Source organism: Halodesulfovibrio spirochaetisodalis, from assembly GCF_001672295.1.
GTDB classification, from domain to species: Bacteria; Desulfobacterota; Desulfovibrionia; order Desulfovibrionales; family Desulfovibrionaceae; genus Halodesulfovibrio; species Halodesulfovibrio spirochaetisodalis.
Window position 1 is genome coordinate 1 of the sequence record NZ_JXMS01000022.1, and the last position, 57,671, is coordinate 57,671.

General features: G+C 47.3%; 50 protein-coding genes, 5 tRNA genes and 1 riboswitch (1 of these 56 running past the window's edge). Of the genes, 43 read left to right on the forward strand and 12 right to left on the reverse strand.

Annotated elements, in window-relative coordinates; genetic code table 11:
* Positions 1–245 precede the first annotated feature (245 nt).
* The 11 genes from SP90_RS11835 (at position 246) to cobI (ending at position 14,834) form a co-directional block, all read left to right on the forward strand.
* Positions 246–1,271, forward strand: coding sequence for a sigma-54 interaction domain-containing protein (locus SP90_RS11835; protein WP_066856425.1), 1,026 nt, complete (start codon positions 246–248; stop codon positions 1,269–1,271).
* Between the two features lie 93 nt (positions 1,272–1,364).
* Positions 1,365–4,283 carry a tetratricopeptide repeat protein gene (locus SP90_RS11840; RefSeq protein WP_066856428.1) on the forward strand — a complete coding sequence of 973 codons (2,919 nt, stop codon included), beginning with the start codon at positions 1,365–1,367 and terminating at the stop codon, positions 4,281–4,283.
* A gap of 41 nt (positions 4,284–4,324) precedes the next feature.
* Positions 4,325–5,158: an AmmeMemoRadiSam system protein B gene (amrB, locus tag SP90_RS11845; RefSeq protein WP_066856431.1), complete on the forward strand. Its 834-nt coding sequence runs from the start codon at positions 4,325–4,327 to the stop codon at positions 5,156–5,158.
* Positions 5,159–5,200: 42 nt separating this feature from the next.
* A complete protein-coding gene (locus SP90_RS11850; RefSeq protein WP_066856435.1) occupies positions 5,201–6,808 on the forward strand; it encodes an ATP-binding protein in 1,608 nt (535 codons plus the stop codon).
* Positions 6,809–6,811: 3 nt separating this feature from the next.
* Positions 6,812–8,491: a sigma-54-dependent transcriptional regulator gene (locus tag SP90_RS11855; RefSeq protein WP_066856438.1), complete on the forward strand. Its 1,680-nt coding sequence runs from the start codon at positions 6,812–6,814 to the stop codon at positions 8,489–8,491.
* 506 nt (positions 8,492–8,997) lie between these two features.
* Complete coding sequence (locus SP90_RS11860; protein ID WP_066856441.1) at positions 8,998–10,080, forward strand: nucleoside recognition domain-containing protein; 1,083 nt, start codon at positions 8,998–9,000, stop codon at positions 10,078–10,080.
* Between the two features lie 35 nt (positions 10,081–10,115).
* A riboswitch (cobalamin riboswitch) is annotated at positions 10,116–10,291 on the forward strand.
* Positions 10,292–10,378: 87 nt separating this feature from the next.
* The gene (locus tag SP90_RS11865) at positions 10,379–11,359 is read left to right on the forward strand and encodes a sirohydrochlorin cobaltochelatase (protein WP_231895565.1); all 981 of its coding nucleotides are present in this window, start codon (positions 10,379–10,381) and stop codon (positions 11,357–11,359) included.
* Positions 11,360–11,367: 8 nt separating this feature from the next.
* Positions 11,368–12,435: a FecCD family ABC transporter permease gene (locus tag SP90_RS11870; protein WP_082936424.1), complete on the forward strand. Its 1,068-nt coding sequence runs from the start codon at positions 11,368–11,370 to the stop codon at positions 12,433–12,435.
* Positions 12,435–13,232: an ABC transporter ATP-binding protein gene (locus tag SP90_RS11875; RefSeq protein ID WP_066856447.1), complete on the forward strand. Its 798-nt coding sequence runs from the start codon at positions 12,435–12,437 to the stop codon at positions 13,230–13,232. The genes SP90_RS11870 and SP90_RS11875 overlap by 1 nt, the downstream gene beginning before the upstream one ends.
* Positions 13,183–14,121, forward strand: a complete 939-nt coding sequence (locus SP90_RS11880) for an ABC transporter substrate-binding protein (protein WP_082936425.1) — start codon at positions 13,183–13,185, stop codon at positions 14,119–14,121. Before SP90_RS11875 ends, SP90_RS11880 begins: the two co-directional genes overlap by 50 nt.
* Positions 14,121–14,834 carry a precorrin-2 C(20)-methyltransferase gene (cobI, locus tag SP90_RS11885; protein WP_066856449.1) on the forward strand — a complete coding sequence of 238 codons (714 nt, stop codon included), beginning with the start codon at positions 14,121–14,123 and terminating at the stop codon, positions 14,832–14,834. The genes SP90_RS11880 and cobI overlap by 1 nt, the downstream gene beginning before the upstream one ends.
* Positions 14,835–15,174: 340 nt before the next feature.
* Here the strand turns inward: cobI and SP90_RS11890 are convergent, their stop codons facing one another.
* Both SP90_RS11890 and SP90_RS11895 read right to left on the reverse strand, forming a co-directional pair.
* Positions 15,175–16,473 carry a Y-family DNA polymerase gene (locus SP90_RS11890; RefSeq protein ID WP_231895566.1) on the reverse strand — a complete coding sequence of 433 codons (1,299 nt, stop codon included), beginning with the start codon at positions 16,471–16,473 and terminating at the stop codon, positions 15,175–15,177.
* Entirely contained in the window at positions 16,470–16,910 is a 441-nt protein-coding gene (locus SP90_RS11895) for a LexA family protein (RefSeq protein ID WP_066856455.1), read from the reverse strand. Before SP90_RS11895 ends, SP90_RS11890 begins: the two co-directional genes overlap by 4 nt.
* 128 nt (positions 16,911–17,038) lie before the next feature.
* Between SP90_RS11895 and SP90_RS11900 the strand changes: the two genes are divergently transcribed.
* The 4 genes from SP90_RS11900 (at position 17,039) to SP90_RS11915 (ending at position 19,848) form a co-directional block, all read left to right on the forward strand.
* A complete protein-coding gene (locus tag SP90_RS11900; RefSeq protein ID WP_066856458.1) occupies positions 17,039–17,764 on the forward strand; it encodes an energy-coupling factor transporter transmembrane component T in 726 nt (241 codons plus the stop codon).
* A gap of 132 nt (positions 17,765–17,896) precedes the next feature.
* The gene (locus tag SP90_RS11905; protein ID WP_066856461.1) at positions 17,897–18,862 is read left to right on the forward strand and encodes an urease accessory protein UreH domain-containing protein; all 966 of its coding nucleotides are present in this window, start codon (positions 17,897–17,899) and stop codon (positions 18,860–18,862) included.
* Between the two features lie 9 nt (positions 18,863–18,871).
* Complete coding sequence (locus tag SP90_RS11910) at positions 18,872–19,288, forward strand: MarR family winged helix-turn-helix transcriptional regulator (protein ID WP_066856464.1); 417 nt, start codon at positions 18,872–18,874, stop codon at positions 19,286–19,288.
* Positions 19,288–19,848, forward strand: a complete 561-nt coding sequence (locus SP90_RS11915; protein WP_066856467.1) for a manganese efflux pump MntP — start codon at positions 19,288–19,290, stop codon at positions 19,846–19,848. Before SP90_RS11910 ends, SP90_RS11915 begins: the two co-directional genes overlap by 1 nt.
* A gap of 116 nt (positions 19,849–19,964) precedes the next feature.
* Here the strand turns inward: SP90_RS11915 and SP90_RS11920 are convergent, their stop codons facing one another.
* Entirely contained in the window at positions 19,965–22,277 is a 2,313-nt protein-coding gene (locus tag SP90_RS11920) for a methyl-accepting chemotaxis protein (protein ID WP_066856470.1), read from the reverse strand.
* Between the two features lie 233 nt (positions 22,278–22,510).
* Positions 22,511–23,254: a TlyA family RNA methyltransferase gene (locus SP90_RS11925; RefSeq protein ID WP_066856472.1), complete on the reverse strand. Its 744-nt coding sequence runs from the start codon at positions 23,252–23,254 to the stop codon at positions 22,511–22,513.
* Positions 23,255–23,597: 343 nt separating this feature from the next.
* On the opposite strand from SP90_RS11925, the gene rpmE reads away from it, so the two are divergent.
* The 20 genes from rpmE to rpoC all read left to right on the forward strand — a co-directional run bounded on the left by rpmE (position 23,598) and on the right by rpoC (position 42,421).
* Positions 23,598–23,807 (forward strand): 50S ribosomal protein L31, encoded by a 210-nt coding sequence (gene rpmE, locus SP90_RS11930; protein ID WP_066856474.1) that lies wholly within the window; start codon positions 23,598–23,600, stop codon positions 23,805–23,807.
* Positions 23,808–23,917: 110 nt separating this feature from the next.
* A complete protein-coding gene (locus tag SP90_RS11935) occupies positions 23,918–24,928 on the forward strand; it encodes a DUF1385 domain-containing protein (RefSeq protein WP_066856477.1) in 1,011 nt (336 codons plus the stop codon).
* Positions 24,928–25,998 (forward strand): peptide chain release factor 1, encoded by a 1,071-nt coding sequence (gene prfA / locus SP90_RS11940; protein ID WP_066856481.1) that lies wholly within the window; start codon positions 24,928–24,930, stop codon positions 25,996–25,998. Before SP90_RS11935 ends, prfA begins: the two co-directional genes overlap by 1 nt.
* A gap of 14 nt (positions 25,999–26,012) precedes the next feature.
* Positions 26,013–26,891, forward strand: a complete 879-nt coding sequence (prmC, locus tag SP90_RS11945) for a peptide chain release factor N(5)-glutamine methyltransferase (protein WP_066856484.1) — start codon at positions 26,013–26,015, stop codon at positions 26,889–26,891.
* A gap of 145 nt (positions 26,892–27,036) precedes the next feature.
* Positions 27,037–27,951: a UDP-3-O-acyl-N-acetylglucosamine deacetylase gene (gene lpxC / locus SP90_RS11950; RefSeq protein ID WP_066856488.1), complete on the forward strand. Its 915-nt coding sequence runs from the start codon at positions 27,037–27,039 to the stop codon at positions 27,949–27,951.
* Positions 27,952–28,423: 472 nt separating this feature from the next.
* A tRNA-Thr gene (locus tag SP90_RS11955) sits at positions 28,424–28,499 on the forward strand.
* Positions 28,500–28,504: 5 nt separating this feature from the next.
* Positions 28,505–28,590, forward strand: a tRNA-Tyr gene (locus SP90_RS11960).
* A gap of 55 nt (positions 28,591–28,645) precedes the next feature.
* A tRNA-Gly gene (locus SP90_RS11965) sits at positions 28,646–28,721 on the forward strand.
* A 38-nt stretch (positions 28,722–28,759) separates the two neighbouring features.
* Positions 28,760–28,835, forward strand: a tRNA-Thr gene (locus SP90_RS11970).
* A 51-nt stretch (positions 28,836–28,886) separates the two neighbouring features.
* Positions 28,887–30,080, forward strand: coding sequence for an elongation factor Tu (gene tuf, locus SP90_RS11975; protein ID WP_066856491.1), 1,194 nt, complete (start codon positions 28,887–28,889; stop codon positions 30,078–30,080).
* A gap of 3 nt (positions 30,081–30,083) precedes the next feature.
* Entirely contained in the window at positions 30,084–30,233 is a 150-nt protein-coding gene (gene rpmG / locus SP90_RS11980; protein ID WP_066856494.1) for a 50S ribosomal protein L33, read from the forward strand.
* A gap of 19 nt (positions 30,234–30,252) precedes the next feature.
* Positions 30,253–30,329, forward strand: a tRNA-Trp gene (locus SP90_RS11985).
* A 30-nt stretch (positions 30,330–30,359) separates the two neighbouring features.
* Complete coding sequence (secE, locus tag SP90_RS11990) at positions 30,360–30,596, forward strand: preprotein translocase subunit SecE (RefSeq protein WP_066856497.1); 237 nt, start codon at positions 30,360–30,362, stop codon at positions 30,594–30,596.
* A gap of 12 nt (positions 30,597–30,608) precedes the next feature.
* Entirely contained in the window at positions 30,609–31,163 is a 555-nt protein-coding gene (gene nusG, locus SP90_RS11995) for a transcription termination/antitermination protein NusG (protein ID WP_066856500.1), read from the forward strand.
* 60 nt (positions 31,164–31,223) lie between these two features.
* A complete protein-coding gene (rplK, locus tag SP90_RS12000) occupies positions 31,224–31,646 on the forward strand; it encodes a 50S ribosomal protein L11 (RefSeq protein ID WP_066856502.1) in 423 nt (140 codons plus the stop codon).
* Between the two features lie 106 nt (positions 31,647–31,752).
* Positions 31,753–32,460 (forward strand): 50S ribosomal protein L1, encoded by a 708-nt coding sequence (gene rplA / locus SP90_RS12005; protein WP_066856505.1) that lies wholly within the window; start codon positions 31,753–31,755, stop codon positions 32,458–32,460.
* Between the two features lie 167 nt (positions 32,461–32,627).
* A complete protein-coding gene (gene rplJ, locus SP90_RS12010) occupies positions 32,628–33,149 on the forward strand; it encodes a 50S ribosomal protein L10 (protein ID WP_066856508.1) in 522 nt (173 codons plus the stop codon).
* A 56-nt stretch (positions 33,150–33,205) separates the two neighbouring features.
* Positions 33,206–33,583, forward strand: a complete 378-nt coding sequence (gene rplL / locus SP90_RS12015; protein ID WP_066856510.1) for a 50S ribosomal protein L7/L12 — start codon at positions 33,206–33,208, stop codon at positions 33,581–33,583.
* Positions 33,584–34,058: 475 nt separating this feature from the next.
* Positions 34,059–38,162, forward strand: coding sequence for a DNA-directed RNA polymerase subunit beta (rpoB, locus tag SP90_RS12025; protein ID WP_066856516.1), 4,104 nt, complete (start codon positions 34,059–34,061; stop codon positions 38,160–38,162).
* Between the two features lie 101 nt (positions 38,163–38,263).
* Positions 38,264–42,421: a DNA-directed RNA polymerase subunit beta' gene (gene rpoC, locus SP90_RS12030; protein ID WP_066856519.1), complete on the forward strand. Its 4,158-nt coding sequence runs from the start codon at positions 38,264–38,266 to the stop codon at positions 42,419–42,421.
* Positions 42,422–42,528: 107 nt separating this feature from the next.
* Here rpoC and SP90_RS12035 read toward each other — a convergent pair whose 3' ends face one another.
* Complete coding sequence (locus tag SP90_RS12035) at positions 42,529–42,744, reverse strand: helix-turn-helix domain-containing protein (RefSeq protein WP_066856522.1); 216 nt, start codon at positions 42,742–42,744, stop codon at positions 42,529–42,531.
* A gap of 8 nt (positions 42,745–42,752) precedes the next feature.
* Complete coding sequence (locus tag SP90_RS12040) at positions 42,753–43,298, reverse strand: DUF2975 domain-containing protein (RefSeq protein ID WP_066856526.1); 546 nt, start codon at positions 43,296–43,298, stop codon at positions 42,753–42,755.
* Positions 43,299–43,517: 219 nt separating this feature from the next.
* Here SP90_RS12040 and SP90_RS12045 point away from each other — a divergent pair, with 219 nt between their 5' ends.
* The 8 genes from SP90_RS12045 to SP90_RS12080 are packed head-to-tail and all read left to right on the forward strand — an operon-like array spanning position 43,518 to position 51,315.
* On the forward strand, positions 43,518–44,048 hold the full coding sequence (locus tag SP90_RS12045) for a GAK system XXXCH domain-containing protein (protein ID WP_066856529.1): 531 nt from the start codon (positions 43,518–43,520) through the stop codon (positions 44,046–44,048).
* 23 nt (positions 44,049–44,071) lie between these two features.
* Positions 44,072–45,241: a hypothetical protein gene (locus SP90_RS12050; RefSeq protein ID WP_066856532.1), complete on the forward strand. Its 1,170-nt coding sequence runs from the start codon at positions 44,072–44,074 to the stop codon at positions 45,239–45,241.
* A 24-nt stretch (positions 45,242–45,265) separates the two neighbouring features.
* Positions 45,266–45,538 carry an amphi-Trp domain-containing protein gene (locus SP90_RS12055; protein ID WP_066856535.1) on the forward strand — a complete coding sequence of 91 codons (273 nt, stop codon included), beginning with the start codon at positions 45,266–45,268 and terminating at the stop codon, positions 45,536–45,538.
* Positions 45,539–45,540: 2 nt separating this feature from the next.
* On the forward strand, positions 45,541–47,184 hold the full coding sequence (locus SP90_RS12060) for a PhoU domain-containing protein (RefSeq protein WP_066856537.1): 1,644 nt from the start codon (positions 45,541–45,543) through the stop codon (positions 47,182–47,184).
* A gap of 16 nt (positions 47,185–47,200) precedes the next feature.
* A complete protein-coding gene (locus SP90_RS12065) occupies positions 47,201–48,070 on the forward strand; it encodes a GAK system ATP-grasp enzyme (RefSeq protein ID WP_066856540.1) in 870 nt (289 codons plus the stop codon).
* Complete coding sequence (locus SP90_RS12070; protein WP_066856543.1) at positions 48,067–49,164, forward strand: HprK-related kinase B; 1,098 nt, start codon at positions 48,067–48,069, stop codon at positions 49,162–49,164. The genes SP90_RS12065 and SP90_RS12070 overlap by 4 nt, the downstream gene beginning before the upstream one ends.
* Before the next feature lie 6 nt (positions 49,165–49,170).
* On the forward strand, positions 49,171–50,364 hold the full coding sequence (locus tag SP90_RS12075; RefSeq protein WP_066856546.1) for a GAK system CofD-like protein: 1,194 nt from the start codon (positions 49,171–49,173) through the stop codon (positions 50,362–50,364).
* Positions 50,365–50,388: 24 nt separating this feature from the next.
* Complete coding sequence (locus SP90_RS12080) at positions 50,389–51,315, forward strand: amphi-Trp domain-containing protein (RefSeq protein ID WP_066856548.1); 927 nt, start codon at positions 50,389–50,391, stop codon at positions 51,313–51,315.
* Between the two features lie 67 nt (positions 51,316–51,382).
* Here the strand turns inward: SP90_RS12080 and SP90_RS12085 are convergent, their stop codons facing one another.
* The 6 genes from SP90_RS12085 to SP90_RS12110 all read right to left on the reverse strand — a co-directional run.
* Positions 51,383–52,528 carry an amino acid permease gene (locus SP90_RS12085; RefSeq protein WP_066856551.1) on the reverse strand — a complete coding sequence of 382 codons (1,146 nt, stop codon included), beginning with the start codon at positions 52,526–52,528 and terminating at the stop codon, positions 51,383–51,385.
* A 560-nt stretch (positions 52,529–53,088) separates the two neighbouring features.
* Positions 53,089–54,126, reverse strand: coding sequence for an ABC transporter ATP-binding protein (locus SP90_RS12090; protein ID WP_066856554.1), 1,038 nt, complete (start codon positions 54,124–54,126; stop codon positions 53,089–53,091).
* On the reverse strand, positions 54,123–55,283 hold the full coding sequence (locus SP90_RS12095; RefSeq protein ID WP_066856556.1) for an ABC transporter ATP-binding protein: 1,161 nt from the start codon (positions 55,281–55,283) through the stop codon (positions 54,123–54,125). Before SP90_RS12095 ends, SP90_RS12090 begins: the two co-directional genes overlap by 4 nt.
* A 1-nt stretch (position 55,284) precedes the next feature.
* Positions 55,285–56,220, reverse strand: a complete 936-nt coding sequence (locus SP90_RS12100) for an ABC transporter permease (RefSeq protein WP_197498796.1) — start codon at positions 56,218–56,220, stop codon at positions 55,285–55,287.
* 11 nt (positions 56,221–56,231) lie between these two features.
* The gene (locus tag SP90_RS12105) at positions 56,232–57,263 is read right to left on the reverse strand and encodes an ABC transporter permease (protein WP_066856559.1); all 1,032 of its coding nucleotides are present in this window, start codon (positions 57,261–57,263) and stop codon (positions 56,232–56,234) included.
* Between the two features lie 58 nt (positions 57,264–57,321).
* Positions 57,322–57,671, reverse strand: the end of a protein-coding gene (locus SP90_RS12110) for an ABC transporter substrate-binding protein (RefSeq protein ID WP_066856562.1). 1,384 nt of this gene lie beyond the right edge of the window; only the last 350 of its 1,734 coding nucleotides appear in the window; its start codon lies off the right edge, out of view — the gene reads right to left on this strand; its stop codon occupies positions 57,322–57,324.

Sequence of the window (57,671 nt, forward strand, 5' to 3'; positions counted from 1 at the left end):
CTACTTTTAAAGATGTGTGAGACTTTTTTTTATATTCAATTTGATGTAACAAATGCAAAAAATACACTATTACGTAAGTTAAATTACGTTTACTACAACAAAAAACTTGCCTTACTTCATTTTTCAAATAAGGTAACGTTCTATATACGTTGGGAACTTTTCTATTGACTTAAAGTCATAAAGTTGACAGTCATTAGTTCCAAGGGGATGCGTTAGCAGGGGGGACGTAATCAATCGGAGAGGAAATGAGTCTTAACAAACTTGGAACGATTGGGCAGTCATCTGCGATGCAAGATGTGTTCAGCGTTCTTGCCAAAGTTGCCCCGACGGATAGTACAATCCTTGTTACGGGTGAGTCTGGTACAGGTAAAGAATTACTGGTGCGTTCCCTACACGCAAACAGCACTCGAAACAATGCACCTTTTGTTCCCATAAACTGCGGTGCAATCCCACGCGAACTTCTTGAATCCGAACTCTTCGGACACGAGAAAGGCGCGTTCACACACGCCATACGCTCCCGTCCCGGCCGCTTTGAACTGGCTGACGGCGGTACCATATTCCTTGATGAAATCGGCGAAATGGACCTGACTCTTCAGGTCAAAATTTTGCGAGTCTTGCAAGAAAAGGAAATTGAGCGTGTTGGTGGATCTTCCATTAAAAACGTTGATGTACGTATTGTTGCAGCAACAAACCGTGATCTTGAAGCAGAAGTAGCAGCCGGTCGGTTTAGAGAGGACCTATACTACCGCCTGAACGTTATTCCCCTACAACTGCCTCCACTTCGAGAACGCGGTGGTGATATCTTATTACTTTGTGAACATTTTTTACAAAAATTTTGTGATAAGCAACAACGTTCACGACTCACGCTGTCTCCGGACACACGTAAAATCCTTGCCGCATACGGCTGGCCTGGTAACGTGCGCGAACTGGAGAACTTCATGGAACGCATGACAATCCTGTGCGATTCCAGCTCCATCACACCGGCAGATTTGCCGCATAAAATTCTTGATCAAGTTGGCGTTGTTTCCGAGCTTCCGGAACCTGCTTCTCCGGAACCTGTACGCCAACAATCGGCTGGATTCCAATGGCCTAGAATTCAAGACTTAAATGACCAGAATCTCCCGCTCAAAGATTTTCTCGATACCGTTGAAGAAAAGCTGCTTCTTGAAGCATTGCAGCAAGCTAACGGAATCAAAAATCAGGCAGCTGAGATACTGGGTGTCAAACGCACAACACTTATTGAAAAACTTAAAAAGAAAAAAATTGACTAATCTTTTCAAGTTATTGCAACAAGACTCATGCTGTATCGGGTTTTCAGGGTGCACTGCGTCCGTTTCTTGCACATTAATTGCATTGAGATAGCTGTGAAAAATCAAATTAGTTCCAGACTTATCTGGCTCATAGTGGCGGTAGGTTCTCTGTCGGTTGCTTTACCAGCAGAAACAAAGGCTGCATCGTGGTATTGGGGTTCTCATCCAAAGTATGAACGACTTGTCATAGCGTTTGATGCCCCAGTCAAAAATTTTACGCTCACCCGTACAGGGGATAATGAGCTTAGCTTTGTCACGCCTCAGAAAAAGCAGGCAGTAACATCGCTTAAGCCCATTAAGAACGGGCGCCGTATCAACTCTGCAAAGTATATTGCTGCTCCTGAAGATAACGGAAAGGTGCTGCGTATTCGTACAAAGCTCAAGGGCTTCCGTTATAAGACAAGCAGGTCCAGCAATAATAAAATTGCAATTGATATCTATCCGGACCCTAAAGAAACCTTTACTCCGGTAGCGACCTCAAAGAAGCGTTCTGCGAAAAAAAGTGCTGCGCCTAAAAAGACGGCAGCTGTAAAGCCTGCTCCTAAAAAGTCACAAAAGGCCATTACTGAGGCACCGGCAGCAGCAACTGCGAAAACCTCACAGAAAGCTGCTCCTTCTCCTGTGAAAGCTGCTCCTAACCGCACTGCCGGTAAGCGCCCTTTTTATTCTCCCAAGAATGTATTCCGTTCCCGCGTGAATACCGGTGGACCTGATAACTGGGTTGCCCAGCCAATTGCAGATCCTGCAGCAGCTCCTGCCGCTACAGCGAAACCGGTAACAAAGCCGGCTCCTGCGAAAGCACCCGCCAAGCAGTCCCAGAAACCACAGGTGAAAAAAGCAAAAAAAGCTCCGGCCTCAACAAAGGAACCGATGCCGCCTGCAGGCAAGATTTCTGTTCCTGAAAAGAAGCTGGAGAAAGTTGTCAGCACAGAAAAAGATAACACCGAAATTATCTGGGTAGACAAGGACGGGAATGAAGTCCCTCCTCCACCAAGCCCTAAATACCTGCTCAAGCTTGCAAAAACTTCTTTGAATAACGGTGAATACAACAAGGCGCTTGATACATATAATGAATTAAAGCGCATGCCGACACTCACTAAAGAAGAGCGCGACGAAGTACTTAACGGTATTGCTGACACAGTATACGGTGCCGGAAAAAATGATCTTCCTAACAACTATGAAAGAATCATCGCTGCAACGACTGAAGCAATGAACTTCGATCTGAAAAGTCCGACAGTTCCGAGCCTGTTGCTGCGTCTCGGCTACACCAACTTAAAAATCGGCAACGTACGTGAAGCTGGCGCATACTTTAATATTCTGCGCCGTAACCATCCGCATGATGACCTTGTGCCTGTCACCTACTACTACTGGGGTGAACATTACTTTAAAGAAAAAGACTGGCAAAAGGCTGCGGATAACTTCCAATACATTGTACAAAACTACCCTGACACCAAGTTTGTTCGTGAAGCAGGCGTTGGTCTTGCAAAATCCTTGTACCAGCTTGGATACTACGAACAGGCATACCAGATTGTAGATTATGTAGAAAAACGCTGGCCACGCTTCTACCTCGACTACCCGCCGTTCCTCAGCCAGATGGGGGATGTTGCATATCGTCTTGGAAAGCCGGAAGAGGCACGCACTCACTACTGGACATACTACAACATTGATCCTGACGGTGATGATGCCGATATGGTTCTTGCCCGTCTCGGTGACATCTACCTTGAAATTGAAAAGTTTGAAGCTGCTCGAGAAATCTACGAAGAAGCTGTACGTAAATTCCCTGATCGCGACGGTGGGCTGGTATCGCTCATGCGCCTTGCAGAGGAAGGCAAATACGATACACCGACCATTTCAGACATGTTCTCTGTGTTCGACAAGCCGTACAGCTTAAAGCCGCTTGAAATCTATTCCAAGATTATTGAGGAGCATCCGGACAGCAAACTGGCACCACTTGCCCGATTGAAAAAAGCAATCTGGTACCTGTGGAACAACCAGCATCCGGAAGCACTGGCAACAGCCTCTTCTTTCATGGAAAAATATCCGAAACATGAGCTTGTTCCGAGAGTAAAAGAAGTAGCGATGCGCTCCTTCAGTATTTTGACAGCGAACAATATTAAAGAAGAAAACTATGAGAAGATCCTGCAAATCTGGGACGACTTCCCTATTGTGCATGATCAGGATCAAAAGCTGACTCCAGAGAGCCGTGTAGCGCTTGCACTTTCCATGTGGAAAAAGGACAAGCCGACAAAGGCGCTCGAAGTGCTTGATCCGTTCTTCCAGCAGCTCAAAATTCCGGAATACTCCGAAATGGGGTTAAGCCTTGCTCTGTCTGTCTATGTAGACAACGAACAGTGGGAAGCTATTCCAGAACTTGCTCGTCGAGTAGAACTGTGGGAATTAAATGATAAAACCAAGAACCAGCTCGATTACGCTGTGGCGTTGGCATACGAGAATCTCGACCAGCCCGACAAAGCTGTAACCCTCTGGTCTCGTCTTAAATCAGTCGACGATATGGCACAGGCAAAAGAAGCATATATTAACTTCTTCCTTGCCCGCGATGCTGAACGCCGCGAAGACTTTGAACCAGCTTACCAGCTGAGCATTGCATCGCTTCGAGCATTTAAGGAAATTGCCCGCAAAGATCCTGCAAGAGCTGATAACGGAAAAATCAGAGACCTCCTCAACTCTCTTGTGGATATTACAGAACGTACAGGCCGCTCTGATGAAGCGCTTGAGTGGGCTCGCGAGCTATCCATTGCTGTACCGGAAAAAGATCCGGGCTACCCGGCAATGCGCTACAGAATCGCTTCTTTGTACAAAAAGACCGGCGACATCGGAAAATGGAAAGATATTCTTACGCAGTTGGCAAAAGCCGACCCTAACTCCCTGTACGGTAGAATGGCATCATCCGACCTGACTACACATGGTCTGGCGAACGATGCGTCATCCTACTCCCCTACAGGCAATCTCTAGACGTAAGATTATCTGAACAAGTGTCATCAAAGGAATATCGTATGAAATCAGCTACCAACAGCGCTGCTCTCCGTACACCTGCAGTTGCAGGCCAGTTCTACACAGCAAACCCGCAAGCACTTCGTGAAGAAGTCGAAGCTTATCTGCAACGTGGAACCCGCCGGACTGCCCGCACTCTCCTTACGATGGCTCCGCATGCCGGATACATGTACTCCGGAAAAACAGCCGGATGCGCATTCGGTTCAAGTAACCTTGCTCATACAATATATCTCCTCGGCCCGAACCATACGGGCCGAGGAGCTCCTATATCCGTCTGGAGCGGGGGCGACTGGCAAACTCCATTGGGTGCTGTACCTGTAAATACACAAGCGCGTGACGAATTGCTTGCTTCCAGTACCTTTTTTGAAGCAGACACATTAGCGCACTTGGACGAACATTCTCTTGAAGTCCTTCTGCCTTTCATTCAGGTTGCCAATCCTGCCGCAAAAATTGTCCCTATCGCCATTGCTACCAGTAATCAGGAAACACTGGCGTTTGTAGGTGCAGTTCTTGCCAGTGCACTGCAAAAAAATCCAGACAGCGGCATTGTGGTAAGCTCTGATATGAGCCATTACATTTCTGCAGAAGAAGCAAAAAAACTGGATACACTGGCACTTTCATATGTGCAGTCTGTCGATGCATTAGGTCTGCTTTCCGCTGTATCCCGTAACAACATCAGCATGTGCGGTGTGCTTCCGATGACAGCGGCACTCCTCGCCTGTGAAACGCTTGGCGCAACAAAAGCTGAACTTATCGAGTACACCAACTCAGGTGTTGTCAGCGGTGATGCTTCTCAAGTTGTAGGATATGCCGGTGCGATAATCGACCGCCCGTAACAGGAGACAAGATCGCCATTGCCATGCGCTTGCAGGGTGCGTATGGTGCAGCCTATGTCCACACCTGCTTCTAACCAGTCTTCCCGCCATATACACGTCCGCCCTTCCCAGAAGGACGAAACTGACGTGCGCAGTTTTTTTGATAATGCTGTGGAAGGAATGTTCCGTAAGGCACGAAATGGCAGATTTATTCTCGTCAACCCTGCCCTTGCCAGAATATTCGGCTACGCATCTCCCGGAGAAATGCTGCGCAATTTTTCTGTAGATCAGGACAAAATTACTCTCGATGCAGGGCGCTTTCTTGACCTGCTTACTGAGCTCAAGAACAAAGGCGAAGTCAAAAATTTCGAAATGCAGTTCCGCCGCCGCGACGGTCTGCTCATGTGGGTACTTATCAATGCCCGCACTGTCTATACAGTTAAAGGCTCCATTAAATACTATGAAGGCACGCTTGTAGACATTACTGGACGCAAAGATGCCGAAACAGAGCAGGCGATTATTGATGAGCAAATTCGCCAGTCTCAACGTATGGAAGCTATCGGTATCGTGGCAGGTGGTATTGCGTCTGACTTCAGCACACTTATCCGCCCTATTGTGAGCAGCACAGAATCAGCACTTAGACAAAGCTCCGGTAACGAACAGGTTCAACGGGATCTCAACACCATTCTTGGTGCCGCCAACAGTGCGATGGCTTTGATTAAACAGTTCCAGACCATCAGCAGGCAAGGCAAGGGCGAAATGCGCCCGACCACATTACAGCCGCTGCTGGCTGAAGCAATTGGCGACTTCCGCTCGACATTGCCTGACCATATTCAGTTCTTTGAAGAGATCAGCGCCAACAACCGCACAGTACTTGCTGATGCTGGTCAAATACGACAAGTCATCGACAACCTGCTTGAAAACGCTCTGCTCTCCATACCTGCCGCAGGTCGTATCACGGTACGCATGGCAGAAGTTGAATTTGATGAACGCACAGGTGCATTCCGCGCTGATCTTATTCCAGGTAAATATCTGCGCATAACGGTTCAAGACTCCGGAGCAGGAATTCCAGAACAACTTCTTCCCCGTATCTTTGACCCGTTCTTTACAACACGCAGCAATGAAGATGCTCAGGGGCTTGGCCTTGCAGTAGCGCACGGTATTGCCCGTGCACATGACGGCGGCATTACCGTTCTTTCAGAAGAAGGCCTTGGTTCCACGTTCTGCCTGTATATTCCGTTCTATGATCAGGAGATCGACCAGTCGCTTCCTATTGCACCGTCACCACGACTGGGCAGTGAACGTATCTTACTGGTCTCACCTGACGAACAGGAAATACGCAAATGGCGAAGCCTGCTTGTTCCTTTAGGATATCGCATTGAAGCCGTGTCCGGTAGCGTAGAAGCGTTACGCCTATTCCTTGAGTCACCGGATTCCTTCGACCTCATTATTTCCACATTTGCTATGCCGCAAATGAACGGACTGGAACTTGCTCGCACCCTCCTTGGAATCCATCCAACAACGCGCCTTGTCCTTTGTGCAGATCCGGCCGACCCGATCACGCACGAAATCGCACTGTCCGCAGGTGTACTGACGCTCGCCTACAAACCGTTAAACACGAACAAAATTTTCCAGCTTGTGCAGTCGGCACTTGAAGACCATCAGGAGTAACTCATGGCTCGCGTTCTTATTATTGATCACGATCCTGTTTTTTCAGAAACACTGGCTTCCATTGTCACCGGTCTGGGGCACAAGAGCAAACAGGCTGCCTCACTCAGCGAAGCCTTTGCTTCCTGTCGCAAACACGACACGGATATTGTGTACCTGAATACCCGCCTCCCTGACGGAAACGGTCTGCTGGCAATTGCACAACTTAATGCCATGCGCGGGCATCCCGAAATTATCGTCATGACTGATACCCCCACCCCTGATGGTGCAGAAAAAGCCATCCGCAACGGGGCGTGGGACTATGTTGAAAAACAAAGTTCAGTTGACCGCATGGTGCTTCCGCTCATTCGGGCCATTGACTACAGGGGCAAGCGCCCCGCAAAAAATGGTGCGGTTAAGCTTAAACGCAGCGGTATCATCGGGGATAGTGCCGGAATAAAAAAATGTCTTTCTCTGGTTGCAGAAGCTGCATCTTCTGATGCATCTGCACTACTCCTTGGCGAAACGGGGGTAGGTAAAGAAGTTTTTGCACGAGCCGTGCACGAGAACAGCCTTCGGGCGGATGGACCTTTCGTCGCTGTAGATTGCGCATCCATGTCACGAACTCTGGCCAGCTCTATATTGTTCGGTCACCGAAAAGGCGCCTTCACCGGCGCAGACAAAGACAGAGAAGGGCTAGTTGCACAGGCAAATAACGGTACTCTTTTCCTTGATGAAGTAGGTGAACTGCCACTTGCTATGCAGAAAATTTTTCTGCGCGTGCTGCAGGAACACAGGTTCCGCCCTGTCGGTGCACGAACAGAAAAAACATCTGACTTCCGTCTCATTTGCGCGACCAACAGAAACCTTGATGAAATGGTTGCCAGAGGTACGTTCCGAAGCGACCTTCTTTTCCGTATCCGTACCGTTGTCATGGCTCTCCCTCCACTGCGGGATCGGGCTGATGACCTGCCGCGCCTTATTGAGCACTATGTAAAACAGCTCTGTGGGAAATACGGCATGCCTGCTAAAGGTATCTCGCCAGACCTGCTTGATCTTGCAGCTAAATATTCATGGCCGGGGAATGTACGCGAACTGATTCATACTCTGGAACGAGCAGTGCTTGCAGCAAAAGATACTCCGAAAATCTTCAGCCGCCATCTGCCGGATCACATTCGTATTAACATCGCTCGTGCAGCTGTTAACAAAATTCATCAGGAAGATTCCCAAATCCCTCTGCATCAGGGAGCATTTTGTACAATTACTGATGCAGAAAAAAGTCCGGATAATTATACAGCACGACTTGCAACATCACCTGTTGAACAAACACTGCCCCATACAAAAACACCAGTAAGCTCGTCACCTGCTGCAACTACAACTCAAGTACTTTCAGACCAGACTCCACATGCACCATCACAGCAAAGTGGAATACAGCCATTAGAAGCGAATTTAGAAGCCAGTGTTTCTTCAGCCCCTTCATATTCCGAGAACACGGACAACTTTCAACGCAATTCCGCTATTGCGGACAGCGCATCCCCCAAGCCCTCTATCCGTCCCTTCTTTGAATTCAGAGACGAAGTATTCGCACAATACATTCAGAATCTCATGGATTTAGCTAATGGAAAAGTCGCAACAGCCTGCAAGATGTCTGGCCTTTCCCGCTCCTATTTGTATGATTTGCTAAAAAAATACCCAGTCAAACAGTAGCAAAACATCGCTGTGACTACATTGGATTAGATCGCCTAACGCTTAGAATGTCCGCAATAGCGGACGTCAGCATCCGTGATTGCGGACAAATAGTACCATTTCCTCCCCATCCACACTGATAACAGTTATCGCCTGCGTCTTTATAATATTTAATACTATCTTATCAGCATATTACAACAATGGCACAGATCTTGGTATATAGACAATCAGTGCAGGAGAAATGGTCTGCTCCTGAAAGGTACTCTCCCTCGAGTGTTGGACAAAGTTAGAGGGAAATGCTTTTTTCGTACCGGCGAAAGCTATCCGGTTACTTGATCGCTTTGTCGATTGAAAAATGCGCGCTGCAGCTTGCTGCAGCGCGATTTTTTTATCTTTCTCAACACTGTTGCGCCTCATCTAAAAGCTAACTATTCCAAAACACTATCAAGAAACATTCTTATTTCAACGCTAACACACCTGCTTGAAATTACTTTTCTCTTAGCGTACCACCACCGCAGGGAGAATTCATGTCACAATCAGCCACCAGCCAGCCACAATCAACACCGCGCAGACGCAAAGCCAAAAGCCCGATCAAAGCACTTATTATTGCTGCACTCTGCTCATTAATTGCTCTTGCTGTCATTCTTTTTCATGATCCAAGCCTGCTTACGTGGAGCAAGGCGTGGCCCGGTCTTGTGCGGCCACTACTGCGCATGCTCGGCTTTCTTGGCATTGGCCTAGTGGTAGGTATTGCAGTGGAAGGCATGGGATGGGCACCGCTTTTGGCAACCTTTGTGCGCCCAGTAATGCGGTTCGGCAACCTCACGGATGAATCAGGTGCAGCGTTCACTACTGCTTTTTTCTCTGGCACCGCTGCCAACACTATGCTGATGACATTCTGGAAAGAAAAGAAAATCTCTTTGCAAGAAATGAAGTTAAGCTACCTGATCAACACGGGACTGCCGGTATTTCTTCTCCATCTTCCCACAACGTTTTTTATTATTGTCCCAATGACACGTACAGCGGGAATAATATACCTTTCTCTTAACGGACTTGCAGCGCTGATCCGCACTCTGGGATTGCTTGTATGGACCAGAGTCAGACTTGTTCCTCGGACAAACTGTGCTGAAATGCCAACCCAACAAGCTCACCGGACAACGTCAGCAGCCAAGGTCTTTAGCGCGTTCCGAAAAAAGTTTACGCGCATCTGCACCATCACAGCGCCTGTCTATTTTCTTATCTATGCACTGAATCAAGCTGGCATGTTTGAATACTTACGAACAACAGCAGCAGGCTGGGTTACCTCCGCGTATCTTCCTGTAGAAGCAGTCAGCGTTGTCGTATTTGCTGTTGCGGCTGAATTTACAACCGGCATAGCTGCGGCAGGGGCTTTGCTCGACGGAGGGGCATTAACCACTCCTCAACTTGTGCTCGCACTTGTGTTGGGGACAATTGTTGCCACACCTATCCGTGCATTGCGTCACCAACTTCCGTCACAAACCGGAGTTTTCTCCTTCAAGATTGGCTTCCCCATGTTGCTGATGAGTCAGGCATTGCGCATCAGCAGTCTTATTGGAGTAACTATTTTGTATCTTTGGATTGCAGGTTAACTATTTCACTTCTTGACCACCCTTTTTCATTGTGTGTAAAGTGCCTCACTTCAGGTGCTCACTGAGCCTAACAGGGAATCCCGTTAAAATCGGGAGCGGTCCCGCCGCCGTAAGTTCTATCCAATTTTTATCCATATTGTACCACTGGTTACTCGGGAAGGTCGGATAAAGAGGAACAAGCCGGAAGACCTGCCTGAACATTGTAGTTATCCACACCACTCTGTCCGTGAATTCTCAACCCATTCTCACTCGGCATCTGTGGATATCAGGCACGATTTTGCAGACACGGGGTCTTGTCATGCAAAACACACTTCGCAACCGGTGCGCTTCACGCACTGTTCATGCGTCATATGTCCCCGCCCAATTTTTGGAGGCTTTTGCCATGTTCCACTGTCGTTCCTTACGACTGATGTTTATTGCTGCCCTTATTCTTACGTTCTCTCTCCCTGCGTTTGCCGGTCACGGACATGAAGATGCTCCTGCTAAAAAAGGTATCCTTCTTGTTGCATTCGGCACCTCTGTACCAGAAGCCCGTGTTGCTCTGGACAACATTAACGAAGAAGTTGCCAAAGCTTTTCCGGATACTGAAATCCGCTGGGCATACTCCGCAGCAATGATCCGCAATAAGATCAAGCGGACTGAAAATAAAGTTATCCCATCCCCTGCTGCAGCTCTTGCACAGATGGGCGACGACGGCTTTACTCATGTTGCGGTGCAGTCTCTGCACACTATTCCTGGGCAAGAATTTTCTGATATTAAAAAAACAGCTTCTGCATTCGATGGTATTCCTAAAAGTATCAGCCACATTTCTGTAGGCACTCCACTGCTGAATACCCCTGCTGACCTTGCAGCAATGGCAGAAATTCTCCCTGCTACTGTTCCTGCTGCTCGTAAAAAAAATGAAGCAGTCATTTTTATGGGACATGGCACTCACGATCCAGGCAATATTTACTACCCGGGTCTTGCTACCTATCTTCAAGAAAAAGATTCTAATATCTTTGTGGGAACGGTTGAAGGCTACCCTTCTCTCGACAGCATTATTCCTACACTGAAAGCCAAGGGTATTAAAAAGGTATGGCTCATGCCTCTTATGTCCGTTGCGGGTGATCACGCACGCAATGACATGGCAGGTTCGGAAGAGGATAGCTGGAAATCCATCCTGACCAAAAAAGGCTTCAAGGTAACAACTGTTCTGAAGGGAACCGGCGAATACGACGCTATTGTTGCCCAGTGGGTTGCGCACCTAAAAACTGCATTCAACGCACTTGAGTCTCACTAAGTAATACGATGACCAGAACAGTAGATATTGCCCGACGCCGCAAACGGCGCTGTATGCTTTTTTCCGGCATTGCTGCTTTCGGTTGTGCTGTGTCTGCTGTTCTGGCTGCCGGATTCGGCCCGCTTGATATTCCGCTAGGGCAAGTTCTCCAGACCCTTGCGCAGCACCTTTTCCTGACGCCTGCTTCTGCAGAAACAACCAACGCCATTGTTGTCTGGGAAATACGCTTCAGCAGAATTATTCTTTCTCTGCTTATCGGGAGTGGACTGGCTATCTCCGGCACAGTCTTTCAAGGTATCCTGCGCAACCCGCTTGCAGATCCATTTACCATTGGTGTTTCCAGCGGGGCAGCTTTTGGTGCTTCCGTAGCAATATTTTTCGGACTATCGGGCACTATTCCGTTCCTTACCGGAATCGGCTTTGTTCCTGCTGCTGCTCTTACAGGAGCCCTGCTTGCTCTTGCGGCTGTTATCACCCTCGGAAGTATGGGTGGGCAGCTGAAACGCGATGCCCTTGTACTGGCTGGTGTGGTTGTAGCAACGTTTCTTGCCGCACTGATTTCTCTTATAAAATCCCTTGATGAAGACTCTGTTGCCTCCATTGTGTTCTGGATAATGGGCAGCCTGCAAGGCAGAAGCTGGCAGCACGTGCAGCTCATCCTTCCGTGGTATGGATTGGGTCTGGCGATTTTATGGAGATTCTCCCGCGAATTGGACATCCTTTCGCTTGGAGAAATTCAAGCACAGCAGCTTGGAATGAATGCAAGTCGTGTCCGTTTATGGTTGCTGGTCGGTGCCAGTATGATTACAGGCGCTTCAGTAGCAGTTTCCGGCGTCATCGGCTTTGTCGGACTTGTAGTTCCGCATCTGGTGCGCATTGTTCAAGGTGGTGAGCACAGGCCATTACTTGTAAGCTCTGCGTTTATCGGTGGGCTGCTTCTACTCTGGTCTGATGTTCTTGCGCGTACCATCCTTCCAGAAGGTGCTGAATTACCTGTCGGTGTTGTCACTGCATTATTAGGCGGGCCCTTTTTCTGCCTGCTTCTGCACCGCTCTATGAAACGGAGCAGTCAATAATGTCTGCGCACATCAGCATACAAAACCTGTCAGCCGGATATACTGACACTGCGGTTCTTCATGAGATTTCCCTGTCGATAGAGCATGGTGAAATGATTGGCCTACTCGGGCCAAACGGTAGTGGTAAAACCACACTGCTTATGTCACTTTCCGGCGTGCGGAAACCACTGCTAGGCTCTATTCAACTTAACGATACAAACTTACAGCAGCTTCCACCTAAGAAGCGTGCAGCACAAATTGCTTCTGTCCCGCAGTACACAGGAGAAACACCGGACATTGAAGCACTGTCACTTGTACTGATGGGGCGCTACCCGTATATATCCACCCTTGGCGGCTACAGTGCAAACGATACAAAGATTGCTCTGGACTGCATGAAGGAAACAGCTACTGATTCGTTTGCCTACCGATCTGTTCGTGAACTTTCAGGTGGCGAGTTTCAGAGAGTTCTCATTGCCAGAGCGCTGGCACAGCAAACCAGTACGCTGTTGCTGGATGAAGCAACATCGGGTCTCGACATTGCCCGAACTATAGAAATTTTTGACTTATTGAAACAACGGCATCATGCGGGAAAAACCGTTATTGCCGCAATTCATGACATCAATCTTGCTGCTCTGTACTGCACCCGACTGATCTTTTTAAAACACGGACGAGTTGCGCTGGATGGAGCTGTAAAAGACGTTTTTACTGACGAAAACCTGACTGAAATTTATGATACGCCAATCCATACATTCAATCATCCGATCACCAATGCGCCGCAAGCTTTTGTTACTCCCGGCTCTGTTGCTGGTTCTCGCTAGCCTATTTGGGACTGGAGCAGTCCCAAAAGCCTATGCTGCGCCTGTACAGATCGTCGATGATCTCGGCAGAACCATCGAGTTACAGCAACCTGCAACCCGAATTATTGCGTTGTACGGTGCGTTTAACGAAATGCTGGCTGAACTTGAGAAGGCCGATACCATAATTGCCCGTACTAAAGCCGACACACTACCGCCCTCTATTCTCAGCAAGCCATCCATCGGAACACATCTGCGCCCGAATCCTGAGCTAGTTGCGGGGCTTCGACCGGATATTGTCCTGCAAATGGGAGGTAGAAAAAAAGCTTTGGAATCTGTTCATATGCTTGAACAACTTGGTATTCCTGTTGCGTTTTTTTCCATCACCACATTTGAAGAACTTTTTTCAGTTATCAAGCGTCTCGGCACGCTGACCAATGCCGAAGAACAGGCTACTGCCGTATGCACCAGCCTGAAAGCACGGCTTGAACGTGTTCAACAGCAACTTACAACAATTGAACACAAGCCATCTGTTTTTTTTGAAGTGCGCTATCCGAACCTTCTCGGAGCGGGTAACGCATCGATAGTTAATGATATTATTACACATGCTGGTGGCACCAATATTATGGACGCCACTGTAAAATTAGTTCGCATAACCGAAGAGGAAGTCATCAAGCGCAATCCGGAAGTGTACCTTATCCAACAAGGTGCCATGAATCCGAATCCGCAACCAATGCAGAACCGCGCCCACTTTCGCACCATCAACGCTGTGAAAAACAATCGCGTCTACATTATTGATGAATCCAGCTACTCCCGCCCCGGCCCCCGTGCGGTAACCGCTGTGGAAGAGCTGGCAGCCCTGCTGCACCCGACTCGTATGCAAGCCATTTCCCATAGTTCAGGAGACAACTAATGTCCGCTTCTACAGGCACACTTTACGGCATCGGGGTTGGTCCCGGTGATCCGGACTTACTTACCATCAAAGCAACAAAAATATTAGCTAACGTTGATATTGTCCTTGCTGCATCTTCCACTAAAAACGACTACTCCACTGCGCTTTTCATTGCACAACCGCATATGCAAGCTGAAGTAGAAGTCGTACACCTCGGTTTTCCCATGACCAGAGATGAAAATATTTTACTGAAAGCTTGGGAACATAACGCAAAGATTGTGGCTGATCTTCTTAATCAGGGAAAAAACTGTGCGTTTCTTACACTGGGCGACCCGCTTATCTACTCAACATTCGGCTACCTCAAGCGCACGCTTGAAGCTCTGGACACAGACTATGCAATCTCTGTTGTTCCCGGCATCACATCCTATCAGGCTTCGGCCGCTCGTACCGGAACAATCCTGTGCGAGTCCGGTGAAAACCTGCTGCTTGCATCCGGCGTGCGAGCCACAGAAGACACCAAAGAGCTTCTGCACAGTGTCGACAACGCTGTTATCCTCAAAACTTATAAGAATTTTTCCGAACTTAAAAATCTTCTCCACGACACCAACAGAAAAGATTCAGCGATCTTCATTTCCCGTCTTGGAATGGATGGAGAGATTATTGAACGAAATATCGAAGATGCACCGGAAAAACCGCACTACTTCTCACACATGCTTGTACCAGTAAGTAAATAGAGAGAAGAATGCCTCCGGCGGCCAGAGAACCTTTTTTGCAAAAAAGGCTTCTCTGGACTCTCCCAAAAACTTCATCAGCGAAGATAGATCGTTCTTTATCAATATTACGCGGCTATTAATGCATCCTGTGTGCGAATTTGTCATCAATCTGGGCTGTCCCTTACTAACAGGACAGCCTCATTTTTCTCCAGAAAGTTAGTGGGTTCGCGAATTCCACCATTGTAACTAAAGGGACGATTCGAGAAATATCGGGTCAAGGGGCGTGCCCCTTGCGGGTGGAGGGCAGCGCCCTGCCTCGTCGAAGACCCGCCGGAGGCTTACCCAACAGCACTTCCCCCAGCTATTCAACTTCACAAAGTTCCTTCCAGTCGGTTGTATACTTAGGCGACAAATTGTTCTGTTTCATTTTCCATGGCTGCCTGAGTCCTTCACCTGCATACTGCACTGTTCCCCGCCCGAATTTTTTATTGATTGCATCTGTCACCTGCATCAGGCGCGCTTCTGTTTGAGCCTGTTCTTGTGTTTCCGGTGATGTAATATCCATTAATGAGCCTTGCTGGTTACGCTTTGACTCCAGACCGGAAAGCAGTACACCGACTTTTTGATACTTGTGCCCTGCTCTAAAAATTCGCAACAGCATTTCTGATGCATGGTGTACGAGTAAGGGAGTGTAGTCGGTGGGACTATCCAAGGTATGCGCACAGTATTCAGCGTGCTGGTCTCCCGGTCGGTGCGCATTGGTTTTAATAAACACAGATATAGTAGAGGCAAGTAGCCCCTCACGGCGCAATTTTTCTGCCGCCCGAACCGTGTAGGCTACAGCTGCTTCCTGTGCGTCTTTTTTTTCAGTTACAGGTTCCCCGAATGAACGGGAAGAACGAATACTTCTGCGAACTGGCGGTGCTTCTTCCAAAGCAATGGAAGATATCCCGCGAAGTTCCAGACCGGTGTAGAGCCCAGTCACTGTAAGCTTCTTCTGCAGCCATGCATTGTCTCTGTCACGAAGCTGGCGGGCTGTGGTGATTCCATAATTTGCCAATTTTGCTGCAGATCTTCGCCCGATCCCCCAAATGTCTTGCACGGGAACTTTCTCCAGCAACGCATCAATATTTTCGGGTGAATGCCAAAAGTCGTTCATGTTGAAAACACCGGATGATTCCGGTGCTTTTTTGCAGATATGACTGGCTATCTTAGCGAGCGTTTTTGTCGGCGCAATACCGATTGATACAGGAATACCAGTCCAACGGAACACGGTATTGCGGATACGTTGTGCGTACTCTGTCAGATTATAGGCTGAAAAACCGTCGAGCCGTAAGAATGCCTCGTCAATGGAATATATTTCCATATCCGGACAAAACGTACGCAGGACATTCATCACGCGTTCAGAAAGATCACCGTAGAGAGGATAATTAGAGGAAAAGACTGTGACGTTATTACGCTCAAGAAATCTCTTTTGTTTGAAGTACGGAGCAGCCATTTGCACACCAAGTGCTTTTGCTTCGTTAGACCGTGAGATAATACACCCGTCATTATTGGAAAGCACGATTATCGGCTTTCCTACAAGATCAGGCCTGAAAACCCGCTCGCAGGAACAGTAGAAATTATTGCAATCTACCAGTGCATAGGCAGCAAGGCTCACTGCTTCTTCCCAAGGGAATGAATTACAGATGTAGCCACACCCCATACCTCAAAACTTTCATTATGCGTTACTTCAATTGGTCTGTATTGCGGATTATCCGGCATCAGGGCGATCTGCCCGTTTTTCTGCCACAAACGCTTAACGGTAAGAGCGCCATTCAGCACTGCCACAACAATTGCATCATGCGACGGTGCCACGGAGCGATCCACCACCAGAATATCATCTGTATAAATACCAGCCCCTGTCATGGAGTCGCCTTTTACACGCAGGAAGAATGTCGCGGGTGCGTTGCGCACGAGCAGCCTGTTCAGATCAAGCGCTCCTTCCAGATAATCATCTGCCGGAGAAGGGAATCCTGCACAAACACACGACGTATGCATCTGCCCATACCCTTCTGAAGACGCGCTGTTTTCTGGAAATTCTGTTTTTTTTCTCATAAATCTATCCTCTCACTGCACACTGTAATTGCAGCCTGCATCTATGTGCCGTAGGATACGCGACTGCCACGGCGTATGCGAGTACAACGCCGGCAGATGTACATATTCACTTTTACTCAACTGTAATTATGAAAACTTTATCTCTTGCTTCTTTTGACCCCCGATTAAAAATCATGCTTGCCGCCGCAATCGGCATACTTACTTGGCATGTCCCCGTATATGCACTTTGCGTATATGCAGTTGGAATCCTTTTTTTGGGGATAAGCAACCGCATGCATATTACCTTGGGGACACGTACGGTTGCTACGTACATTTATTTTATTATCGCATGGGCGGGGATAAAGTTTGCGCTTGATTGCACGCCGCTTTTCTACGGCATCACACCGGATTATTATGCCGCGTTACTGTCTGCCGGAATATTGGGGCTACGACTTACCATTCTCATAGGCATAGGGTTACTCCTTGCTACCACAAGCTCTGCCCGCCAATTGGGATTAGCGCTTGCATGGTTTATGCGCCCTATTCTTGGCAAGCGCAGCTGGGAGCCAGCATTAAGCCTTGCTCTCATGATTCATTTCATCCCGCTTATTCAGCGCACTTTTGCACAGGTGATGCAAGCACTCGAACTTCGAAATCCACCACGTTCCACATGGCAACGTTTTCTTCTGATCCCACAAGCAGTTCTCAGAATATGTGCACAAAAAACATGGACACAAACTGTCGCTGTAGCAGCACGCAAACTCGATTCCCCAGATGCCTGGACGCCTGCATTTCCGGTTCCCTTTATGCAGCTTGCCATTTCATTTTGTATTCTCTGCGCGGCCTTCCTTCCACTGGGGTTGATATACAGATAAAACGCATTGCAAATACTTTGACTGCAAAACATAACTATTCGTTTGTAGATTTACTTGATCTATTTTTTATTTGACACTCAAGTTTCATGGGCGTAGTTCTTTTCTCACATCAAATTAGTAAAGGACTCGCGTATGCTTTTCGATTCTGTATTTTTAGTGGCGCTTCAAAGTGCTCTTGTACTCGGTTTTATTCACGGCATTAACCCTTGTGGCCACTCATGGCTTGTTCTTGCTCCGTTCACCTACGGAGCAAAAAGCGGAAAACGAGTAGTCTCACTCACATCAGGATTTATCTTCGGAACAACATTAGCCTGTTTATCCATCGGATTTTCTCTTGGCTCCATCTCGCTGGCCATTCCTGATTCATTCCGACATATTGTTGATATAACAACCGCTGCCATCCTCGTCATTCTCGGCCTGATTCTTATTGTGAAGCCGCACCTTCTGCACAGTCACGACCACGATCATGAACACGGACATGAACATAGCCATGATCACAGCGGCCACTTCAATGACCATCATCATGACCATAACCATGAGTGCTGCGGTCATCACGCACCAGGCGATCCAAGCTGCTGCAGTTCACATAATCATGAAGAATTACAACCTATCACTATAGGTAATACCGCTGTAGCCACTGAGCCAAAATTTTCACTCGGACAGCCTGTCAGCGCGACCTCCAGTGCAGCAGATACATTTGCGTTGGGACAAAAAGTCAGCGCAGCAAAAAAAGAGCACACGCATAGCCATCACCATGGTTGCGGATGCTCAAGCAGCAGTAAAATTACGAAAGTTACATTTTGGGGGCTGACAGTTTTCGGGTTCCTCAATATGATTGTGCCTTGTCCAACTGTTGCAATTATGTACACATACGGGCTGGACTCCGGAAGTATCCTGAAAAGTACGCTGGTATTTTTAAGTTATGCCATTGGCACAGGAATAACACTTGCCGCAGTTATTTATGCAATTTACAAAGCAACAAACGCACTGAATGCCTTGAATAAACCATGGATTGAACCATTGGTAATGCGCACGGCAGGAGTGCTGACAATTGTCTTTGCTGTCTATTCATATTTAGTTGATACAAATATGATCTAAAGGAGATATATGATGGAACTTGAGGAACTGAACCACGCAATCGTAGAATTCTACGAAAAGTTATCCTCATGGGAACATGATGTGGTGCGGGAAAAAGGGCTTACTCTGCCGCAGATTCATGCCCTTGAAATCCTCGGCATACATGAATCTATGCGAATGAAAGAACTTGCAAACTGGATGGGTACAACAACCGGTACGTTAACGGTTCTCATCGACAGGCTTGAAAAGAAGGACTACGTCCGCCGTTGTCCGCATAAAACGGATCGCCGTTCCATCATCATTGAATTAACAGATACAGGCCGCCAAATGTTTTTGGAACACGACAAGCTTCACATGCAGTTAACAGAAACAATGGTTTCCGACCTCACCCAAGAAGAGCGAGAGTGCCTGCACCGTTGCCTTAACACCATGAACAAGGCTTTCTAATGCATTGGGCAGAATTAACAGCAATCGCTATTGCCCTCGCTGTTGACGCCTTTGCTGTTGCTATTGCAGCCGGAGTTCGGCTGAAAGGAGCATCCAGACGCCAGACATTCCGCCTTGCGTGGCATTTTGGAATCTTTCAGGCTGGAATGCTGATCATCGGCTGGCTCGCAGGTGATTCAATTAAGACATACCTTGAGTCTTACACACACTGGATTGCTTTTGCACTGCTGCTGTGGGTAGGTGTCCGCATGATCATGGGGGCAGTTCAGCATCCGACACGGGATGAACAGGCAGAACACTTTGACCCGACCAAAGGGGTCTCGTTGATTATGCTTGCCATTGCAACCTCTATCGATGCTCTGGCTGTAGGGCTGTCCCTTTCCGTGCTGAACCACCTTATCTGGTTCCCGGCACTTATCATCGGCCTTACTGCGGCACTGTTTACATTGGCTGGATTACAAATCGGTAAGATTATCGGAAACGCTTCGTCACTTGGTAAGTATGCCGAAATCGGCGGAGGTGTTGTCCTTATTCTTATCGGAGTCAATGTCCTGTTATAAGTTATTAGCATGAATAAAAAAGCAGTACGGTACACATCATGTACCCATGACGCACCGTACTAGCGAATTACAGATTAATAAGAAAGGGTGGAGCTTATCAGCTCCACCCTTTCTTATTAGGCTTTCATTTCTTCTGTAAGTGATCGAAGTTCGAGCACCATTTCTTGCAAGTCCTGCACTGCAACAATGGCAGCACCTAAGGTATGCACTCCTTCATCTGTGATCGTACTGATCTCTGATGATGCCTTGCTGATCTGTTCGGAAGTGGCAGACTGTTCTTCAGTTGCCGTTGCAATAGCTGTAATTTCACTGAAGGCTTCATCCATCATTTCTTTAATGGACACAAGAAGTTCACCAGAAGCTTCTGCCTTGGCTGTTCCTTCACCTACAGCTGACACAGCTTTTTCTACCCCGTCCGCGACGCTTAAGGTAGAGCTCTGAATGCTATTTACAGCTTCGCTTACTTCACGAGTTGCAGAGGTAGTTTTTTCTGCGAGCTTGCGTACTTCATCCGCAACAACAGCAAAGCCCTTGCCGGCCTCACCTGCACGGGCGGCTTCAATAGCCGCGTTCAACGCAAGCAGGTTTGTCTGATCGGCAATATCAGAAATCATACTGATAACATTTCCAATATCATCAGCATGCTTTCCAAGATCAGCCATCTGACCATTCAGTTCTTTTGCTTCGTCATTTACTTTTGCAATCGCGTTGATGGTTTCATTCACAACCTGCGAACCTTCATCAACACGCTCACTACAGATTCCAGTGCTGGAAGCTGCACTACCAGCATTTTTAGCTACTTCGAGTACAGTTGCGTTCATTTCCTCAACAGCTACGGCTGTCTCAGAAGCACGTTCCTGCTGAATATGTGCACCGCTCGTTGTCTCATTAATTTGCCCGAGAAGATTGCCTGCTGCTGACTCAAGAGATGCTGCAACAGCATCAACCCTGTCTGCGACCTCGAGAGTTGCCGCATGCTGCTCAGAAATACGAGCTTCGGTCGCCCGGATTTCCGTCAGGTCGTAATACAAACCGAACGCCCCAAGTGCATTACCGGAAACATCATAAATAGGTGTTACAGTATAGAACAGCGTGAGTTCCTTTCCGTCATCCCGCTGTACAACACCTTCTTCACGTATTTCTAGATTCTCACGCACGGCATGAGACATTCTCGTTTCCCGAGTCTGATCATGATAAAAAACTTCGCCAGAAGTTTTACCAAGATACTCCTCAGGACGACCTTCACGACCGAAAAGCTCCAACAATTCTTTGTTCATGAATGTAAACCGGTCATCCACATCCACAACACCGCACGGGAAGTTAATCCCCTTAAGAACCCCTTGAGACATGCCAAGTTGTTCTTTCAAATCTTCTGTCATCTTCCGCAGGTGTTCAGCCAGCACATTAAGCTCATGACGGAAGGTACCTTCCAGCTTCGCTTCAAAGTCACCGGAAGCAACCTCTTTGGAATACACACCCAAGTTATCCAGAGGAGTTGCAAGTACCCTTTTAACTCCCACAAGCAAAACAATGGTGGCGACGAAAAGTGCAAGTGCGCCGATACCTATAATGATAAGACGCTGGTGATTTGCGGTGATCACCAATTCACTCTGAGGAACGGTAGTACTTATATACCAACCGGTTTCCTTGTTTTTGACAAACCGCTGTATCTTTTCCACCCCTTTATAGCGATAGGAGAAAAAGTTTTGCTTTTTGGCTTCCGATTGGATGATTTGATCAAAAACAGAAGAGCGTTTGAAAATTACCTGCTCATTCGGGTGGGCAACAATCGTCCCTGTCCCGTCTATCATATACGCATAGCCAGACTGTCCGAATGAAACGGGATCGACATACCGCTTACCAAAATTCCCGACATCAGCGAAAACAACAACGCCGCCTATGAGAGTGTTATCAACGAAGTCATATAATCTAGCGCCCATACCAAGCAGCCGCTGACCCATATCATCGTCGGAGATGACACTTTCGTTTACATAAAACTCTGATGTACCGTCGATCAGCTTCCCTTTCCACAGGGCAGCCCGTCCTTTGTCACCATTCAACGAAATTCCGCTTCTGGTAACACCTGATGTGATCTCACCTTTTTTGTTAAACACAAAAACAGCTTGAACATCACCATTCAGTTTAAGGACATTGTTTAAAAGATTTCGTCCCTCTTCACCTTCAACCCAGGCACTGTTGATAACATCCTCGTGCCCGGCAAGGTACCCCACAAGAGATTGAATCCCGCTAATAAACTGCTTGAGAGAAGTGTCCGCCAGAATGGTCTCACGATCCATGGCCTCAAGCTGAATCTCCTCAACAATCTTGGTTGTTGAAGAAGAAACATACAACACAATACACAGAACCGAGACTGAAACTATCAGCAATACTGTTGCAACAAGTTCAGTAGCAATACTTTTAATGCGCACGGTCAACCCCTATTTACCCGATAAAACGTCCTGCCCCTATACCAGACGGTCTCCACGACCGCTTTTCCCACCTGATATTCCGGATACAAAAACATATTCAAAATTATGTTCCTGCCACAACACACCAGAATATTTACGAGCAGTCGGAGACTTGTATCGCATCTTATCGGTCAATAAAAGCAAAGCTTTACATATCAAAATTGCCACACTTGGCGTTAACAGCGTTCACTCTCTCACTTCCTAAAGTAAGCTATGAATTCCTGATTGCCTTTCGGGCCCTTGATACTGGAAGGAACGACCCCTACAAGGGTGAGGCCAAGCTCATTGATAGCAAATCCGGTCACATCATCAATTGCCTGCTGATGCAATGCAGGGTCTCTAACAACACCTTTATCCGTCATACCCGGCCCGAGCTCAAACTGCGGTTTAATGAGCATCGCCAATTCACCGCCTTCACGAAGCAGTGCAACACATGGGGGAAGGATGAGCTTAAGAGAGATAAAGGACACATCCCCGACAACAAGATCCAGCGGCTCAGGAATGACACTGTCATCTATATTACGAAGATTTGTCCGCTCCAGATTGATAACACGTTCATCCTGACGAAGCTTTTCATGCAGCTGTCCGTACCCAACATCAACTGCGTATACTTTTGTTGCACCATGCTGAAGCAGGCAATCGGAAAAACCACCTGTAGAAGCTCCTGCATCAAGCGCAACCTTGCCGGCAGGATCAATTCCAAAATGTTCGATTGCTGTTAAAAGCTTGTATGCCCCTCGACTGACAAATCGCTCTATACCTTTTACTTCGAACAAAGAATCCAATTCCATTTTTTGCCCCGGCTTTGCCACCGGCTCTGGATTTCCGTTACGAATAATATACACTTGTCCCGCCATAATAAGGCGTTTAGCCTTCTCACGGCTATCTGCCAGACCCGCATCAAAAACAAGTTGATCGGCTCGTTCTTTTTTAGCCATATTATTTGCCTTGACATTGAAGCAAGGGAGGCATACGCACTCCTTGCCGGTTATAATTACAAGATGGCGCAGGACATCCTAGACTGCTACGGAGTCGACTCGCTACGAAAATCATAGCGTCCCGGCCCATAAAAATTTCTTTGCATCCCTTTATAATGATCGAAAAAAAATCTGTCATTCAACGGGATACAACTAATATATGCAGCATATGATGCCAGCGCTTATAAACAAAAGCGAACTGTCACCTACATCATCGTTTGTGGAGACTCAATATATTTCTCTTGCCTTCCAAACGCAACTGACGTAAGAAAATCCGTTCTGCATCTTCGTGAGGAGTTATAATATGAAAAAAGATACCCATCCTACAGTGTTTAAGGCTAAAATCTCTTGTGCATGCGGTTACGAATCCGAAGCACGTTCTACCAAAGGTGAAGCAGTAGCAGTTGAGATTTGCTCTCAGTGCCACCCTTTCTACACTGGTAAACAGCGCTTTGTTGATACCGCAGGTCGTATTGACCGTTTCCGCAAGAAATACGCCAACTTCAAAAAGTAGCACTTATCTCGCATTTTTTGAGGCCGTCGCCAAACCGGCGGCGAATCTTCCTCCCCTTAAAGATCTGCTTTTTGGGGAGGAGTATTCTTTAGCTCGACTGCGAGGAACATGTGACTACTCTCCGCAAAAATTTCCGAACTATTTTATCAGCCATTCTCACTGCCGCACGATGCAATGTCGGCGGACAGGCTGTTATGGAAGGCGTCATGATGCGCAATCAGGACCGCCTCGCTATTGCTGTCCGCAAAGCAGACGGTTCCATTATTGCTGACCAGCGCCCTTGGTTCACTTTCTCTAAAGCTGAATTTTTCAAGCGTCCTTTCGTACGCGGTTTCCCTATCCTTATAGAAACACTTGTCAACGGCATCAAAGCGCTCAACTTTTCTGCAACACAGGCTGTGGATGCAGAAGCTGAAGAAGAGCTCAAGCCTTGGCACCTTACCCTTACACTCATCTGCTCCATCGGCATTGCACTGTTCCTTTTTGTTGTTCTGCCGCATATGTTCTCCATCGGGATGAACTACCTCGGGCTCGGTGGTGATGTTAACGGGCTTTCGTTTCAGGTATGGGATGGCTTTTTCAAGTTCAGCATCTTTTTGGGATACATTATAAGTATCTCTTTTATCCCTGATATTAAACGTGTTTTCCAGTACCATGGTGCCGAGCACAAAGTTATCTGGGCATATGAAGACGGCAAGGCCGTAAGTGCCGGTTCTGCGGTTCTGCACAGCAGACTGCACCCACGTTGCGGCACAACGTTTATGCTTTTTGTACTTTCCGTTGCTATCATCCTGCACACGGTTCTTGTTCCAGCTATCCTTATGGTATGGACACCTGAATCTACAATTGTAAAACACAGTTTCATTATCTTCTTCAAACTGCTGCTTATGGCGCCTATCAGCGCATTCGCTTACGAACTCATTAAGTACAGCGCGAAGATTAATGACACTTTTTTAGGCAAAATCCTCAGCGCACCGGGCATGTTACTCCAGATGCTCACTACACACGAGCCGGACTCATCCCAGATTGAGGTTGCCATTGTTGCACTTAAGGAAGCTCTCGGAGACGAAGCTCCTGACGATATATATACCCCTGAGTATACAGTAGCGGAGAAAGAATAATGTTAGCCAAGTTAGAACACCTTGAGCGCAAATTCGAAGACCTTGAACAGCAGCTCAGCTCTCCTGAAGTTTTTGGCGACCAGGAACGCTACCGCAAGCTGACCAAGGCTCATTCTGATCTTAAAGAAGTTGTTGAAGCATTCCGTAAATATCGCTCCATGCAGGAGTCTCTTGAAGAAAACAAAGAGCTCATGAATGACAGCGATCCGGAACTTGCTGAAATGGCAAAAGAAGAAGTGAAGGATCTTGAGCAGCAAATTCCAGCAATGGAAGAACAGCTTACAATCCTCCTGCTTCCTAAAGATCCTATGGATGAAAAGAACACCATTCTGGAAATCCGTGCTGGTACCGGTGGTGATGAAGCAGCTCTGTTTGCTGGCGACCTGTTCCGCATGTACTCACGGTACGCTGAACGTATCGGTTGGAAAATCGAACTCCTCAGCAGCAGTGAAACCGGAACCGGTGGCCTCAAAGAGGTTATCGCACTGGTTAAAGGCGACAAAGTATACAGCCGCCTCAAGTTTGAATCCGGTATTCACCGTGTACAACGCGTTCCTGCAACAGAAACACAGGGCCGTGTACACACATCTGCTGCAACCGTAGCAATTATGCCGGAAGCAGAAGAAGTTGACTTGAATATCCGCAACGAAGACCTTCGCTTTGATGTTTTCCGCGCATCCGGCCCTGGCGGTCAGTCTGTTAACACCACAGACTCTGCTATCCGAGTGACCCACATCCCTACCGGCCTTGTTGTGTCCTGTCAGGATGAAAAGTCACAGCATAAGAACAAAGCAAAAGCGCTTAAAATTCTTTCTTCCCGTTTGTTGCAGCAAGTACAGCAGCAACAGCACGATGAACTTGCCGAACAGCGCAAGTCTCAGGTTGGCTCCGGTGACCGCTCCGGCCGAATCCGTACATACAACTTCGGTCAGGGACGCTGTACTGACCACCGCATCAACCTGACACTCTACAAACTTGACGCTATCATGGATGGCGATATCAACGAGCTGATCGACGCTCTTATCACTGCCGACCAGACTGAGAAACTTAAAGCTCAGGCTGACGCATAATACACGAGGGCATTATGGCGGTACAAAAACCCGCACAGCTCACCATTCAGTCGATACTTACAGCCTTCTCGGAATACCTTTCCGGGAAGGCTGTTGATTCTCCAAGACTGTCGGCTGAAATGGTGCTCCGCAAAATTCTTGGTCTTTCCCGTCTTGATATTCTTATCCATTCCCACCGTGAAGTTTCCGATGACGCATATGAACAAATGCTTCCTCTCATCCTGCGCAGAGGAACCGGTGAACCAGCTGCATACATCATGGGTGAGCGTGAATTTTACGGACGTTCATTTACTGTAAACCAACACACCCTGATTCCAAGACCGGAAACAGAGCACCTGATTGAAGCCGTTGTCGAACGTTTTGCACATAAGGGTTCATTCCGCTTTGCAGATCTTGGAACCGGCAGCGGGTGCATAGCTACAACCCTGGCAGCGGAGCTGCCGGAAGCATATGGGGTCGCAGTCGACCTCTCTCAGGGTGCAATCACGACAGCAAAGCAAAATTTACAAGCACATAACGTCGAGAATCGCGTGTCCTGCATCCGTGGCGATTTCACCACACCGTTGTTCAAAAACAACACATTTGACCTAATCGCCACAAACCCGCCATATGTCAGCCAATCAGAATATATAACGCTCGACCCTGAAGTTCAGCAATTTGAACCTGCATCAGCGCTAGTCCCTGGTACCAGCGGGCTTGAGCATGGCATCGCTCTTATTGAGCTTGCTTCAGAATGGTTAGCTCCTTCAGGATTTTTCATCATGGAGATGGGCTTCTGGCAAGGTACTGATTTAATGAATGAATTCAATAAAGAGAACAACAAATGGCGTGATGCCTGTATCATAAAAGATCTCTCAGGGCACGACCGCTTCGTTTGTGGATATAAAATCTAACACGATGCTAAAAAGACACATTGTGCTAAAAAGACACAGTTAGATACATACGTCTCTTTATAAAAAGTTCTTAAAAACCAATATAATAAAACCAAAAGAACCTCTGGCACACTCCTTGCTTACATGGAGCCGGAGGGAATAATTAATGCTACAACAGACAATTAACAAATCTATCGGATGCTCAGGTGTAGGCGTACACAGTGGTAAAGTTGTTAAACTTACACTCCACCCTGCCTCAGAAGACACAGGCATCGTTTTTCATATTCACGGTGAGGACGGCGTAAAGGTTATTACTCCTACCCCTCAAATTGTTACCGCTACACAACTGGCAACCGTTCTCGGTGTTGGCAACACATCAGCTGCAACCGTTGAACACCTACTTGCTGCCATCCGCGGTATGGAAATTGATAACATCCGAATTGAAATCCAAGGCGGAGAAGTTCCAATCATGGACGGCTCTGCTGCATCTTTCATATTCCTTCTCAAAGACGCAGGACTGCGTAAGCAATCCCGTCCGCGTACAGTCAAACGCATCAAAAAAGAAATCAATTTTGAGCGAGATGGGAAACGAATCTGCGCAAAGCCGCACAACGGTTTCTCCATTGACTACACTATCGACTTTGCTCACCCGCTCATCGGTGTGCAAAAAATGTCTGTTGAAGTAACTCCGGAAACATTTGCTACCGACATTGCCAAGGCGCGCACATTCGGCTTCTTCCGTGAAGTTGAATACCTGCGTTCCAAAAAGCTTGCGCTTGGCGGTTCCCTTGAAAACGCAATCGTCCTCGATGACTACAATGTACTCAATGAAGATGGCCTGCGTTTCCCTGACGAATTCGTTCGTCACAAAATTCTCGACTTCATCGGCGACATGGTAATGCTTGGCGCGCCGCTTGAAGGACATTTTGAAGTCTACTGCTCCGGTCATGCACTGAACAACCAGTTCTTACGTGCAATTGATGAAAATGCAGACATCTACCTCGAAAGTGTCACCCTTGAAGAGCCAGCAGCAGTTGCAGTGCCAGAAGTTGCTGCTTCCGCAGCACCGGCAGTAGCATAACGCTCCCTCTCTATAGTATAAATAAGGCCATCTGATAGATGGCCTTTTTTATTACGCAGTAATTTTAAGTTACTCCCTAGTATCCTGACACACTGTGCACTGCCTCAAAAGTAGATGTACAGCCAAAGATTACAGGGCTTATATTCAGAAACAAGAGCATCAATATATAAAACACCAGTTCGTAATATTCCACTATAGTGTGTCCGCACTAACATTCCGTGGTAAGTTTTACAGCAGAAACCTACCTATTATCCAATTTATAGTGGACAAATGCCATAAAAAGAAAGAGTGTCTACACTTATTGTTTGGGCATTTTTAGATTAACGGACAATTAATCGGAGAAAACCTGTACCTACCACTTATTGCAACTACCTAATTTTAAAGCCTTAAAAAAAAGGGCTAAAAAAAAGATTAAAAAAAGTGTTTTTTTGCTTGCCAAAACTTTGGGGGGTATATAAACACTCTTCTCGTTGCTGGCGTAGCTCAATTGGTAGAGCAGCTGATTTGTAATCAGCAGGTTGCGGGTTCAAGTCCCATCGCCAGCTCCAGAACAGGTGGGGTTCCCGAGTGGCCAAAGGGAACAGACTGTAAATCTGTCGGCGTATGCCTTCGGAGGTTCAAATCCTCCCCCCACCACCAGTTGCTAAGTAGCAGGCTGTAGGAGACTCAAGTCGGAGAACTACGGCGCATATAAGCGGGAATAGCTCAATTGGTAGAGCATCAGCCTTCCAAGCTGAGGGTTGCGAGTTCGAGTCTCGTTTCCCGCTCCAACTAGCCTGAGTTCTCCCTATAGCTTTTTGAATAAGAGGCTCTCATAGCTCAGTAGGTAGAGCGCATCCTTGGTAAGGATGAGGTCAGCAGTTCAATTCTGCTTGAGAGCTCCATTAATTATTTTCGGATAACCGAGAAAAATTCATTGCCAGGGAGATTTACTCATGGGTAAAGAAAAATTTGAACGCAGTAAGCCGCATGTAAACATCGGCACCATTGGTCACATTGACCATGGTAAAACTACTCTTACCGCAGCTATCACTAAAATCGCAGCTCTCAAGCAGGGCGGCCAGGCAGTAGCTTTCGACGAAATCGACAAAGCTCCTGAAGAAAAAGAGCGCGGTATCACAATCGCAACTGCACACGTTGAGTACGAAACTGACATCCGTCACTACGCTCACGTTGACTGCCCAGGTCACGCAGACTACATCAAAAACATGATCACCGGTGCAGCTCAGATGGACGGTGGTATCCTCGTTGTTGCAGCGACTGACGGTCCTATGCCTCAGACTCGTGAGCACATCCTGCTCGCTCGTCAGGTTGGTGTACCTTCCCTCGTTGTATTCATGAACAAATGCGACATGGTTGACGACGAAGAACTCCTCGAGCTCGTAGAAATGGAAGTTCGTGAACTTCTTTCTTCTTACGATTTCCCAGGTGACGACATTCCTGTAATTCGTGGTTCTGCTCTTAAAGCTCTTGAGTCTGATTCTGCAGACGCAGCTGACGCAGCACCAATCCTCGAACTCCTCGACGCTTGTGACTCTTACATTCCTGAGCCAGAGCGTGACATCGACAAACCTTTCCTTCTTCCTATTGAAGACGTGTTCTCCATCTCTGGTCGTGGTACAGTAGTTACTGGCCGTGTTGAGCGTGGTGTTATCACTGTTGGTGAAGAAGTTGAAATCGTTGGTATCAAAGAGACTCAGAAAACTACTTGTACCGGCGTTGAAATGTTCCGTAAACTTCTCGACCGTGGTGAAGCTGGCGATAACGTTGGTCTTCTTATCCGTGGTATTAAGCGTGATGAAGTTGAACGTGGTCAGGTTCTTTGTAAGCCTGGTTCCATCAACCCACACACCAAGTTTAAAGCTGAAGTATACGTACTTTCTAAAGACGAAGGTGGACGTCACACTCCATTCTTCACCGGTTACCGCCCTCAGTTCTACTTCCGTACAACTGACATCACTGGCGTAATCGCTCTTGACGAAGGCGTTGAAATGGTAATGCCAGGCGATAACGCTGTATTCAACGTAGAACTGATCAACCCAATCGCTATGGAAACTGGTCTTCGCTTCGCTATCCGCGAAGGTGGCCGTACCGTAGGCGCAGGTGTTGTTTCTGAAATCGTGGAGTAATTCATGCGCGTTAATATCCAGCTCGCTTGCACAGAGTGCAAACGACGCAATTACGCGACCGTGAAGAACAAGAAAAACACTACAGCTCGTGTTGAATTGAATAAGTATTGTCCTTGGGACAAGAAACATACTCTTCACCGCGAAACTAAGTAAGTAGTTGTTATAAAAACGCAGGGGTGTAGCTCCAACGGCTAGAGCGCCGGTCTCCAAAACCGGATGTTGCGGGTTCGAATCCCTCCACCCCTGCCATTTTCTTCCTTCTTACACGGCGAGGCGACAATGGCAAAAAAGCACTCAAAGAAAGCTGATGTGAAAGCTCCTGAAGCAAACAAAGTAACTCAGCTTAAAGAGTTCTTCGAAGAGTCCCAGGTTGAAATTAAAAAAGTAGTCTGGCCCTCCCGAAAAGAGACTGTGACAACCAGCATTGCGGTGCTGGCTCTTGTTGTTGTTATGTCTCTGTTTCTTGGCTTTGTAGATTTAGGTCTTACAAAGCTCGTAGAATACATTCTTTCTTAAACGGATATTCCTATGACCGAGGAACAAGCACCCGTAAGAAAAGCACGTTGGTACATTATCCACACCTACTCAGGTTTCGAGCAGCGTGTTGAACAGACCATCCAGCAGATGATCCGTACCGGCGAAGCTCAAGGCGAAATTGAGGAAGTCGTTGTACCTACCGAGAAAGTGGTTGAACTTGTAAAGGGTGAAAAACGCACCTCTACTCGCAAGTTTTACCCGGGTTACGTAATGGTCAAAATGATCATGACCGACCTTTCTTGGCATCTGGTTTCCAACATTCAGCGGGTTACTGGCTTTATTGGCGGCAAAAACCGCCCGACCCCAATGAGGGATTCAGAAGCAGCACGTATCCTCTCCATGATGGAATCCCGTCAGGAACAACCTCGTCCTAAGTTCAATTTTGAACGTGGTGACGAAGTGCGCGTTATCGATGGACCGTTCGGCGGTTTCAACGGCGTCGTGGAAGATGTAAACTACGACAAGGGTAAGCTCAGAGTATCCGTATCTATCTTCGGCAGACAAACACCTGTCGAGTTGGACTTTGTTCAGGTAGATAAAGGGTAATCAAGCACAATTAAGCACTTATCGCCACGCAAGTGGCGTTTGCTATAGAGGTATAGTGGTATGGCTAAAAAAGAAATTGCAAAAATTAAGCTTCAGATCCCTGCTGGTTCCGCGAACCCGTCTCCTCCAGTAGGTCCTGCTCTTGGTCAGCACGGTCTGAACATCATGGAATTCTGTAAAGCGTTTAACGCGAAGACCATGGATCAGAAAGGCATGATCATTCCTGTAATCATCACAGTATTCCAGGATCGTTCATTCACTTTCATCACCAAAACTCCACCTGCATCTGTGCTGCTCATTAAAGCTGCTAAAGTTGACAAAGGTTCCGGTGAGCCAAACCGTAACAAAGTTGGTTCCGTAACCGATGCACAGATCGAAGAAATTGCTACTATCAAAATGCCTGACCTCAATGCTGCTGATATGGATGCAGCTAAGAAGATCATCGCTGGTACTGCTCGCTCCATGGGCATTGATGTTAAATAGCATTCTGTAAATCAGTTGGACTGCCGTTCGCCGTGGTATAGCACGGCTATTTTTATCTTAGATCGAGCGGCAGGAGATTAACACAGAGAATAAAAAGGATATTACTATGCCTAAGCATGGAAAAAAATATCGTAAAGCAGCAGAAGGCCTCGAGCTTACCGCACGCTTTGCTGTTGAAGAAGCGATGGCTAAAGTAGTTGAGTCTGCTTATGCAAAATTTGATGAAACTGTTGACGTTGCAATCAACCTCGGCGTTGACCCTAAATACTCTGACCAGATGGTTCGTGGCGCATGCTCCCTTCCACACGGTCTTGGTAAAGATGTGCGCGTAGCAGTATTCTGTAAAGGCGAAAAACAGGCTGAAGCTCGTGAAGCTGGCGCTGAAATCGTTGGTGCAGAAGATCTCGTAGCAGAAGTTAAAGAAGGCAAGCTCGACTTTGACAAAGCTGTTGCAACTCCTGACGTTATGGCTCTCGTAGGTCAGATCGGCCGCGTACTCGGCCCTCGTGGTCTTATGCCTAACGCAAAAACTGGCACTGTTACTTTTGATGTAGCAAACGCAGTTAAAGAAATGAAAGCTGGCCGCGTTGAATTTAAAGTAGACAAAGCTGGTGTACTTCACGCTCCTATCGGTAAGGTTTCCTTCGGCGCTGAAAAGCTCATGGACAACCTCAAAACTATCGTTGAGACCGTGAACCGCCTCAAGCCTTCATCCGCTAAGGGTGCTTACATGAAAGCTATGTCCCTCTCCAGCACAATGGGACCTGGCTACAAAGTAGACCCTGCACTTATTCGCAAATTCATCGAAGGTTAATTCCTTCGGTTACATATTTGGTAGGAGCGAAGCTCTTTGTTTCGCTCCTGCTTTTTGGCAGAGGACTGGAATTCTGAGTCGAAGACAGTAGGCACTAATAAGTCCTACCGAGACAATTTGGCTTGGTTTTCCATTGGCAAATCCCCCTTAGTCTAAGGAGACTGAACGTGAACAGGTCTGAAAAAGCCGCCATTATTGAGCGCCTGAAAGAAAAAGCTGAAGGTGCTTCTATCGCGGTTGTGACTGACTTCAAGGGCTTGCCGGTGGAAGAGATGACCGTGCTCAGAGATGACCTTCGCAAAGCAGATGGTGAATACCATGTTGTGAAGAACACTCTGGCTCGCATCGCAGTCACCGGTGGTGATCATGAAGTTCTCGCTGATACTTTCAAAGAGAACAGCGCGATCGCCCTTGGTTTCGAAGATCCCGTTGCAGTTGCTAAGGCTGTCGTTGAATTCGCTAAAAAGAGCAAACACCTCGTTGTTAAGCATGCTTCTCTTGAAGGCAAGCTTCTCACCGAAGCTCAGCTTGGTGAACTCGCAAAGCTTCCTGGCAAGCAGCAGTTGCTTGGCATGGCGCTTGGCACAATGAACGCCGTTCCAACAAACTTCGTTGGCCTTTTCGCCAACATTCTGCGCAACTTCCTCTACGCTTTGAACGCTATCAAAGATCAGAAAGAAGCTGCATAAGCAGAACGTCTATTAATTAAAAAATATTAAGCCAAAATTATTTTAAGGAGACTACCATGTCCGTGACCAAAGAACAGGTTGTAGAATTTATCTCTAACATGACCGTACTCGAACTTTCTGAATTCATCAAAGAACTCGAAGAAACCTTCGGCGTTTCTGCAGCAGCTCCAGTTGCAGCAGTAGCAGCAGCACCTGCAGAAGGTGGCGCAGCAGCTGAAGAAAAAACTGAGTTTGATGTTATCCTCAAATCTGCTGGCGGCAACAAAATTGCTGTTATTAAAGCAGTTCGTGCTCTCACAGGTCTTGGTCTCAAAGAAGCTAAAGAAGCTGTAGACGGCGCACCTAAAGCTCTTAAAGAAGCAGTATCTAAAGACGATGCTGAAGCTGCTAAGAAAGCTCTCGAAGAAGCAGGCGCAGAAGTAGAAGTTAAGTAATTCTACTTTTTACTGCTGAAGCGAATTCAGGCGCGGGCGGGATTTTTTTCCCGTCCGCGTTTTATTAGCTCTGATGTACAGGGGAAGATCAAAAAAAAGCTTGCACAATTTTTTGTTGTGAACTAGATTACGCATTTGGTCGACTTGTCTTTGTTACGTAACGCTAATTAACAATTGGGCGACACGTTGCTGACCATTTCCGAACGTTTACCATCCCGAATTTTTTCTTTTACCACAGAGCATGACCGAGCGGACATGTTCTGCTTTCTGCTGCTGAATTTGCATGCTTCGAGCAGCACCTACCAGTGCCCAGTCTTTCCGGACACCTGAGTCCACCGGGCAACCCTTTGCGCATGCGTACGTATCCGTTTCGGAGATAATCCGCCGACTTTGGTTAAGCAAACGCGCCATTTTCCGATGCTTCTTAGCCGCAGTGGCATCATCTTTGGCAAACCGTCTCTTTTGAGGTGTAAATATGGGCCAACTTTATAAAAAATTTGGTAAAATCGAAGTAACGCTTCCTATCCCGCATCTTCTCAACTTGCAGGTAGATTCCTACAAGAAGTTTTTGCAGGAAGGTCGTACTGACCGACTGCCTGAAGAAGGTCTTGAAGGTGTATTCCGTTCTGTCTTCCCTATTGAAGACTTTAACCGCACAGCAAGCCTTGAATATGTTCGCTATGATATCAGTGAACCTAAATATGATCAGGCTGAATGCATTGCAAAGGGTCTTACCTACGAAGCACCAATCCGCATTACCGTGCGTCTTGTTGTGTATGATGTAGATGAAGAGACCGAAAACCGCACCATCCGCGATATTAAAGAGCAGGACATCTACTTTGGTACCCTGCCTTTAATGACCGAGAAAGGTACATTTATTGTTAACGGTACCGAGCGTGTTATCGTTAACCAGTTGCAGCGTTCTCCTGGTATCATCTTTGAACATGATGCAGGTAAAACGCACTCCAGCCGTAAAGTGCTCTACAGCTGCCGTATCATTCCGATGCGTGGTTCCTGGCTCGATTTTGACTTCGATCACAAAGATATTTTGTACGTACGAATTGACCGTCGTCGCAAAATGCCTGCCACTATTCTCTTCAAAGCAATGGGTATGTCTCGTTCCGACATTCTCGACTGCTTCTACGAGAAAGAATACTTCCGTTTCGAAGACGGCAAAGTTCTGTGGGAAGTGCAGAAAGACATGTACCGCAAGGAAATTGCGTACGTGGATCTTGGCGATGGCGAAAAAGTATTCGCTAAGCAGGGCAAGCCTATTACAAAACGTACATGGCGCCTGCTTCTCGATGCCGGTATCGATGCAATTGAAGTTGCACCGGATACCCTTAACGGTCTGTTCCTTGCCGAAGATCTTGTTGATGAAAACACAGGTGAAGTTCTTGCAGACGCTGCAGACGAACTCACAGAAGATATTGTTGAACGCATCCGCGAAGCCGGCGTAACACGCCTGCCTGTTCTTCACACCCGCGGTTCTGACGTATCTTCTTCCATGCGTGACACACTTCTTCTTGATAAAACAGAAGACTCTGAGTCCGCACGTGTTGAAATCTACCGTCGTCTGCGTCCTAGCTCCCCTCCTACTCCGGAAATTGCGAACACATTCTTTGAGAACCTGTTCCGCAGCGGGGACTACTACGACTTATCTCCAGTAGGTCGTTACAAAATGAACCAGCGCCTCGATCTCGATCGCGAGAACGACATGCGCACCCTGTCAGACAACGACATTTTCACAGCAATCAAGATTCTGTGTAAACTGAAAGACTCTCACGGTCCTGCTGACGATATCGATCATCTCGGTAACCGTCGCGTACGTCCTGTAGGTGAACTGGTAGAAAACCAGTACCGCATCGGTCTCGTACGTATGGAACGTGCTATCAAAGAACGCATGAGCCTTCAGGAAGTTGCGACTCTCATGCCGCACGACCTCATCAACCCTAAACCGGTTGCTGCTGTGCTTAAAGAGTTCTTCGGTACTTCCCAGCTTTCCCAGTTCATGGACCAGACTAACGCCCTGTCCGAGGTAACTCACAAGCGTCGTCTGTCTGCTCTTGGACCAGGTGGTCTTACCCGTGAACGTGCAGGCTTCGAAGTTCGAGACGTACACACCTCTCACTACGGACGTATCTGCCCTATTGAGACTCCAGAGGGACCAAACATTGGTCTTATCGTGTCTCTCACAACCTACTCCAAAGTAAATGACTTTGGTTTCATCGAAACTCCGTACCGCGTGGTACAGGATGCTCGTGTCACCGACGAGATCATTTACATGGATGCGACCACTGAACAGGGTCAGGTTGTTGCTCAGGCAAACGCAGAACTCGACGAACAGGGTAACTTCGTAAGAGAATTTATTACGACCCGTTACCTTGGTGACGTTCTCATGTCTCCACGTGAAGATGTTACTCTTATGGACATCTCACCAAGCCAGATGGTTTCCATCTCTGCTGCGCTGATTCCATTCCTCGAGCACGATGACGCGAACCGCGCACTTATGGGTTCCAACATGCAGCGTCAGGCGGTGCCATTGCTCCGCTGTCACAAGCCTATTGTTGGTACCGGTATGGAAGGTCCTGTAGCACAGGACTCCGGAGCATGTATCATTGCTGAAGGCGAAGGTATTGTTCGCTTTGCTGATGCTGACCGCATTGTTGTTTCGTACACCAACGGTCTCTACCCAGAGTCTGGTGGCGTTCGCAGCTACGACTTGCAGAAGCACCACAAATCCAACCAGAGCTCATGTTTTGGTCAGAAGCCTACCTGTCATCCGAACCAGCCAGTTGTCCGCGGTACTATTCTCGCTGACGGCCCTGGTATCGAAGACGGCGAACTCGCACTGGGTAAAAACCTCGTTGTAGCGTTTATGCCTTGGTGTGGTTACAACTTCGAGGACTCCATCCTCATCTCCGAACGTATGGTAAAAGAAGACGTCTTCACATCCGTACACATTGAAGAGTTTGAAGTTGTTGCTCGAGACACCAAACTTGGACCTGAAGAAATTACCCGCGATATTCCGAACGTAAGCGAAGAAATGCTCCGCAACCTCGACGGCAGCGGTATTATTCGCATCGGTGCTAACGTTTCTCCTGACGATATCCTCGTAGGTAAGATTACTCCTAAAGGCGAGACTCAGCTCTCTCCTGAAGAGAAACTCCTTCGTGCGATCTTCGGTGATAAAGCACGCGACGTTAAGAACACCTCCCTCAAAGTTCCTCCAGGAATCGAAGGTACTGTAATTGACGTTAAAGTGTTCAACCGTCGTTCCGGTGAAAAAGACGAACGCACTAAAAATATCGAAGACTACGAACTTGCTAAGCTTGATCGTAAAGAACAGAGCCATATTGCAGCACTCACCGCTTCTACCATGATCAAAGTTGTGGAAGAAGCAGGCGGTAAGCAGCTTGCGTACAACATTCCTGGTAAACGCAAAGGCGAAGTTCTTGCTGAAGCAGGTCATGTAGTAACAGCAGAAATTCTTGAAGAAATTCCGGTTAAGAAACTTTCCGGTCTGTTTAAGTCTAATGAAGTAAATGACGCCATTGAGCATATCATTGAAGAATATGATAAGCAGGTTGAATTTATTAAGAATATCTACGACACCAAACGCGAGAAAGTGTCTGAAGGCGATGATCTGCCTCCAGGCGTGCTCAAGATGGTTAAATGCTACATCGCCGTTAAGCGTAAGCTTAGCGTAGGTGACAAAATGGCTGGCCGTCACGGTAACAAAGGTGTTGTTTCCCAGATTCTGCCTATCGAAGACATGCCGTTCTTCGCAGATGGTTCTACAGTAGACATCGTACTTAACCCACTGGGTGTACCGTCTCGTATGAACATCGGTCAGATCATGGAAACACACTTAGGTTGGGGCGCACTCAAACTTGGTGAGCAGCTTGCAGCACTTCTTGAAACCGGCGAACACCTTAAAGACGTTCGTGCACGTGTTAAAGAGGTTTACAAGTGTGATTCCATCAACCGTATGGTCGACGAAATGGATGACGAAGAGTTCACAAAAGCTGTTCGTCGCCTGAGCACCGGTATTGTAACAAAGACTCCGGTATTCGACGGTGCACGTGAAGAAGAAATCTGGTCATGGATTGCTGATGCAGGCATGCCGGATGACGGTAAGAACGTACTGTTCGACGGCCGTACCGGTGACCAGTTCCAGAACCGCGTAACCACAGGTGTTATGTACATCCTGAAACTGCACCACTTGGTTGATGAAAAAATCCACGCCCGTTCAACCGGTCCTTACTCACTTGTTACGCAGCAGCCTCTGGGTGGTAAAGCTCAGTTCGGTGGTCAGCGTCTTGGTGAGATGGAAGTATGGGCACTGGAAGCACATGGTGCAGCTTACATGTTGCAGGAATTCCTGACCGTTAAGTCTGATGACGTAACCGGTCGTGTAAAAATGTACGAGAAGATCGTTAAAGGTGACAACTTCCTTGAAGCTGGTATGCCTGAGTCCTTCAACGTACTTATCAAGGAATTGATGTCCCTCGGTCTGGACGTCACCCTGCATCAGGAAGAGGAACAAAAAGGTCCACGCACCTTCCTTGCTGACTAAATAGAACGGGTTTGCTCCGCAAGCCGGAGCAAACCCGATTTTAGGATACTGTTACAGATCCCGAAACCCGCATGACAACCTTTATGGGTGGGGTAACAACTATGAGTTTAGACGATCTTTTCTCTGCACGTAGCAATACAGCTCAAGCTGCAGATATTCACAACCTGAAGGCTATTCAGATCTCCATTGCTGCTCCGGAAGCAATCCGAGAATGGTCTTACGGTGAAGTTAAAAAGCCAGAAACTATTAACTACCGTACGTTCAAACCAGAACGCGACGGTCTTTTCTGCGCAAAGATCTTCGGCCCGGTAAAAGATTACGAATGTAACTGCGGAAAATACAAACGCATGAAGCACCGCGGCATCGTCTGCGAAAAGTGTGGCGTTGAAGTTATTGCTTCCAAAGTTCGTCGTGAGCGTATGGGTCACATTGAGCTTGCAGCTCCAGTTGCGCACATCTGGTTCCTGAAAACTCTGCCTTCCAAGATCGGTACACTGCTCGACATGACCATGTCTGATCTTGAGAAAGTATTGTACTTCGACTCTTTTGTCGTTCTTGATCCGGGCCAGACTTCTCTCGCCAAGAATCAGGTTATCTCAGAAGACCACTACTTCCAGGTAATCGACCACTACGGCGAAGACGCAATTGTTGTGGGCATGGGTGCTGAAGCAATTCGCGGTCTCATCGAAGAGCTCAATCTTGAGACTCTGCGTCATGAGTTGCGTGAAGAGTCTCAGACAACCCGTTCTCAGACCAAAAAGAAAAAACTTACAAAACGACTGAAGATTGTTGAGGCTTTCCTTGAGTCCAACAACCGTCCTGAATGGATGATTATGGAAGTTGTTCCGGTAATTCCACCAGAACTTCGTCCTCTCGTTCCTCTGGATGGCGGACGTTTCGCAACTTCCGACCTCAACGACCTTTACCGTCGTGTTATTAACCGTAACAACCGCCTGAAGCGTCTGATGGAACTCGGTGCACCTGAGATCATCATCCGTAACGAAAAACGTATGCTTCAGGAATCTGTTGACGCACTCTTCGACAACGGTCGCCGCGGTCGCGCAATTACCGGTACTAACGGTCGCCCTCTTAAATCCCTGTCAGACATGATCAAGGGTAAGCAGGGTCGTTTCCGTCAGAACCTTCTCGGTAAGCGTGTTGACTACTCCGGTCGTTCCGTAATTGTTGTAGGTCCTAACCTTAAACTGCACCAGTGCGGTCTTCCTAAGAAGATGGCTCTTGAGTTGTTTAAGCCGTTTATCTACTCCAAACTCGAAGAAAGAAACCTCGCCTCTACAATTAAGAGTGCGAAGAAAATGGTTGAGCGTGAAGAGCTGGTAGTTTGGGATATCCTCGAAGAGGTTGTTCGCGAATACCCTATCCTGCTTAACCGTGCGCCGACACTTCACCGCCTCGGTATTCAGGCATTTGAACCAACCCTCGTTGAAGGTAAGGCTATCCGCCTGCACCCTCTCGTATGCTCCGCGTACAACGCTGACTTCGATGGTGACCAGATGGCTGTACACGTACCTCTTTCTGTGGAAGCACAGATTGAAGCACGCGTACTTATGATGTCTACAAACAACATTCTTTCTCCAGCTAACGGTTCTCCTGTTATCGTTCCTTCTCAGGATATCGTTCTCGGTCTGTACTACATGACTTGTGAACGCTCTTTTGAAAAAGGCGAAGGCATGGAATTCTGCGGGCGCTGGGAAGTTATCAGTGCATATGACCACGGTCAGGTATCTCTGCACGCACGCATTAAGGTTCGCCTTGATGACGGCCGTGTTGTTGAGACTACCCCTGGTCGCGTTATCGTTTCTCAGATTCTGCCGGAAGGCATGAGCTTTGATCGTGCTAACGACGTTATGACCAAGAAAAACATTGGTAAACTCGTAAGTTCTGCATACCGCGAATGCGGCATCAAAGCTTCTGTTCTCCTTTGTGACCGTCTCAAAAACTTAGGTTACGAGTACGGCACCCGCGCTGGTGTTACCATTGCGGTTAAAGACCTTGAGATTCCGGACAGCAAAAAAGGCATTCTGGAAAAATCTCAGGCAGAAGTTGACGAAATTGAACGCCAGTACCGCGAAGGTATTATTACACGCACCGAGAAATACAACAAAATCGTTGATGTTTGGACAAAGACGACTCAGGACGTGTCCAACGAAATGATGAAGCACATTTCCCGTGATATCATCAAAGACGAGAAGACTGGTAAAGAAGAGTCCAACCTCTCCTTTAACTCCATCTTCATGATGTCCAACTCCGGTGCTCGAGGTAACCAGGACCAGATGCGTCAGCTCGCAGGTATGCGTGGTCTGATGGCGAAACCGTCCGGTGAAATTATTGAAACACCAATTACATCTTCATTCCGTGAAGGTCTTTCCGTGCTTCAGTACTTCACCTCTACTCACGGTGCTCGTAAAGGTCTTGCGGATACCGCGCTTAAAACCGCGAACTCCGGTTACCTTACCCGTCGTCTTGTTGACGTTGTTCAGGACGTTATCATTGGCGAACACGATTGTGGTACTGTTGACGGTCTTGAGCTTTCCCACCTCATCAGTGGTGGTGAAATCAAAATGCGTCTTTCAGAACGTGCAATCGGCCGTGTTGTTCTTTACCCGGTTCTTGATCCGGTTACTAAGGAAGAACTTATTCCGGCTAATGGCCTCATCAACGAAGAACGCGCACAGCTTCTCGATGATCGTGGTATCAACTCCATCACCATCCGCTCCGCACTGACCTGTTCCTCTGAACACGGTATTTGTGCTCTGTGTTACGGTCGTGACCTTGCTCGCGGTCGTCTCGTTAACTGCGGTGAGACTGTCGGTATTATTGCTGCTCAGTCCATTGGTGAGCCTGGTACTCAGCTTACAATGCGTACCTTCCACATCGGTGGTACTGCATCTACCCAGATTGAGAAATCCAGCATCGAAGCTCAGCACTCCGGTCGCGTTGTGACCTCCCGTGTTAAAGCTGTTACCAACAAAGAGGGTCACCACCTCGTACTTGGTAAATCCGGTCAGGTTTCCATTGTTGACGAACAGGGTCGCGAACGCGAAAAATACATCCTGCCTAACGGTTCCCGTTTGAACGTTACCGACGGTCAGGAAATCACCAAAGGCGACGTTATCGCTGATTGGGATCCGTTCAACGAGCCATTCGTTACAGAAGTTCCTGGTACAATTAAGTTCACCGATATCATCGATGGCAAAACATTCCAGGAAACAACTGACCTTGCGACTCAGATGGCAACCCGTACCATTATTGAGTACCGTACAACCAACTTGAAACCGTCCATCTCCATTTGTGATGAAGACGGCGAGCCTAAATTCCGCGGTGATACTTCCATCCCTGCAGTTTACCAGCTCCCAGTTGGCGCGATTATCATGGTTCAGGACGGTCAGCAGCTTGAAGCGGGTGACGTTATCGCTCGTAAGCCGCGTGAGACATCCAAAACCAAGGATATCGTAGGTGGTCTTCCACGAGTAGCGGAACTCTTTGAAGTACGTAAGCCGAAAGACCTCGCTGTTGTTACTGAAATTGACGGTATCGTATCCTACGCCGGTGAAACCAAAGGTAAGCGCAAGCTCATGGTCACTCCTGAAGTAGGCGAACCGAAAGAATACCTCGTACCTAAAGGTAAGCACATCACTGTTACTGAAGGCGACTTCGTAGAAGCAGGCGAACAACTTACTGAAGGTCAGCCGGAACTTCACGACATTCTCCGCATTAAAGGCGAGAAATTCCTCGCTAACTACTTGTGTGAAGAAATTCAGGAAGTGTACCGATTCCAGGGCGTAGGCATTGACGATAAGCACATTGAGATTATCGTTCGCCAGATGCTCAGAAAGGTATCTGTACTTGATCCGGGCGAAACCAGCTTCCTCGTTGGTGAGCAGGTGGATAAACAGGAATTCCGCGATGAAAACAAAAAGGCTGTTACTGAAGGGCGCACCCCTGCTAATGCTGAACCTCTGGTTCTCGGTATTACACAGGCTTCCCTTACAACTTCATCCTTTATTTCTGCGGCTTCCTTCCAGGAAACCACAAAAGTTCTTACCGAAGCATCTCTGCGCGGCAAACGCGACAGACTTCGCGGTCTCAAAGAGAACGTTATTGTGGGTCGCCTCATTCCGGCTGGTTCCGGCTACCGCGACTTCGTTTCCTCAAACATCGAAGTACCACAGCAGGAAGAGCGTGCTGACAAGTTCCTCGACGAACTTGACGAGCCTGTATTCACTGCAGGCGCATAAGCGTTTATCAGAATGCAAAGCCCCCGTATCATCAGATACGGGGGCTTTTTTAACTCATTCATCAGAATCAATTCTTATTCAGGCCAGCAAGGCTCATGTACTACTCGCTAGCCATTGTCATCTGGCTCGTATTGTAAAATATCACCGGGCTGACAATCCAAATACTTACAGATAGCTTCCAAAGTCGAAAAACGTACAGCTTTAGCACGCCCCGTCTTAAGAATAGAAAGGTTCTGTTGTGTAATCCCTATAGCTTCAGCAAGTTCTTTTGAACTGACATTGCGCTTTGCTAATATGATATTAAGACTAATGCTTATTGCCATAACTTTACCTACACCGTGAACTGCTGCTCTTCTTGTAACTTCCGGCCTTCGTCCATAATTCGGGAAATCAATATCACCATAAGCCCCACCACAACCAGTGAGATATTTGCATCATCTACACTGATAGAAATAAAGCGTTGCCCCTGTGGATTAGTAAAACTCAAAATTACAGATTGCAATGCCCCCTGTGGCAGCGAGAGAGCCTGCTGTACTATTAAGCCGATCCCAATAGCTCTATAGCATGCAACATTATCAACACCGAAGAATTCTCCACGACTATACAATGCAAATAATCTGGAAAGCATTCGAAGCACATACATTATCGCACCGCCAGTCAACATTGACGCTCCGAAACAAGCTATCCGCTGCCAAGTCGTAACAGGTTGGATAGTATGCCCGCGCAAAATAGATTCAGCCAATCCAAAGTTTGACCAACTGCCAGTGTCTGAAAAGTCACTCCACAGCCAGAGGCACAGCATCAGAATCGGATAGGCATAAAAGAACACTCGGAATAACAAGGCAAACCTTTTACTCGGCTTGGTGATGGTAGTCATGCAGCTTCTCCTAATTATTGATCGATGTTTTTTATTGTTAAACAATCATTTATTGCTGTTTGTCAATAATTATATCGGAGACGCATTCTCACTTGGCTCTCCTTCGCACAATGCTCTCGAATCATATTCCGCTGATAACTAATTTTCTTATTTGACCAAGCCACTAAGTCATGCTTTTCTAATAGCTCATCCCTATTCCTTTGACACACAGGAGTCCTTATGGCTGAGAAACTTATACGCACAATCACAAGGGGCGAACTGCCTAATTTTTTACGTGACTTAGCAGATGCATGTGAAAACGCATCGGTACAAGATTTTCCAGACTGCACAAATGCAAAGAAGATTCGTCTATCCGTAAAAGACGAGTACGGGCAACTCACCGTTAAACTAAAAATGAGTGCACACATTGATGAATGCGAACTATGTGAAGATTGCGAATGCGGTGGAATCAGACCGGACGGGCTTCCGCGATACAAGCGCCTGAAAAAACGCATGGCAACAAGCTTTAAAGTCATATTTAAAGCTCTCCATCAACAGACAGTTCCACCCGAAGAAGCAGTGCTCGACTTCATTGCTGACTCACGCCTCATGACAAAGTATCCCGGAAAGGGTGATCCGTTGTACGCAGAGTATGACAAACTCACAGATATACTTGAAGAAGCATGGCACACTAAGGACTTACAAAAATTCCACGAAACCGTGGACGCACTGAACCATATGAAAACAGAATGTCATCATAAATATAAATAGCTCATGCGGTCAGGGGGAACGCCATGAAGTTCACTGTTGAGCAGGAAAAAGAACATGCTAAGCTGGTAGAAAAGCTCCGCGGCTATTCAGAAGACATAACGAAAAAAGATCATGCTATTTTTTCAAAAATTGTCTCGGATAAACTCGATAAATGGCAGATCAATCAGGTTCTTACTCCTTCTGAAATTTATCCGCGCCAGCAGTATGTTATCGCCACCCACTGGCACCCTGAATTTGTTCCTATGGAACTCAATCAACAGCGCATTGAAACCATGTTTCCCAACCGCAAAGATGAACTCATTATCCCCACTCAGCATAATGAACTCATGTCCTACGGCCCCTATACAGGTGCTGAAGTGGACTGCTACGCAAGCGGTTTTGACGAAAAGGTACAGCTACTGATCCACTTTGAAACAGAGCGACTGCAAGATAACGACACCATGCTGCGCTCCATGCTTGCACACACCCGTAAGTATCGCTCAAGCCAGCTCTTTGATTTCATTCACTCATTCACAAAACCGATTGATGAAAGATTGCATGCTGCAGCTAAAAAAACCGGTGTTGAACCTAGCGCCGTTAAATTTGCCTGCATTGTAGTAGGCAAAATAGAGCAACTTCTTAACGAGCATTGGGACAGTGTGCCGGAATTTTCCATGCGCAATAAACTAATCCGTAACTACATTGACGCACTGCGCCCTGAATTCGGCCACCGCTTCATTGATCGGGTTCAGACCTTTGTGCAGGAAGTGAAAAAGATAGTGAAACTCAGCTTTCCACTGGAGTATTTCTATCGCGCTTCGGAGATTATAGAAGAAACACGACACCTTGGTGGCTCAATCATCATTCCTCATCCCGAACAATTCTGGCCAATTCTTCTCGGCAGATATGATGTGGACGGGTATGAGGTATGGAACCCGCAATCAAACAGATACACTGAGTTTCTTATAGATGTGGTAAACGAGCACAATAAATACCGCAAAAGCTCCAGCAAACAGTTACTCATCCTCATGGGAGATGATTGTCATCAAGGGGAAAAAACGCGCAGAAAAGATGAGCAAGATCCAGAAAAAACAGGAAGGGAAATCGGCTTACAGCCTGCGTGGGATGACCTGAATATTCAAAAAAAGCTCATACGGGGTGGCGTTACCCGTCAAGGCATCATTGAGGAATACCGGAACAGACTCTCTGGATAAAGCTGAAAAAACACAGGAACCGGCATGGCAGAACATAAATTTTCGTTCGAATCCTTGCAGGATACTTCATCTATTGTCGAACTGCTGGAATCGATTACGCAAGGGTTTAAAGACGGCTCAATTGCTCTTGCTTCTCAGCAGGACTCTATTACCCTTACCCCGAAGGGGTTGTTGAGTTTTGCCATCAAAGCAAAGCAGAAGAACGGAGAAAGCAGGCTCGTATTGCGAATTCGCTGGAAGGATCAAACTCCTGACCAGCATTCGCCTTCCGGAACACTGTATATCGGCAGCGAATAAGCATGGCATCGTTCAAGGCTCTGCACGAACATTTTACCTTCCTGCTGCTCGAAGTGCAGGCACAGGTACAGGCAACGCAGGATTTTTTACTGCGACCTACCCGTGTGCTCAAAAAGCAGCTGGCGCTGCGCTGTGACAAAACAGCCAATATGCAGGCCGTAATAGAGACCATGTGCTATTCGGAATTAAACTCAGCGCAGGCTCTGCCACAAAGCCAAATCAATAAACTGCGGGCACTGCAAAAAATGGCAATACACCTGCACTATATTTCAGAATTTTGCATAAATATTTCCAAGCAGACTCAATACCTTTCCAAAGAAAGCAGGCTTGATCCTGATGACTTCATGCCTTTTTTTGCAGACATCACTCAAGCCATCAATCTTGTTAAGCCATCACTTGATGAGGGCGACCTTTCCAAGGCGTTGCGCATATGCCGTGCTGAATACACACTGGATGAGAAATACAGACATGTATTTTCACGCCTTACACGGGAGATAAATGCCGGTACCGAAGCCTCAGGTCACGTCACTGCCATATTTATCTACCGGTACCTTGAGCGCATTGGGGACTCTCTCCAACGCATAGGAGAAGCGCTCATATTTATTACTGTCGGGAATATTCTTAAAGTATCTCAGTTTGACTCTCTCCAGCAGACTCTTACCCAATCCGGCTTCACCGGCTCTATGCATGATGTTGACTATAAAGCCATACTTGGCAGCCGCTCCGGCTGTTCTGTTGGAGTAGTGGAGACAGTTGCTCCTTTTCATGAGCCAGCACGTCAAGGTTCCATCTATAAAGAAGGTTCTCTGGAAAAAATACGGCAGGAAAAAGATAATATTGAACGGTGGCAGCATGTCTTTCCTTCGCTTGTGCCTGCAATTTACGGATACCATGAAAGTTCGGACAATGCTGCGTTGCTTATTGAACTACTTCAGGGCTGCACTCTGGACGAAGTCATCCTGCAAGGAGAACAGTTTCTTGTTGATAGCGCATTGACTGTCCTGCAAAACACATTACGCAACGTCTGGGATGCTACAAAAACACAATCACCTGTGAACACAAACTACATCCAGCAACTCACAAGCCGTCTTTCACCTGTACTGCAAGTCCACCCTGCCTCTCTGCGTGACTCTCTTTCCGTCGGCAGTGTAACAACTCACTCCACAGAAGAGCTGCTCAACCAGTGCTCACACCTTGAAAAAACGCTCTCAGCACCATTCTCCGTCCTTATTCACGGTGATCTCAATATGAACAACATTGTATACAATCAACAGCTTCAAACTGTACGTTTCATCGATTTGTACCGTTCCAGAGAGTTTGATTATCTGCAGGATGTTTCCGTTTTCCTTGTCTCAATATTCCGCATCCCTGTTTTTGAACCACAGATACGGGACAGACTGAACCGGACTACCGACCAGTTTTATTCATTCGCACGAAAAGTTGCATCTGATTACAACGACGCCACCTTTGAAGCTCGCTTAGCCTTTGCCCTCGCCCGCTCTTTCTATACCTCAACACGCTTTGAGCTTAACAGCAGCTTTGCAAAACGCATGTATCTACGTGCCCACTTTCTCATGGAAAAATTGCTCGAACACTCGGGCGGATGGGCAACATTCACATTACCGGAAGATATTTTACTGTATTAACATGGGGTGAGACCACATGAAAATAGGCGTTGTAGGAACTCCAAGTGGATGGTCGTCTGAACGACTGGCGGACACCGTAGCCAGAACAACCGGCTACCGGCTGCTTATCAACATGAAAGAAATTCGTCTTGATCTGGGACAGAAAGCCTGCTGGTTTGAAGGAACGAACCTGATGTCTCTGGACGCCCTTATCGTTAAAAAAGTCGGGGCTCGCTATTCATCTGCGTTACTGAACAGGCTGGAACTCTTACGGGTTATGAATGAACACGGACTGCCTGTCTTTTCAAAACCGTCCAGCATGATCGCTGTCCTCAATCGGCTTTCCTGCACTGCCACTCTGCAACAGGCAAACATCCCTATGCCCCCCACAACGCTTACTGAAAACATAGACGAAGCACTCGAAGCAATAAAACAGTACGGTACAGCTGTTCTCAAACCGCTCTACTCATCCAAAGGACGCGGTATGGTTATTGTTTCCGACACCAAAGATGCACACAAAACTGTTCGTGAATATGCCAGTGTTTTTCCCATGATGTACATTCAAAAAGCCATCGACCTGAAGGAAGATAAAGACCTTGGTGTTGTCTTCATACAGGGGAAATACCTTACCACGTATGCCCGCTGCAAAGGCAATTCGTGGAACACGACCACAACCTCAGGCGGCTATTACGAAAAGTATACACCATCGATAGAAATCATAGAGCTTGCCCGTAAGGCGCAGCACCCGTTTAAACTGGACTTTACCTGCGTTGATGTTGCCATCACATCTGAAGGCCCTGTTGTTTTTGAAGTCTCTGCATTTGGTGGATTTAAAGGAATTCTTCAGGCTCAGGGCATAGATGCGGCACAACTCTATGTTGATGCAGTTATGAAGGAGCTTTCATGAATATAAAAAAATATACAGGCTTTTTTTCTGTTCTTCATGCAGTTCATGAAAGCTATCCGGCAACGTACCAGTTCCAAATTGCATTCAATAACTTTGTACTCAATGTCTTTGTAAACAACGCACTACTTGCAGCAACGTTGATTCACTATTTTTCCGAGTTCATTGTTCTGAACCCACAGCAACATGTTAATTCAACAGTAACGGTTCACGATACCCCGCCACTCAACTTTCCCTATCAATACAAAACAGCACTGCCTTCTGCTCCGCACAAACTCCCTAAACACGAATGGATTGATCTTCCAGACGGGCGTATTGTGCGCCACAAACGTACAAACATGCACTACATCATCGCTGACGGCTACAACTGTATAGCCGGCTCCTGCGTTCAGTACAAAAATCAGGTCGTAAACTTCATCAACAGCAGATTTATTAATCGGCAGGTAGACAGCGGGTATTTACTTGGGCATGCAGCCGCTGTGACATTAAACGGGCGAGGGGTCATCATAAGCGGTAACTCCGGTGCCGGAAAATCTACACTGGCATTGCATATGCTCACCAGCGGGGCTGATTTCGTCAGTAACGACAGAGTTCTTATGCACCCGAGCGGCCAAAACCCGTTTTACGGCACACTGCAGCAGCCAAGAATCAACCCGGGGACAGCGCTGAACAACCCGAAGCTTGAGCAGATTCTTTCACCGCAGGAACGTATGGAATTTGGCAAAATGCGTCCTGAATCGTTATGGCAGCTGGAGCATAAATACGATGTACTTATTCCTGAGTGTTATGATGCCCACAGATTTATTCCCCATGCACCGCTCAGTGGCGCTGTCATTATAGACTGGTGCCGCAATACAGAGCCAATGGTTATTGAAGAATATGCAGCACAGGAAGCAAGACCGTATCTTGCCCATATGATGAAGAAAAACGACCTGCTGTATCTGCCGAAGAATAAAGAGTATACAGACCCTGTACTCAGTGATTATATACAGGCGCTTCATGACAAGCCTGTGTTTGTTATACGCGGCGGTGTAAACTTTGCTGAAGCAACAAAAAAACTTATGAACTTCCTGAATACAGGACATACAAGCGTGTAATCCGTAATGCCTACCATCGAAATAACAAGAAGGGTAAACGTACCCGACCCGCTGAAAATTGAACGCTACCGTACTGCACCGCAGAACGGCCCCCGCGTTCTATTCTTCAGTGGTGGTACTGCATTACAGGGAGTTTCCCGCGATATTATCAAATATACACACAACTCCGTGCACCTGATTACGCCCTTTGATTCAGGAGGAAGTTCGGCCGTCCTGCGGGATGAATTTTCCATGCCTGCAGTGGGAGACATCCGCAACCGCCTTATGTCTCTTGCTGATGATTCTGTTCTGGGCAACCCGGAAATTTATGCATTTTTCACCCACCGCCTGAATACTGAAGCTTCTCAGCAAGAGCTGCGCACTGAGCTTGCTGAACTTGCCGAAGGAACACATCCGCTTATTCTTGCGGTGCCATACCCTATGCGCAAGCTCATCCAGACCAGCATGATTTCTATCCGCAATCATATTTCCGATGCATTTGACCTGCGCGGTGCCAGTCTTGGGAATCTGGTTTTAGCAGCCGGATATCTCGACAACGGGCGACAGCTCGCCCCTGTCATCTACCTCTTTTCAAAACTTGCTGAAGTACGCGGTACTGTGCGTCCTATTGCCAATGTGACAGCACAACTTGCTGTATCTCTCGCCAATGGTGAAAACATTATTGGCCAGCATCGTATTACCGGCAAAGAAACAGCCCCGCTTACCACTAAAATTGACTCCATCTGGCTTGCCGAATCTCAGCAATCCTCCGAGCCTGTTTCCGTCTCCATCAGCGACCGCACAAGCGCACTCATCAACGAGGCGGAACTCATTTGCTACCCTATGGGCAGCTTCTACTCCAGCGTTATAGCCAACCTGCTTCCCTCTGGTGTAGGAGAGAGTATCGCCCGTACAAAATGCCCTAAGGTGTTTATTCCCAACACAGGAACAGACGCTGAAGTTGTCGGGCATACCCTTACAGAACAAATTGAAACCCTTCTTTTCCATCTGAAAAAAGACGCTCCATCCACTATTGCCACGAGCGACGTGCTTAATCTTATCGTGATTGATTCCGATGCAACGCGGTATAATGGCTCTCTGAACCATGATATGCTGTCGCGCGAAGGCATTACTGTGGTATCCTGTGACTTGATCACAAACCAAAGCTCACCATACATAGACGCCGCAGTGCTGAACCGGATTCTCTTATCTCTCTGCTAGCACTTGCGGCTGGAGGAGAGACACATGGAAAAGAAAAAAATCCACATTTCCGACACGATCCCCTGCAAACTTGCAGTGTCACATATCGACTGTTTTCTGGATGGCCTGCGCAGTGGTGCAGTCGTCATTGAAGAAGGTGACAAAAAGATCATCCTGCATCCTCATTCCGAAGTAAAAATGGATATCGAGGCAAAAGCTAAAAAAGACAAACAGCGCCTTGTTATCACCTTGGAATGGTGCGCACCTGAGGCATGCCAACGCATCCATCACGAGACACACACCCCGCACGCCCAAGAGCACGGGGGAAACGGCAAAATGCTGGCTCACCATCATCGCGGTGGACACCATCATGACGAAGAATATGACGGGCACCACAGCGGGCACCATCAAGAACCTCCTCATAAACTTGATGAACACGGATTCCATTCCCACCACCATTGTCACGGCAAGGGTGAACACCAGCTATGCCACACCCACGAACATGCAGAAGGACATCACGAACACCAACAGCAGACCGGATGCTGTGAGGATATTGAACATGAAGCACATGAAGGATGCTGTTCTGAGCATAACTATGGTCGAGCACCGCATTGGGACGAAGTTCCCGAACACGGTCATCATGGCTGCTGCGAAGGAAAGAAGCATTCACCGCATAAAGGTTGCTGTTCCGAGCATGATTATGGAATGAACATCGAGGAGCATGGGCGTAGAAACAGAGGACAAATGAAGGCAGAGCGCGCTGAAATTTTAGGAGAAACACTCCACGGCAACGGCTACAAAATCTGGCACAAAGGCCACTCAGCGTACTTTGATCACAAACATCACCCTCCGTATGCAACGCATAAAATGTTCCACGGAACACAGACACACCACAAACCACGAGGAAAAGGGGAAAACTACCACCGCAAAAGCCACACCAGTGTTCCTCCACGCCCCGAGAAGACCACCTAGAACATCAATAAAAAAAGCTCCCTGCATAACAGGGAGCTTTTTCATTATCTACTGGCAGAGCAGCCAACTACATGTAGCTGGCACTCACAATAACAAGACCGCACAGGAAGCTCACAGCAATTGCCGCTTTGCCACCAAAAACACGGTACGCTTGGTTCTGGCCTGCAGAACGCATTTTCCACGCCATCACGCACGGAATGAACACTGCGATAATGGTGAACGCTGCACCCGCATGGGCAAGAGCTGCGATAAAGCCATTCGGGGCAAGCAAGGAGGCTGCAAGCGGTGGAATAAATACAATCGCAGTTGTACCCGCACGGCTCACTTTATCGTCTTTACGTCGGAAAGTCTCAGCTACAAGATCGAAGAGTGCAAAGGATACACCTATAAAGGAAGTAATGAGTGCAAGGGAAGCGAAGAGAGACAGGATGGTTGTTACCCATGAAGAACCGCCACTCATCTGATTAATGAGGATGTCCACATTATCCATGGTTGCAAGCTGCGCCGGAGTTGCACTGCCGAGAGCCAGAGTCAACCACGCAAAGTAGCAGATAAACGGAATAGTACTACCGACTGCGAGGATGCGGATAAGTGTTTTTTTGTCATCACCTACGTAGTTCACAATACTCGGAATACAAGGATGGTACCCGAAAGACGTAAACAGAACCGGCAAAGACATGATGAGAACTTTTGCCTTTGGCTGTCCCTGTGCAAGGTTAGCAACATTCAGCTGACCACCAAGGGTCGCAAAGCTAACAACCATGCCCACGAGCATAGCAATAAACAGGTATTTGTTTGCGGTAACAACAGAGTTTGTACCGGAGAATAGCAGCAGTGCGCTGATACCGGCAAAAGCCATTGTTCCCATGCGTGCATCAAGTCCGGTACTGTTTGCGATAATACCGCCCATACCGGTCAGGTACGCGACAAGAAGACAGTAAAACAGAAAGAAAACACTACCCGTTCCCAACAACTGTCCGGGACGCCCTAAAATTTTACGTGTCATAAAGTTAAGGTTAACACCGGTGCCGAATTCAATGTTGATTTCGAGCAGAAGAAGCGCAACGTACATGGCAATAAGCCACATGAACAGAAGCACCAGAGTTCCTGTAACAAACCCAAGACTGCCGATAGCCATCGGCAATCCGAGCATCCCAGCTCCGATAGATGTGCCAGCTACAATGCTGATTGCACCAAGATTTTTTGAAAGCATACCTCTCCCTTTCGACATATTGCTGTAGCTGCCGTCAGACAACGCGCGTAACTATCAGACAACATAGTATAACATGATACAAAACGTATTATATCGCACATACTGCATGCAACATACACATTCAGCATGTATTTTTTGACATTTTTGTACACAACATAAGCATCTTCAACACCCTGTTGCATTGCGACCACAACTCCTACACATGCTCAATATCGAAATCAAGCACATTTCGTTATGGGTGAAGTTGACATTATTGTAACAAAACCCCATACAACAGTTTTTAGCGCTATATCTTTTTAAAGCAATACAACATGTTGCATTATAAACAACATAATTACAACCCGTACAAAAGAACAGGTAGCAAGAACACAACATATTGAATTAGCAATTTATTTTTTTATACAAATACATGCATGAAAAAAAGTACTCGGCACAACCAGATAAAAGTATATCCTCTCATACTGCAGTCAGGCTCTCTTACACCTCCTCTATTAAGCCACAAAAAAAACGACCACACACCTACTGTGTATGGCCGATCAATGTTAGTTTGAAATACTTGTCTAGCAATATCCGGATATCCCGTATCGTTCCTCAACGAGGGCAGCAACGCTGTCCTGCCGATGACATGCAACACTATGCCCGCCTCCCACATCAATAAGAGCAGGCTCTTCCCTGCGACAAATATCGATGCAAAACGGACAACGGGTATGAAAACGGCATCCGTCCGGTGGATTCAACGGACTTGGCACATCGCCCTCAAGCACGATACGACTGGAGTTTCCCGTCACTTCGGGATTCGGAATACCTGAGAGCAATGCATGCGTATATGGATGCAACGGATTCATAAACAGCTCATCCGTAGGACATGTTTCGATGCATTTTCCCAGATACATCACAGCAATACGGGTAGAAATATACTTAACTACCAGCAGATGATGCGTGACGAACAGATAGGTAAGGTTTAAATCCTTACGAAGCGAATCCAGTAAATTAAGAATCTGCGCCTGCACCGACACATCCAGAGCACTGGTAGGTTCATCCAGCACAATAAACTCAGGTGATGCCGCAATGGCACGCGCTACAGCAATGCGCTGCCGCTGCCCGCCGGAAAACTCATGCGGATACCGCATAAGATGCATGCGGGAAAGTCCGACCATTTCAAGAATGGACACTACTTTGGCCTCAAGCTCACGGGCACTTAGCTTTTCCTGCTCCTTAATCGGTTCCGCAACAATATGTTTTATCAACATACGGGGATTAAGAGAGGTCGTCGGGTCTTGGAATACCATTTGTAATCTGCTGCGTATTCCAGCCTTCTTCATTTGTCTGTTGGACATTCCTGCAATATCGACCGGCTCACCGTTTTCAGGATAATAGAGCGCCGTCCCTCCCGTGGGAGCATGCAGATTAATGACAGCTTTACCGGTGGTGGTTTTACCACATCCGGACTCTCCAACAACACCAAGGCATTCACCGCGATAGATATCAAGATCAATCCCGTCCAGCGCTTTCACGGAATTAACCTTGCGCTTAAAGACACCGCCATAGACAGGATAATGTTTTTCAAGCCCCTTCAGCTCCAGTATCTTCTTTCTCATACCAGTCCCCCCACCTGCGCCTCTGCATAATGGCAGGCCACAAAATGCCCTTTACGCAATTCTTTCAATTCCGGTTTCTCTATAGAACACTGCTCCATAGCTTTAGGGCAACGGGGATGGAATCGACAGCCGGAAGGAGGATACACAAGGTTGGGCACACTTCCCTCAATGGACTGTAGCTCACCTTCCTGATGAAATTTAGGAACTGAGGTAAGCAAGGCCTGTGTGTACGGGTGCAGTGGTCTGGAGAAAACCTCTTCCACCTTGCCTGTTTCACACAGGGTTCCGGCATACATAACCCCCACTTTTTCACATGTTTCGGCGACTACGCCAAGATCATGCGTAATAAGCAGAATGGAAGAAATGCTTTCCTTTTTAAGATCATTCAGGAGTTGCAGAATCTGCGCCTGAACCGTCACGTCAAGGTTGGATGTCGCCTCATCTGCAATCAACAGGGTTGGATGGCAGGCAAGTGCTATGGCAATAACAATGCGCTGCTTCATACCACCGGACAAATTATGGGGATAGCGGGTAACAATTTCTTCAGGATTAGCTATTCCTAGCTTGCCGATAATATCTACTGCCCGTCTCATTGCTTCATCTTTCACCGGCGTATCCCATCTTCTCAGTAAAGGAATACGAGAGCACGCTTTAAGGAAACGAGATTTAGGACTTTTCGCTGCAATGGACAGCATTGCACGATACAATGGTGTCAGCAGTCCAAAGGATACTCCACCGTCGATCTTTTCGCAGATTCGCGTGCTCATCTGCGCTGTCCGATGAAACAAGAAACTCTCTGCAACCTGATACCCTATTGTAAGTACAGGGTTGAGCGCAGCGTTGGGTTCCTGAAAGATCATTGAGATAGAGTCTCCGCGGATGCCCTCCATTTCTTCTTCTGAAAGTTCCAGAAGATCGATGGGATCAGTCCCTGCCTGTTCAGAAAACAACACCCTGCCCCCCTCGATAACACCGGGAGACTGGATGACACGCAGCATCGAACGTACAGTTACAGATTTTCCGCAGCCGGACTCACCCACAAGTCCAAATGTACAGCCATGATCGATGGATAATGTAAACTTATCCAAAGCTCTGACCACGCCTTCATAGGTATAGAAATTGGTTGTAAGATCCTGTGCAGTAAGTAAAACAGCCATATCAGCGTCTCCTCAACTTAGGATCAAAGGCATCACGCAAAGCGTCACCCAGTAGATTCCACCCGAGTACAAAAAGGATAATGCAGATGCCCGGGAAGAATATTGTGTACCAGAATTGGAGCGGATTATTCGCAGGCCCGACAATATAGTTACGGGCAAGTGCAACCATCTGCCCCCAGTCTGCGTACCCTCTTGGGGCACCAAGTCCGACAAAACTTAAAAATGATGCTGTAATAACCATAGACCCCATATCCATGGAGCCCATAATCAACACCGGATAAATTGAGTTTGGCAGGATATGGCGCAGGATAATTTTACGGTCCGATACGCCCATAAGCTTTGCTGCCTGCACAAACTCCTGATGCCGCAATTTCAAAACTTCCGACCGTATCACGCGCACATACCAGCGCCATTCTACCAGAGCCAGCGCAATAATTATGTTTTCAAGCCCTCTTCCAAAGGCAACAACGATTGTCATTGCCAGCACAAGGAGCGGAATTGACCACACAATATCCACAAATCGCATCAGTATTTCATCAAACCAGCCACCGTAATACCCAGCCACAACACCAAGGGTGACTCCCACAAGTCCTGCGAATCCGACAACAAGCAGACCGATTTTAAAGGCGGTTCTGGTTCCCCAAACTACGCCATACAAAATATCATACTGGCCGGATGTCGTCCCCATAATGAAACGCTCTGAAGGCGGTTTCGGTGTCGGCGAAAAACCTTTGTGCGGCATTTTATATGGAGCATGCGCATACTTGGGCGGCGCAATATATGGTGCTGCAATAGCTACCCCAATAAAAAATGACAGCAATACTACGCCGATCACTGCAGAAGGATTCCTGAAGATGCGCACAAGTGTAAATTTAAGTTCCCGCAGACGCGGATGTTCATGAGCCTGAACCGCATCCATTGTTGTACTTGTTTCCATACTGCACCTTCCTAGTGAAGCCTGATGCGTGGGTCGACATATGCATACATAATGTCGATGATCAGGTTAGAAATTACGAAGACAAGCCCCACGAACATACAGACACTCATAAGCACCGGCATATCAAGCTGGGTAGCGGACTCTGCCAGCCACCACCCCATACCCTGACGGTTAAAAACAACTTCAACAGCAATGGAGCCTTCCATGGAAAGCGCCACGAGCTGTCCTGCAACAGTAATTACCGGAATAAGTGCATTCCGCTTAGCATGCTTTTGGTAAATTGTTTTAAAGTCAGCGCCCTTTGCCTTTGCGGTAATGACATAGTCCTTGCTCATCTCTTCGATCATACCGGAACGCATGACGCGCATAAGCAGCGCAACAACGACTATTACCTGTGTCAGCACAGGCAGCACGAGGTGATTGAGTGCATTCAGTGTAATATCCGGTCTGCCATTCAGCAGGCCATCTATAGAATACATCCCTGTATAGCGGACAAATTGATCAGGATTGTTGGCTACCCATAACGCCAGCTCACTGGAAAGAATTCCCGGAGAAAACAGGTCCAGATATCCATAAAAGATCATCAAAAGGATAAGCGCAAACAAGAAGGTAGGCAGAGACCATCCGACAATCGCAGCGATACGCGTCGAATGATCAAAAAAAGAATCGCGATAGACCCCTGACATTGTACCGAGCCATATGCCTACAATAACCACCAGAGGCGACGCAAAAAGATTAAGTTCAAGAGTGGTTGGAAAATAATTCCAGAAAGCTTTTGCAACAGGGCGCGCCGCCACCAGCGACCAGCCGAGATTACCCTGTGCAACCTGTTGTATCCACTTGCCGTACTGGACATAGATAGGCTTATCCAGCCCATATTCTTTAATAATTAGCGGAATATTCTCTGCCTGCTGAGGCGTAGTGACATACGCAGCAGCTCGCCGTTCCGGACTGAAGGTGGAAAGCAATCCAAAAATAAGGATTGAAACACCAAACAGAACGAACACAAGAAATAGTAACCGCCTGATAATATACGCAGTCATAACATCCTGTGAAAGCCCCGAAGGCAAACCTTCGGGGCGTATTGTTACGGGTTGGTGTTTAGTTCTTCTTCAGCAGTTTTAAATCTTCCCATTCATGATCGAGCATCGGGTGCGGAATAAAACCGTCAACATTAGTGCGGTACACAAAATGATCGACCTTCTGGTAAAGAATCAGACCCGGTGCATCTTCGTACCAGATATCCTGCATGCGGTAGTACGCATCACGGCGTTTATCGGGATCAATTTCAAAGCGGGCAAATTTAGCAAGTTTATCCGCCTCTTCATTTTTGTATCCCATGTACTTACCGTACGCACCTGTTGATGCCATAAAAGTAGTCAGGAAGTTATCAGGATCAGGGAAATCTGCCCCCCATCCAATGATGAAGACCGGCAGCAGATACTTACGAT

Bases quoted from the DNA above. Each gene is read 5' to 3' on its own strand.
- SP90_RS11865 (WP_231895565.1), top strand. From the start codon at position 10,379: ATGCAAAACACACTTCGCAACCGGTGCGCTTCACGCACTGTTCATGCG.
- rpmG (WP_066856494.1), top strand. From the start codon at position 30,084: ATGCGCGTTAATATCCAGCTCGCTTGCACAGAGTGCAAACGACGCAAT.
- nusG (WP_066856500.1), top strand. From the start codon at position 30,609: ATGACCGAGGAACAAGCACCCGTAAGAAAAGCACGTTGGTACATTATC.
- SP90_RS12065 (WP_066856540.1), top strand. From the start codon at position 47,201: ATGAAAATAGGCGTTGTAGGAACTCCAAGTGGATGGTCGTCTGAACGA.
- SP90_RS11905 (WP_066856461.1), top strand. From the start codon at position 17,897: ATGCTTTTCGATTCTGTATTTTTAGTGGCGCTTCAAAGTGCTCTTGTA.
- rpoB (WP_066856516.1), top strand. From the start codon at position 34,059: ATGGGCCAACTTTATAAAAAATTTGGTAAAATCGAAGTAACGCTTCCT.
- SP90_RS11915 (WP_066856467.1), top strand. From the start codon at position 19,288: ATGCATTGGGCAGAATTAACAGCAATCGCTATTGCCCTCGCTGTTGAC.
- SP90_RS12100 (WP_197498796.1), bottom strand. From the start codon at position 56,220: ATGGAAACAAGTACAACAATGGATGCGGTTCAGGCTCATGAACATCCG.
- SP90_RS11860 (WP_066856441.1), top strand. From the start codon at position 8,998: ATGTCACAATCAGCCACCAGCCAGCCACAATCAACACCGCGCAGACGC.
- tuf (WP_066856491.1), top strand. From the start codon at position 28,887: ATGGGTAAAGAAAAATTTGAACGCAGTAAGCCGCATGTAAACATCGGC.
- SP90_RS12085 (WP_066856551.1), bottom strand. From the start codon at position 52,528: ATGCTTTCAAAAAATCTTGGTGCAATCAGCATTGTAGCTGGCACATCT.
- rpmE (WP_066856474.1), top strand. From the start codon at position 23,598: ATGAAAAAAGATACCCATCCTACAGTGTTTAAGGCTAAAATCTCTTGT.
- rplA (WP_066856505.1), top strand. From the start codon at position 31,753: ATGCCTAAGCATGGAAAAAAATATCGTAAAGCAGCAGAAGGCCTCGAG.
- SP90_RS11850 (WP_066856435.1), top strand. From the start codon at position 5,201: ATGGTGCAGCCTATGTCCACACCTGCTTCTAACCAGTCTTCCCGCCAT.
- rplK (WP_066856502.1), top strand. From the start codon at position 31,224: ATGGCTAAAAAAGAAATTGCAAAAATTAAGCTTCAGATCCCTGCTGGT.
- SP90_RS12060 (WP_066856537.1), top strand. From the start codon at position 45,541: ATGGCATCGTTCAAGGCTCTGCACGAACATTTTACCTTCCTGCTGCTC.
- prfA (WP_066856481.1), top strand. From the start codon at position 24,928: ATGTTAGCCAAGTTAGAACACCTTGAGCGCAAATTCGAAGACCTTGAA.
- SP90_RS11855 (WP_066856438.1), top strand. From the start codon at position 6,812: ATGGCTCGCGTTCTTATTATTGATCACGATCCTGTTTTTTCAGAAACA.
- SP90_RS12095 (WP_066856556.1), bottom strand. From the start codon at position 55,283: ATGGCTGTTTTACTTACTGCACAGGATCTTACAACCAATTTCTATACC.
- SP90_RS12045 (WP_066856529.1), top strand. From the start codon at position 43,518: ATGGCTGAGAAACTTATACGCACAATCACAAGGGGCGAACTGCCTAAT.
- SP90_RS12075 (WP_066856546.1), top strand. From the start codon at position 49,171: ATGCCTACCATCGAAATAACAAGAAGGGTAAACGTACCCGACCCGCTG.
- amrB (WP_066856431.1), top strand. From the start codon at position 4,325: ATGAAATCAGCTACCAACAGCGCTGCTCTCCGTACACCTGCAGTTGCA.
- SP90_RS11910 (WP_066856464.1), top strand. From the start codon at position 18,872: ATGATGGAACTTGAGGAACTGAACCACGCAATCGTAGAATTCTACGAA.
- SP90_RS12090 (WP_066856554.1), bottom strand. From the start codon at position 54,126: ATGAGAAAGAAGATACTGGAGCTGAAGGGGCTTGAAAAACATTATCCT.
- secE (WP_066856497.1), top strand. From the start codon at position 30,360: ATGGCAAAAAAGCACTCAAAGAAAGCTGATGTGAAAGCTCCTGAAGCA.
- rpoC (WP_066856519.1), top strand. From the start codon at position 38,264: ATGAGTTTAGACGATCTTTTCTCTGCACGTAGCAATACAGCTCAAGCT.
- SP90_RS11870 (WP_082936424.1), top strand. From the start codon at position 11,368: ATGACCAGAACAGTAGATATTGCCCGACGCCGCAAACGGCGCTGTATG.
- SP90_RS12105 (WP_066856559.1), bottom strand. From the start codon at position 57,263: ATGACTGCGTATATTATCAGGCGGTTACTATTTCTTGTGTTCGTTCTG.
- lpxC (WP_066856488.1), top strand. From the start codon at position 27,037: ATGCTACAACAGACAATTAACAAATCTATCGGATGCTCAGGTGTAGGC.
- prmC (WP_066856484.1), top strand. From the start codon at position 26,013: ATGGCGGTACAAAAACCCGCACAGCTCACCATTCAGTCGATACTTACA.
- SP90_RS12055 (WP_066856535.1), top strand. From the start codon at position 45,266: ATGGCAGAACATAAATTTTCGTTCGAATCCTTGCAGGATACTTCATCT.
- SP90_RS12040 (WP_066856526.1), bottom strand. From the start codon at position 43,298: ATGACTACCATCACCAAGCCGAGTAAAAGGTTTGCCTTGTTATTCCGA.
- SP90_RS12050 (WP_066856532.1), top strand. From the start codon at position 44,072: ATGAAGTTCACTGTTGAGCAGGAAAAAGAACATGCTAAGCTGGTAGAA.
- SP90_RS11875 (WP_066856447.1), top strand. From the start codon at position 12,435: ATGTCTGCGCACATCAGCATACAAAACCTGTCAGCCGGATATACTGAC.
- SP90_RS11880 (WP_082936425.1), top strand. From the start codon at position 13,183: ATGCGCCGCAAGCTTTTGTTACTCCCGGCTCTGTTGCTGGTTCTCGCT.
- SP90_RS12035 (WP_066856522.1), bottom strand. From the start codon at position 42,744: ATGGCAATAAGCATTAGTCTTAATATCATATTAGCAAAGCGCAATGTC.
- SP90_RS11925 (WP_066856472.1), bottom strand. From the start codon at position 23,254: ATGGCTAAAAAAGAACGAGCCGATCAACTTGTTTTTGATGCGGGTCTG.
- SP90_RS11835 (WP_066856425.1), top strand. From the start codon at position 246: ATGAGTCTTAACAAACTTGGAACGATTGGGCAGTCATCTGCGATGCAA.
- SP90_RS12070 (WP_066856543.1), top strand. From the start codon at position 48,067: ATGAATATAAAAAAATATACAGGCTTTTTTTCTGTTCTTCATGCAGTT.
- SP90_RS12080 (WP_066856548.1), top strand. From the start codon at position 50,389: ATGGAAAAGAAAAAAATCCACATTTCCGACACGATCCCCTGCAAACTT.
- SP90_RS11895 (WP_066856455.1), bottom strand. From the start codon at position 16,910: ATGAGAAAAAAAACAGAATTTCCAGAAAACAGCGCGTCTTCAGAAGGG.
- SP90_RS11900 (WP_066856458.1), top strand. From the start codon at position 17,039: ATGAAAACTTTATCTCTTGCTTCTTTTGACCCCCGATTAAAAATCATG.
- cobI (WP_066856449.1), top strand. From the start codon at position 14,121: ATGTCCGCTTCTACAGGCACACTTTACGGCATCGGGGTTGGTCCCGGT.
- rplL (WP_066856510.1), top strand. From the start codon at position 33,206: ATGTCCGTGACCAAAGAACAGGTTGTAGAATTTATCTCTAACATGACC.